The sequence below is a fragment of the Mesorhizobium sp. CO1-1-8 genome, assembly GCF_020164875.1.
GTDB lineage: Bacteria > Pseudomonadota > Alphaproteobacteria > Rhizobiales > Rhizobiaceae > Mesorhizobium.
In genome coordinates, this window is the sequence record NZ_JAIUGZ010000027.1 from 1 (window position 1) to 54,954 (window position 54,954).

A 54,954-nucleotide genomic window follows, 5' to 3' on the forward strand; every position below is an offset into this window, starting at 1 on the left:
ATCCCAGCGTCAGCCCGTTGATAAGCTGCTGGACAAAGTACTGCATGTGTACATGGCTCCCCTGGAATGTCGCCCATCCAGACGCATTCCTTTCTTCTTGTTGTCCTTCGGGCCTACTGGACCAGATGGTTCGTCTTGTTCCTTATCAGCCGCACCAGGCTGAGCGCCACCATCTCGGACGACTTCGTATTGTCGTCGAGCGGTTCGTTGTCGATCCGCAGCTCGAGCCGGCCGAAGGCCCCGGTGGCGACAACATGGTGACAGTTGCGACAGACTTGCGGATCGGCAACCAGCGTCATTCGGGTCCGGTCCAGGCCCAGGCCGGCGAGTGCGGAAATAACCGCGACATTGGCATTCTGCGGGAAGCGCGCAGCTGCCTCCCGCGCCGATCCGGTGAAGAAAGCCACCGCACTCTCGATCGCCGCGAGATCGACAAGTTGCTCAGCCGGACTGCCTCGCCAGGCCTGCGGTGATTTGATGATGGCATGTGTAACCTCGTCCAGTGGCAGCGCCGAAGCAGCGACGAGCGCCCCGATATCGCCGAGGGCGCCGGAGGGTACGACGAGCTGCCCGTCGGTTTCCCGGGCCACATGCAGCAGCCGGGACAACAAGGCATCGTCACAGAGCGCGCTGGTAGAGGAGATCGCCACGGATCGGCAATGCCGCAACCCGGCTTCGGCCCAGACCGGCACAGCCGCCCTGCCGGCCGCCTCTACCAATAAACCGATATCCAACCCGGCGAGGTCGTCGGGACCGGACAGCGCGCGGCATCCGGCCGGCAGGCCGTGGCGAGGCCTTGCGCCATCGCGCACAGCGACCGCGACGATCTCGATGTCGTCACTGTCGCGCAAGAGTTCAACCGTTCGCCGCGCTATGGCGCCCCAGCCTATCAGGCCTATCCGCAACCGTCCCTGACGCATGACATCCACTTCACGATGCTTGGGCTATCCCGGCGGGAGCTCCGCCGGGACGGTCAGCCCGCCGAGTCACAGCCGCACCCAACCCTCGGGCGGCACCTTGCCCGGGTGCAATGCCTTGCAATGCGGACATGTCCGCGCGGCCTCGTCGGCATAGAAGGCCTTGTAGATGGGCGGCAGATCCTCGACGATGCTTTCGAGGTCGACCTCGGCACGGTGCACGAGAGACGTGCATTCGAAGCAGTACCATTCGACCGCGTCCAGCAGCCCTTCGGCGCGCTTCGGCTCGATGACCAAGCCGACCGAGCCTTCCTGCGGCCGCTGCGGCGAGTGACGGACATGCGGCGGCAACAGGAAGATCTCGCCTTCGCGGATCGGCACGTCATAGAACTTGCCGTCGTCGATGACCTTCAGGACCATGTCGCCCTTGAGCTGGTAAAAGAATTCCTCGACCGGATCGTCATGGTAGTCCGTGCGCTGGTTGGGGCCGCCGACGACGGTCACCATCAGGTCGGCATCCTTCCAGACCTGCTGATTGCCGACAGGCGGCTTCAGCAGATGCTTGTGCTCGTCAATCCATTTCATGAAGTTGAAGGCTCTCAGTTGTCCCTGCATCGCTCCGCTCCTTCCCAGGCGTTTCGGTTGCTAGTCCTATATCGAACGTCGAAGTCCGCTTTGTTCTAGCGCGGCCCTTGTCGCTGTCTGTTCCTCGCCGGTGAGTTCGAGCAAAGGAGACCGCACATGCCCGCCGACCTGGCCGAGCAAACCCTGCCAGAACTTCTGATGGGCGTGCGGCTTTTCCGGCGGTCGGGTCGATTTCAGCGCCGCGCGGACAGGCTCGAGGCTGTCGCGGACTGCGCGGGCGGCAGCGATGTCGCCGGCAAAGGCGAGGTCCGTATATTCACGCATCCTCAGATCATGGCCGGTCTGCAGCAGATAGGGCGGCGAAGAGCATAGATAGAGCCGCCATCCGAGCTCGACGATGTTGTCCAGCCACTCCTCCTCGGAAGCGGTGCTGACCAGGATGCGATCGCCGGCAAGCTCTTGCAACTGCACATACATCGGCCGCGGCACGCTGTACTTGATAGCGACCACATTGTCCAAATCGGCGAGCCGGTTGCATAGCTGCGGGCTCATCAGATAGCCGCTGTCGGGATGGCTCCAGAGCGCGATCCCGATATCGACCTTCTCCGAGATCGTGCGGTAGTAATTGAACAGCGTCTCGTCCTGTTTGTGCAGGAAATGCAGGACAGGCGCATGCACCACGATATAGTCCGCGCCAATTCGCTGTGCGTGCCTGGCAAGGTCGATGACCACGTCGAGGTTCTGGTCGGAGCACGACATGATGGTCTGGGCACGGCCGGCGCAGGCATCGACGGCAATCTCGAAGCAGCGTTTGCGCTCTTCGACGGACATCGAAAAGAATTCGCCCTGCTTTCCGGCAACGAAGAAGCCGTCGATGTTCAGGTCGCTGATCCAATGGTCATAGTTGCGACGCATGCCGCCTTCGTCGATCGTCAGATCCTGCGAGAACGGCGCCAGGGCGGCCGCCCAGATGCCGCGCATCGTTTCGCGTGAGTGGCTTTTTGCGTCCTTCCTGGAATAGTTCATACTGTCCTCTCGGTCCCGACGGGCGAACCGTCCAAATTTTCAAATCGGATCGTGGCATCCGTCTCGATCGGACGCCTCAAATCATCCGATGCGACACGTTCTTGACGATCGTATAATTCAGGATCCCTTCGGCACCGCCCTCCCGGCCGAGCCCGCTTTCCTTGACACCGCCAAAAGGCGTCTCGGCGACCGAGGCTTCGAGAGTGTTGATCGACAGATTGCCGGCCTCTACCCCCTCCACAAGCCTATCCGCATTGCGCGCCGAATGGGTGAAGGCATAGGCGGCCAAGCCATGCGGCAGCGCGTTTGCCTTCTCGATGGCGTCGTCGAGCGACGAGACGGGATTGATCAGCGCCAGCGGCCCGAAAGGCTCCTCGCGCATCACGCGGGCATCGTCCGGAAGCTCGGTCAGCACGGTCAGCGGGTAGAAATAGCCGCTCTTGCCGAGCCTTTCGCCACCGGCGCGGACATGAGCGCCCTTCGCCCTGGCGTCGGCGACCAGTGTTTCCATCGCCTCGATGCGTCGAGCGTTGGCCAGCGGCCCCATCTGCGTGGAGGGATCAAACCCGTTGCCCACCGTCACCGCGCGAGCCTTTTCGACGAATGCCGCCACGAAGGCATCGTAGAGCGTCTCATGGACGAAGAAGCGTGTCGGCGAAGTGCAGACCTGGCCGGCATTGCGCGCCTTGCGGGTGGCCGACATGGTGGCCGCGGCCACAGGATCGACATCGTCGCAGACGATGACCGGAGCATGACCGCCAAGCTCCATCAGCACGGGCTTCATATGGCACGCCGCCATCCCCGTCAGCAGCTTGCCCACCGCCGTGGAGCCGGTGAACGCGACCAGCCGGATCGGGTCCTGTGGGATCAGGTATTCCGAAACCTCGGAAGGGACGCCGAAGACAAGATTGAGCACACCGGGCGGAAGGCCCGCATCATGGAAAGCGCGAGCAATGTGAATAGCCCCCGCTGGCGTTTCCTCCGAGGCTTTAAGGATGATCGAACAGCCCGCGGCCAGCGCCCCGCCGATCTTGCGCGCCGGCTGGCTCATCGGGAAATTCCAGGGCGAGAACGCCGCGACAGCGCCGATCGGCCGATGGAGCACGACATACTTTATGCCGGGCTCGCTGGGGATCACCCGCCCGTAGGTGCGCTGACCTTCGGCGGCATCCCATTCGAAGAACTCGCAGCCTCGGATAACCTCCAGCCGCGCCTGTGCCATGGGTTTGCCGTGCTCAAGCGTGATCGCATGCGCGATGTCCTCGATCCGCTCGCGCATCAGCGCGGCTGCGTTGAGCATGATGGCGGCACGCTTTGCCGGTGAGGTCCGGCTCCAGATTCTGAAGCCTTCCGCCGCGGCGGCCAGTGCGTCGTCAAGGTCTGCTTTGGTCGCCAAGGGGACTGTCCCGATGACGCTCTCGTCGGCCGGGTTAAGTACCCGCCATCCGTCCGATCCGCGTGTCCAGCGGCCGCCGATATAGTGTTGAAGGTCGGGATAGGACGGCATGAAAACCTCGGCGGCGCAAAGGACACTTAGCAAGAACGAAATCGCCGGGAGCCGCCGAGGCGTTCCCGATGCCCGAGAAGACCACACCAATCATCTATATGACAATGAGGTTTTATCGTATTAATTTATCGCCACTATCGATATATAGAACACCATGAAGATCACCATCAAACAAATCCAAAGCTTTCTCGCGGTAGCCGAATTCGGAAACTTTTCGGCGGCTTCGAGCCGGATGGGCCTGGCCCAATCGGCGATTTCACAGGCCGTCAAAGACCTCGAGGACGAACTTGCGGTCAGATTGTTCGATCGCACGACGAGGCGGGTCGAATTGACCGATGCCGGCCGGGAGTTCCGTAACTCGGCCTCGAAGATCATGGAAGATTTGCAGCTTGCGGTCAGGAGCGTGCATGATCTGGCCGAGCGACGGCGTGGCAAGATACGGGTCGCGGCGCCCCCGCTGCTGGCGGCAGCGGTTCTTCCGCATGCGATTGCCGAATTCCAGAGCCGTTATCCCGGCATCACAGTCGAACTGGCCGATGTCGGCACCGAGATGATCGTCGAGAGCGTAAGATCGGGAAAGGCGGATTGCGGGCTCGGTACATTCCCGCCAGCGGAAGCCGGGATCGAACGGATCATACTGGTTCGCGACACATTGATGCTGTTCTGCAGCGGCAAGAGCACGCTTGCGAGCAACGAAACCACGTCCTGGACGGACCTCCAGCGCCATCCCATCATCACCTTGACGCGCGATAGCGGTATCCGCCTGCTGGTGGAGGTCGGGTTCGAGATGGCGCAACTCCCCTTGAAGCCGGCTTACGAAGTCTCACAGATCACAACCGCGATTGCCTTGGTTGAAGCCGGGCTGGGTGTCTCGGTGCTGCCGTCCTATGCCCTGACGGCCGTTGGAACCCGGGGCGGCGCGGTCGGAAAAACGCTCGTCGAGCCGAGCATTTCGCGCGACGTGGTCATGATCCACGCCACGGGCCGCTCCATCTCTCCGGCGACCTCGGCATTTGCGGCGGTAGTCAGGCGGTATGCACAGAAACTCAGCCCCGCAAAGCAGTAGTGCCTTGCCGATCGCAGTTTGCGTCGACGGCTCGGCCGAGGGGAAAGCGGGGCTGTCGCCCTGCGTCGTAGGGATCAGATTCCAATGATGGCGCGACCGCGCTATTGAGCGTGCAGGAGGATCGAGGGGGCGAGAGGCTAATGAGTTCGTCTGTCAGCGACAGAATGCTTTCGTTGCGGCCGGTGGCCAGCTGATCTCCACACGACCGAAGAGCATTGCCTTCACAGGATAGATACTGCGGGAATGCGACGGCCGGGGGATGAAACTCGGAATTCCTCTCAAACGCAAAAACCGCCCCGGTTAGACCGGGACGGTTATTGATTTATGATGAAATTGGTTGGGGTGACAGGATTTGAATCTGCTAACCTCGCTTGCGAAGTCTCTTCAACAGATGAACTCGTGGCAGCGCTGTATTGGCGGTAGCGCTCTAGTGATACGAACCCCTGAAATCTGCGACCAGGAAATTCTGCCCACCCATCGTCTGTCCGATTTGTACGCCGCCGCCTCCTTTTCAGCGAAGTAGCCAACAAGACGGCTGTTGCGCAGGGTTATAGTCGCTAGATGGACCGCACAAACTCACGTTCACTGGAGTATGCGGATTTTGTCAGGTCCACGGCTTACGGTTCCCAGATCGAGTGGCGTCAATGACGAATGACGCCATCTACTATCCGCCGCGAGGCCTTTCACGCGATGAAGCAGCACGTTACATCGGTGTCGGATCCACCCTCTTCGACGAAATGGTTGCCGACGGCCGCATGCCGAGCCCTAAGCAGGTCAACAGTCGCACGGTTTGGGATCGTGTGGCACTTGATATTGCCTTCACCTCACTACCGGACAAAAGCAACGATCTCCAAAAACTGTTGGAGGCCAGCAGATCGGAGGGGAGGAAAAGATGAAAAGTACGCACCTTGCGTATACGCGTGTAGCGTAGTAAAGTTCACAACTGTGCGAAAGGGCTGACGTGAGCGAGAATGAGGAGCTTGCCCAAGATGTGAAAGCCTGGCGAGCCAAGGAAGGATTCACTGCCGAAGCTGCGGCCAAGATGTTGGGAATCCCGAAACGCACCTATGAAGGTATCGAGCAAGGCCGAGGATTCCCCTACCCGCTGCTCTTGCGCGCTGCAATGAAAGCAATGCTCTCAAGGCAATACAGGAGAAACCTTCGCGTAAGGATTAGCCGCGGCGGAAGCGCTTGAGGAGAGATTAATTGGCAAGACCATTCAAGGATTCCCGCTATCCGGGCGTCTCCTCTCGCGTCAAAAACGGCAAACTACTTTATCGCTACCGAGCAAAAGGCCTCCCCGAGCTTCGACTTCCCGGCAGGCCCGGTGATCCGGAATTCGAAGCCGAGTATCAGAAGGCGACACAGGGCCTTGTCAAGAAGGCCGCGATCACTGATCTGCCTGGTCGGGCGCAACCGAGGACGTTCGGCCATGCGGCGCGCCGACTTGAGACCACGATGGAATGGTTGGATTTTGACGAAGCGACGCAGCAGAAGAACGCTCGGCTGATCGAACGCTTTCTCAACCTGAAGGTCGATCCGAAATACCCGCTTGCCTGGCGCGATACTCCTGTCGAACACCTCGACGCGGACCGGCTTCGCGCCATCATCGAAGGTATCTTTGCGACCAACCGCACGGTCGCCAAGCACATGCTGGTAGCCATCAAGAAACTGCTATGGGTCGCGAACGAGGTTGAGAAATGGATCAAACCTCAAGACGATCCGTCGTTATCCATCCGCGTGCGGGTGCCCAAATCGACAAGGAATCCCGCTTGGCCGATCGCGATCCGTGAGAAGTTCGAGGCACGGCATCCCGTTGGTACGCCGGCGCGCACTTGCTACGTGCTGGGCTTTTGGCTCGGAAATCGGCGCGGTGATATCGCCACCTTGGAGTGGGACGACCTCGTAACGGAGGAGATTGAGCTGTTCGACGGCTCGCTGGAGTTGATCGAAGCCTTTGATTTCCGCCAGAAGAAGAACCGCAACCGCCACGGCGGGAGGGAGATGTTCATTCCCGTCGTAGGCAAGCTGGCTTCGGCCTTGGAACCGCTGGACCGCTCGCAGGGCGGCACGGTCTTGAAGAGTGGCTACAAACGGGCGTTCTCCGAAAAGAGCCTGACCGGTATGATGCAGCACTGGAACCGCCAGGCAGAGATTCCCGACGGCTACACGCTTCACGGATTGCGTCGCACCTTTGGCACGTACCTTGCTGAATGCAACGTTCAGGCGCGCGCCATTATGGAGGCGATGGGCCACTCATCGATGACTGTGACGGACGACTATGTCCGTGAGGCAAACAAGAAGCGGATCGCGGTCGACATCGCTCGTGCCATCAACGAGCGTGAGGCCAAACGCGACGCCATGAAGCGACGCGCAGCCCTGCGAGTCGTCAGGTGATCAAATTGAGATGGAACAAAAGGTGGCCGACACAGCACTAGCGGGCCCACAACGGGCCCAAAACGTTTTGGGCCGAGGGCACTTTTACCAATGAAATCATAGCGTATGGTGGGCCCGGAGGGACTCGAACCCCCAACCAAGCGGTTATGAGCCGCCGGCTCTAACCATTGAGCTACAGGCCCCACGCGGGCTGGATTAATGTTTTTCGCTTCGCGGCACAAGGCTTTCCCGATGGGCTTCCCCAGATCGCCCAAATCAACCCATAATCGCGCTCTACGCGACGTCTGCGACTTGATCGCAGACCAAGGAGATTTTCATGACCAGACATCTTTTGCCTCTCGCGCTCGCCGCTGCAATCGCTTTTCCGGCGATGGCTGGAGCCACCGATCTGCCGACGCCGCCCCGCATCATCGTGTCGGGCGAAGGCGAAGCAACCGTAGCCCCCGATCTGGCGGTCCTGACGCTGAGCGTCATGCGCGAGGCCAAGACCGCGCGCGCCGCGCTCGACGCCAACAATGACGCCATGGCCGCCGTGATCGCGGCCATGAAGTCCGCCGGCATCAAGGACCGCGATCTGCAGACCGCCGGCATCCAGATCAACCCGCGCTACAACTACACCAACAAGCCGGACGGCAGCCAGGAAGCCGAACTCGTCGCCTATCAGGTGACCAACACGCTTTCGGTGCGGGTGCGCGATGTCGACAAGACCGGCGAGATCCTCGACAAGGCGGTGTCGCTCGGCGTGAACCAGGGCGGCGGCATCGCCTTCACCAATGACAACCCGGCAGCCACGGTCACCGAGGCGCGCAAGAAGGCGGTCGCCAACGCCATGGCCAAGGCCAAGACGCTGGCCGAGGCCGCAGGCGTCAGCCTCGGCCGGGTGCTCGAGATCACCGATCAGAACATTGCGCCGACGCCAATGCCGATCAACGCCAAGGCCTTCGACGCGGCCGGTGCGGCGGCTCCGGTGCAGGCTGGCGAGAATTCCTACAATGTGCAGGTCACCGTCACCTTCGAACTGAAGTAAGCGGCTCTGACGATGCGTTGCCGAGCCTGGCCACGGCAATCATCAGCCAATAGCGCGCATGAAAAACCCCGCGGGATTGCTCCCGCGGGGTTTTTCGAGCCACACCCTTCAAACGGAAAGGGGCTCCGCTAGTCCCAGCTGATCTTGCTAAAGATCATGCTGCCCAGCCGTGTCCGGGCTGATCCTCGCAGAGGATCAGCCCTCCAGGATCCGGCCAAACCCGAGCTTAGCGATAGATAACCGGGCAGCCGCGCTCATTGGCGAAAACGACGACGACGCGGTCGCCATCCTGGCGGCCCGCCACTTTCACCGTACGACGGCTGACGTCGACAATGCGGACACGGTGGAGGCCCATGCGTTCGGCCTTGTCGAGGGCGCGGTCCGGCGAGCAGCCACGGCGCCAGTCGCCACGGCGCTCGTCACGGCGATGGCGATAACCGTCGTCACCGGTATAGACGCCGAAACGCGGATCGTTGTTGTTGCCGAAGCCGAGATAGAGGCTGTCGGCGTGAGCGGGAACGGCCGCCAGCGTGCCGAGACCGACCAGGGCCGAAAGGGCTGCCGTCTTGATCGTGTTGAACATCGTCTTCTCTCCTTTTTGCGGGCCTTCGCCCGTCCTCGTGAACCGATGGGGGGAGAATGCGCTTGCCTGTCTGAACTCTTTACGAACCTGCCGTTCATCTCCGGTTCATATGGCGGGAAGAAGGAAAGTTCCGGCCATTCGCCATCGTCCCCAGCCCCTGGTGAAGCCCAGAACGCCTGACTCGGCGCCCGGTTCCGACCCCGCGGATTGGCCCAATGCCTTCGAACGCCGGGCTCTCGCTCACCGCCGCTGGCCCTACGGCTCCTCGTCCAGCACATAGTCAAAATAGTCTTCCGGCTCGGCAAGATCGGTTTCGCTCGCCTCGACCCGGCCGCGCATCGAGATGCCGGCTTCATGCACGGTCTCGGCGCTGCCAGACACCAGCCGGTGCCACCAGTAGAGGTCGCGGCCCTCGGCCACCAGCCGATAGGCACAGGTACTGGGCAGCCAGCTGATGGTGCGCACATTCTGCGGCGTCAGCCCGACGCAGTCGGGAACGCGCGCCAGCCGGTTGGCGTAGTCCGAACAGCGGCAGGTCTCGGCGTCGAACAGCCGGCAGCCGACGCTGGTCCAGTAGATCTCGCCGGTGTCCTCATCCTCGAGCTTCGACAGGCAGCATTTGCCGCAGCCGTCGCACAGCGATTCCCACTCGGCCGGGCTCATCGCCTCCAGCGCCTTGGTTTTCCAGAATGGCGTTTCCATCTCCGGGATGTGGCCCCGGCCGCGGGCAAGGTCAAGCGCGGCAATGGTCGCAATTGCGGTATCGCCAGGTGAATGACATGAAGTTGTCTTCAAAAGGTCGGTCAATCGCCCCGTACGGCCTCTATCCGTGCCAGACTGGAACCAATCGGCACAAGATCGGTTTCGGCAAGGATGGGACCCCACAAGGAGAATTTTCGATGAAACGCCAACCACGGATTCTGGCCGGCACCGCACTTGGCCTGCTCATGGCATCCGCGCCGTTGGGCGCGTTCCCGCTTCAGGGAGGTGCCGCATTCGGCCCCGCCCAGCGCACGTCCGCCCCATTCATTTTGACGCAAGCAGCGTGCGCCGAGGGCGAATCGGCCGAAGCCTGTGCGCAGAAGCAGCAGGCGGAACCCGAACAGAAGCGGGAGCGCAAGAAGGCGGAGCCTGAACAGCAGGCCGCGCCTGCCCAGAACGAGCAGCCCGCCGAGGAGCAGCAGCCACGCCGGAAGAAGCGCGACCAGCAGCAGCAGACCGAGCAGGCGCCGGCCGAACAGGCAGCACCCGCCGAGGAACAGCAGCCGCGCAGGAAGAAGCGTGATCAGCAGCAGCAGACCGAGCAGGCGCCGGCCGGCCAGGCGGAGCCGGCCAACGACAATCAGCCCACCGAGCAGGCCAAGCCACGCAAGAAGAACAAGCAGGATCAGCAGGCCCAACCTGAAGTCGCCCCGACACCGAAGGAAGCTCCCGCTGGAGCGGCGACGGCCCCTGCCGGCGAACAGCCCGCGGCCCAGGGCGAGCAGCCCCAGGACACGACGAAGAAGCGCGTCAGGAAACCTGTTGGCGAGCAGCCGGCGACAGCCGAACAACCTGCCACCGGCGAACAACCAGCCAATGGTCAGACGGCGGCACCTGCCCAAGGTGAAAACCCGGTGCGGGGCGAAGCACCTGCCGATCCCAACGCTGCCCCCATCCTGGACAGCCAGAAGGATGCCGAGCGCAAGGGCGGCGGCCGGAAACACGGCGACAAGAACACCCAGCAGAATGGCGAGCAACAGAATGGCGAGCAGAGCGGCGATCAGGGGCAAAAGCCGGTGGCCGCTCCCGTCGACCAAGGCCCGCCTCCGACCGACGACAGGGCTGCACAGCAGGAGATCAAGCCCGAGAAGATCGCTCCGGTGACGGAGGAAAAGGGTACGCGCGTAGAACGTGCACCCGATGAGAACGTCCGCGACCGCCGGCGTCCGAAAGGCGTCGACGTCGTCAGGGAACTCGGCGACCGCGTCATCCTGCAGTTCAACAATCAGACGTTCGTCGAGAGCAATGACGCCCCGCGCATGACCCGCGGTGCCAGGAACGTCTATTATGAGGACCTGTCGGGCGACCGCACCCGGGAAATCGTCGAGCGTGACAACGGTGTTCAGATCGTCACCATCCGCAATCGCTATGGCGACGTCATCCAGCGTTCGCGCATTGCGCCGGATGGACGCGAATATGTGCTGAGCTATGTCGACGAGCGGCATTATCAGGACGACAGCGACTGGCGTGATCCCGGCGATGACCTGCCGCCGATGCGGCTGACCATCCCGCGCGAGGAGTACATTCTGGACTCCGAGGATGTCCAGGATCCGGACGACTACTACACCTTCCTCGAACAGCCACCGGTGGAGAAGGTCCAGCGTCTCTACTCGATCGACGAGGTCAAACGTTCGGCCCGTGTGCGCGACATCGCACGTCGCGTCGACCTCGACACGCTCAACTTCGAATTCGGTTCGGCCTCGATCTCCGACACCGAGGTGCAGAAGCTCGAGGGCGTTGCGACGGCCATGGAGAAGCTGTTGAAGAAGAACCCGGCCGAGACCTTCCTGATCGAGGGTCACACCGACGCCGTCGGTTCGCCGGAAGCCAACCTCGCTCTGTCCGATCGCCGCGCGGAAGCGGTGGCGGAAGCGCTCACCAATGCGTTCGGCATCCCGCCGGAAAACCTGACGACGCAGGGCTATGGCGAGGAGTATCTGAAGGTCAACACGACGGCGCCGAACCGCGAGAACCGACGCGTCGGCATTCGTCGCATCACCTCGCTGGTGGCACCGGTCGCCAGCAACAATTAGGTCATGATTTCAAAACCATGACCTGGTTTGCGGAATCGGCACGAGAAGCATCCATCCCCGGCCCTGCCGGGGATGGATCGACATGCCGGGTTCAACAAGAATTGTACCGGTATGCAACCGGGCTCATTGAATAGAAGGCGCACCTACCCCAGATTCAGGGCTGGGCGTTCCCTGCCCCGTCCCGACTCCAGCGGGACGCATTGAGCCCCGCCGGACCCTCTCCGGCGGGGTTTTTTGCTTTGCGAACTTTGTCTTGCAAACCGGGGTGACCTAGCCGAAATACGGCTTGCTCCCCGTAGAGAACTGACCGGAACCACCTCATGAAGCGTCTCGAGCTCGCCATCGAATCGATCATTCTTGCCTCACGCTGGCTGCTGGTCGTCTTCTATCTCGGGCTGGGCGTGGCGTTGGCGATCTATGCGCTGTCCTTCGGCAAGAAGCTTTATGAATTCATCACCCTGGCGTTCACGCTCGGCGACACCGACACGATCCTGAAAATGCTCGGCCTGATCGATGCCGCACTGGTCGCCTCGCTGGTGGTGATGGTCATCATCTCGGGCTACGAGAATTTCGTTAGCCGCTTCGACGACCAGGACGGCGGCGTGCACTGGCTGGGCACGATCGATGTCGGCTCGCTGAAGGTCAAGGTCGCCTCGACCATCGTCGCCATCTCGTCCATCCACCTCTTGCAGGTGTTCTTGAACTCGTCGTCCTACACGACCGATCAACTGATGTGGCTGACCATCATCCACCTCGCCTTCGTCGTCTCGGCCCTCATGCTCGCCTATATCGACCGGCTGATGGGCCTGAGCAAAGGCAAGAAGGACGAGGAGGGCTGACGCCCGCCAGGCGTTGAATCATTCCGGCAGGATCGAAGCTCTATCGCCTTGCATGGGCAGGATTTCCCGGCGCTCGATGATTGCCGATTGGCTGCCTCGAGCCCCTAATAAATTCCCTTTATCTTCGTGTCCGTCCGCGCAAACACGTCGTCCGGCACGAAGAAATCGCCGGCCAGTGGCCCGGTCGCTCCCGGCGCGTAGACCGAAAAGTCGCTGACGCCCTCGGCGCGCAGCACCTCCTCGTCAATGTAGAAATTGCCTGATGTCTCGCGCGCCGGCCGCATGAAGATAGCATGCGCGGCATCGGCCATAATGTCGGGCCAACGGCTCATCGCCGCCACCGTCGCGCCGCCAAGCAGATTTCGCACTGCCGCCGTGTCGATGGTCGAGATCGGCCATAGCGAATTGACCGCGATGCCGTCCTTGGCGAATTCGGCGCTCATGCCAAGCGTGCACATCGACATGCCGAATTTGGCCATGGTGTAGGCGACATGGTTCTTGAACCATTTGGCCTTCATGTCGAGCGGCGGCGCCAGATTCAGGATGTGAGCATTTTGTGCCAACTTCAGGTGCGGAATACACATTTTGGACACCAGGAAGGTGCCGCGCGTGTTGATCTGATGCATCAGGTCGTAGCGCTTCATGTCGGTCTCCAGCGTTCCGGTGAGCTGGATGGCGCTGGCGTTGTTGACGCAGATGTCGATGCCGCCGAACCTTTCCACGGTCCTGGCGACCGCCTCGGCCACCTGTGCCTCCTCGCGGATGTCGCACAGTACCGGCAGCGCCTTGCCGCCGGCCTGCTCGATCTCTTCGGCAGCGCTATAGATTGTGCCCGGCAGCTTCGGATGCGGTTCGGCGGTCTTGGCGGCGATCGTCACATTGGCGCCGTCGCGTGCGGCGCGCAGCGCGATCGCCAGCCCGATGCCGCGCGACCCGCCGGAGATGAACAGCGTCTTTCCCTTGAGCGACATTTCCTTGCGCCTCCCTTGCTACACAATAGGCGCGAAGCTTTGCGCGGCGGGCGACCACAGCGCAAGACCCGACACGCTGGACAGCGAGTTACGCAGCGTAGGGTTTAAGACTAAACCAGCACCAACCCCTGCCGCATCGCAATGGCGATCGCATCGGTGCGGTTGGCCGCACCGAGCTTGATCAGGATTGCGGCGACGTGGAACTTCGCCGTGTGCACCGAAATATTGAGCCGGCGCGCGATCACCTTGTTGGGCGCACCCTCGGCCAGCAGCGCCAGCACTTCCCCCTCGCGCGGCGACAGCGAAGGCCGGACGACATGCTCGTCGGAGGCTTCATCCTCGAACGGCTCACCATCGCCGGTATTGAAATGCTCATGGCGCCCGCTTCTGCCATCGCCCGATACACGATAGCCGGCCGCGGCCAGCCGCGCCGCCGCAGCGATCAACAGATCGTCCGCGCCCGCGGGCAGGACGGCCAGCACCTCACTGGCGGGCCGCTCGACGTTGGCGCGTCCCGACAACAGCACCCGTGGAATGGAGGCCGGCACAGCATCACCGCTGCTGTCGTCAACGATGGCTACATCGGCTCTGCCGACCACGACCGGCAACAGATCATCGCTCGCCGCAAGCGAGGCCGCCAGGCGCTCGGCGCGCGATGCATCGCCAAGCGCAATCAGCACCACCAGCCGCCGCGAGACGGCACCGTCAGTCATGATCCGGTCGCTGGTGAGCGTGTCCATCACTCCTCTCAGGAAAGCGGCTTTTCGCCGATCGTCAGCGCGACATCGCGCTGTTCGCCGCCGCGCACCACGCCGAGCGTCACCGAAGCGCCGGCGCTGTCGGGCCCGAGTCTACGGATCAGGTCGCGCGGGCCATGCACGGCCTCGCCGTTCCACGCCACGATGATGTCGCCGAGCGAGAGACCGGCGGCCTTGGCAGGACCCTCGTCATCAAGGCTCATCACCATCGCGCCATGCGCGTCGCGGTCACGTACCGGATGCAGGCCGGCGCCGAGATAGCCGCGCGCGACATAACCTTTCTCACGCAGGGTCGCTACCGCCCGCTCGATCGTCTCGTAAGGCATCACCAGCGCCCTGTGGCGCGGTCCGAACAACAGCATGCCGATCAGCGCGCCCTTGGCGTCGAGCACCGGGCCGCCTTCGAAGCGGCCGCCGGCGCCGACGGCGAGATTGATGCGCCGGTCGATGGTGCCGCCGCGCAGCGAGCGCCAGGCCGGACCGACTTCGCCGACCGAACCCGACACGGCCAGAGCGGAGCCCTGGCTGTTGCCGATGGCAATGGCGAGATTGCCGGGCCGTACCGCATCGGCCTTAGCCAACGGCGCGGCGCTGACGGTCCCCGCCGGCTTCAGCAGGGCAACGCCGGTCGACGGATCGCGGCCGATCAGTTCGGCCTTCACCGTCTCGCCCGAGGCCAGCACCAGTTCGATCTCCTCGCCAGCCTCTGCAGCCTCCTCGGCGGTGACAAAATATCCGTCACGCCAGTGGAAGGCGCTTGCCGTGCGGTGATGATGCGTAGCGAAACTCGCCGTTGCCGGTGCCGCCTTGGCGGCGAGATCGGCGATGGCTTGCGAAAACGCACTCAGATTGAAATCGCTCATATTGGTCTCCTGGGTTCATCCATGCCCCAGATATCGCTCGACAGCGCGCTCGCAGATACTCGCCTGACGGCTAGTTGCTGGTTGACTGGCCATCTGGTCAGGTCGCGGCGGTTCCAGCCGCTCCGCACATATAGTCACGATCAAGCCTGAAAACACGGAGCCCTTCCATGGCCCTCGCCGCCGCCAAGTTCCAATCCGACGACTCATTGGCCGACGACTCATTGCTCGATGCCTATTCGACGACGGTCGCCGACGCCGTCGATCGTATCGGTCCGGCCGTCTGCCGCATCGAGCGCATTGGGGGGCAGGGCGGCCATGGCTCCGGCTTCGTCATCGCGCCGGACGGGCTGGTCGTCACCAATTTCCACGTCGTCGGCGACGCCAGGACAGTGCGCGTCTCGATGCCGGACGGCGCTTCCCGCGAAGGCCGCGTGCTGGGCCGCGATCCTGACACCGACATCGCACTGGTGCGCGCCGACGGAAGCTTTGCCGATATCGCGCCGCTAGGCGATTCCAAGCGGCTGCGGCGCGGCCAGATCGCCATTGCCATCGGCAATCCCCTGGGTTTTGAATGGACCGTCACCTCGGGCGTCGTCTCGGCGCTCGGCCGCTCCATGCGCGCCTCGACCGGCCGGCTGATCGACGACGTCATCCAGACCGACGCAGCGCTCAACCCCGGCAATTCCGGCGGGCCGCTGGTGTCGTCGGCCGGCGAGGTCATCGGCGTCAACACCGCCATGATCCATGGCGCGCAAGGCATCGCCTTCGCGGTCGCTTCCAACACCGCCAATTTCGTCATTTCGGAGATCATCCGCTTCGGCCGCGTGCGCCGCGCCTTCATCGGCGTTTCGGCCGACACGACGAACCTGCCGCGCCGCGCCGCCCTGTTGTCGCAAGTCTCGACCAGCACGGCGGTTCGCCTGCGCAGCGTCGAGAAGGACGGTCCGGCGGCCAAGGCCGGCCTAAAAGAAGGCGACATCATCGCCGCCATCGACGGCCGCCCGGTCACCGGCGTCGACGACCTCGTGCGCATGCTCGACGCCGAACGCATCGGCCGCGAGACGCTGTGCACTGTCGTGCGCCGCGCCGGCGTCAGCCAGGTGACGGTGACGCCGGTCGCAAGGGCAAGTTGAGGCCGTTCGTCTTCTCGTCTAGGCAGCGGCCCCTTCAACGAATTGAGCCTGAAACTCCGGGCTTAGCGGGATCGGCTTGATCACGTCGATCAGCACGCCATTGGGGTCCTTGGTGATGAAATGGCGCTGGCCGAAGGGTTCGTCGCGCAGAGAGCGCAGGATCGGCAGGCCGGCGGCGACGACCCGTTCATAGACAGCGTCCGGGTCTCGAACCTCGAAATTGATCAGCAGGCCCGAAGTGCGGCCCCGCCCCTCTTCCGGGATTGTCTCATGGTCGCCTTGGACGATGCCGAGATTGACTCTTCTGTCCTCCACCGATTGCAGATGCACGTACCAGTCGCTTTTGAACAGCGGCTGGAAGCGGAAATGCCTCACATAAAAAGCCGTCGTGCCGGCGACGTCGCCGGTCATCAGCACCGGGTAATAGCTCGTCGTCTTCATCTTTCCTTCTCCCGTCAACTAACATACAGTCTGCATGTAAATTGAATTAACATACAGGCTGCATGTATGCAACACGATTCCGCGCGCCGTTCCAACCGTGACCGCACCGAGGCGACGCGCGCCGACCTGATTGCCGCGGCGCGGAAGCTGTTCACCGAAAAATCCTATGCCGAGACCGGCACGCCGGAGATCGTTGCCGCCGCCGGCGTGACGCGCGGAGCGCTCTATCATCACTTCGCCGACAAGCAGGCGCTGTTTGCCGCCGTGGTCGAGCAGGAGGCGGCAGCGGTCGCCGAGGAGATCGAGCGCGCCTCGCCGCCATCGCTGTTTGCCCACGACGCGCTGATTGCCGGCTCCGACGCCTATCTCGCCGCCATGCGCGCACCCGGCCGCACGCGGCTGCTGCTGCTCGACGGCCCGGCCGTGCTTGGCCGCGCCGTCATGGACGCGATCGACAATCGCCACGGCAACCGCTCGCTGCGCGAAGGGCTGGTCGCGGCGATGCGGGCGCAAACGATGACGAGATTGCCGGCCGACGCGCTGACCGCACTGCTCGGCTCCGCCTTCGACCGCGCCGCTCTGGCCATCGAGGCCGGCGCGTCGGCCGAGGACTACCGCGCCGTGCTCATGGCACTGATCGATGGACTGTCTCGTGCTCCTCATCAGGCACCTCGCCCGGTTCGAACTCGTTGAAGCAACCGAGCTGGCGTTTGAACTGGTCGATCAGCCAGGCCGCCGCCGGCTTCGGGCTGCGATCGTTGCGGTGCATGGCAAACAGCGGCGAACTCACCTCCCTGAAGGATTCGAGGTCGATTTCGACCAGCCGGCCACTCGCCAGGTCGTCTGATATCAGCCAGCGCGGCAGCCCGCCCCAGCCCAACCCCTCACGCATCAGCATATGCTTGGTGCGCACATCCGTCAGCCGCCAGGTGCGGTAGGCGAAGACGCCGAAGTCGCGCCCCTTGGTGCGCTCCGACTGGTCGGTGACGACAAGCTGCGTGTGTTCGCGCGCATCCTCGATCGCCACCGGCTTCGGCAGCAGGGCCAGCGGGTGGCTGGGCGCGGCGGCCAGCACGATCGACATGAAGCCGATGCGCACAAGATGCACGTTGACCTCGCCCAGCAGGCCACCAATGCCAAGGTCGGCCTGGCCGCTGACGACATGGTCGGGGATCAGTCCAAGCGTGCCGATATGCAGCCGCAGCATCACGGTCGGAAACTGCGCCTCGAATGCCTTCAGCACCCGCACCAGCACCGGCGACGGCAACGCTGCGTCGACCGACAGCGCGACTTCAGCCTCGAGCCCTTGATGATGGCTGTCGACGCGCGAGCGGATTCGCTGCAGCACGCCGATCATGCGCCGCGCATCCTCCAGCATCGCCCGGCCGATCTCCGTCAATTGCGGCTCGCGCGTGCCGTCGCGCTCGAACAGTTTCAGGCCAAGCTGCGCCTCGAGATTGGCGATGCCGTAGCTGATCACGGACTGTGCCCTGTTGAGCTTGCGGCCGGCGGCCGAGAAGCTGCCGGCATCGGCGACTGTCACAAAGATCTGAAGTTGGTCGAGTGTCGGATTGGGTTGCATCACCATATCTATTTAATGGATGGATCGTACATAAAATATACCAGTTTATCGAATGGATCGATAGCCCCATATCTGGCGGGACAATCATTCAACCGCTGGAGAGCCCAAAATGTCCATTCTTCTTGTCACTTCGAGCCCGCGTGGCGCGGCCTCGCATTCGACCCGCATCGCTACCGAATTCGCTGAAAAGCTCGTCGCCGCCGATCCGTCGAACACGCTCGTCGTGCGCGACCTCGTCGCCAATCCGCTCCCCCATATCGACGCCGACTACGCCAGCGGCATCTACGTGCCGGCAGAAGCCCGCACTGCACGCCAGGCCGAAGTCGTCGGCGTCTCCGATGTGGTGCTCGACGAGCTGTTCGCTGCCGACACGGTGATCCTGGCCACAGGCTTCATCAACTTCAATATCTCCTCGACGCTGAAGTCCTGGGTCGACCACATCTCCCGTTCCGGCAAGAGCTTTGCCTATGGCGAGAACGGCCCCAAGGGTCTCGTCACCGGCAAGAAGGTCTATATCGTGCTGGCTTCGGGTGGCATCTATTCCGAAGGTGCGGCCGTGCAATTCGATCACGCCATTCCCTACCTGCGTGGCGTGCTCGGCTTCCTCGGCATGACCGATGTCGATGTCATCCGCATCGAAGGCGTCGGCATGGGTCCTGACGCGGTGACCGCAGCGCTCGCCAAGGCGACCGCCAAGGTCGATGCCGTGGTGGCCGCCAGCCAGGGTGTCGCGGCTGCCGCATAAAGAACCGAAATTTGTCGGCATCGAAAGGCAGGCGTGCGCGCCTGCCTTTTTCGTTCTAGCCGATGAGGTGCCTCAGCAGACCAGCGGCGCTGACTCCGATGAGCACAGTCGGCAGCATGGAAAGCCGCATGGCGGCTACCAGAGTGACAGCCAGCGCCAGAATATCCGCCGGGGACTTCGACACGAAGGCCGGCGCGATCACCGAGATCAGCACGCAACCAGGTGCCGCCTCCATCACCGCCGTGGCGCGGGCACCGAGCGTGCGGTTGCGCAGCACGACATAGCCGCCGATCCGGGTCAGGTAGGTAACGCAGGCCATCAGCACGATGGTAAGCAGGGTCGCCATGTCGATCATGCATCACCTGCCATCAGCCAGGCCGCGACCAGTCCCGATACCGCGCCGGCGGCGACATACCAGGCGCCGGGAACGAAGAGATAGACCAGTGCTGCAACGACGAGGCTGACCAGCCAGGGCCGCGCCGCCGCCATGCCCGTCCACATGCCGCGCATCAGCACCAGGAAGACGGCGGGGAACGCCATGTCGAAACCGTAGGTCTCGACATGGCCCAGCATCGGACCGAGCAAGGCACCCAGCGTGGTGAAGGCCACCCAGGTGAGATACATCGCCAGCGCCGCGCCCATATAGTAACGCGGGCTGAAGGCCGGCGTGATGCCCGCAACGGCACGCTGCCTGGCATCGGCAAGTCCAAGCGCCCAGCTTTCATCGCACATAAAAAACAGCGCCGGAAAGACCTTGCGCTTCGGCAGATCGCGCAGGAACGGCGCCAATGCAGCTCCCATCAACAGATGACGGCTGTTGACCAGGAAGGTGATGGCGACGATGAGCACGATGTGCGGCGGCGACGTCCACAATTGGATCGCGGCGAATTCCGAGCCGCCGGCGAAGTTCAGCCCTGTCATCATAGACAGTTCGACCGTACTCAGCCCTTTCTGCGTGGCCTGGGCGCCGAGCACCAGCGCGTAAGGGATGGTGCCGAAGAGCACCGGCGCGCAAGACGTCACGCCACGGCGGAACTCGGATCCCGAACCATCGCCCGCCGCCTCGACTGTCTGTGAAATGCCCATGGTTACTCCTCGGCTGGCCTGGCGGCCGCCGCTTTCTGCGTCTGAAATCAACTGATGTCGGCGGCAAACATACCGATATTTGCTCGCAATTTGGTTGCAAAGATTGTTGTGTTTTACCTAATCTTGGCATTCAATGTCACAAACCTCCCAATTGATGGAATCCAAAGCCATGAAACTTGATGAGATTGACAAACGGATCCTGCGGGCGCTGCAGCGCGACGGCCGCATGGCCAACAACGATCTGGCCAGTGAGGTCGGGCTGTCGCCATCGCCTTGCCTGCGTCGCGTGAAGCTGCTGGAGGAGGCCGGTGTCATCGACCGCTATGTCGCCGTGCTCAACCCGGCCAGCATCGGCAAGGGTCTGACCTTCTTCACCCGCATCTGGCTGAAGACGCAGGACGAGGACACGATCGAGCATTTCGCCACCGAAGTCGCCAAGCTGCCGCAGGTGATGGAGTGCTACCTGATGCTCGGCGATTGCGACGCCATGGTGCGCGTGGTGGCAGCCGGCATCGACGATTACCGCCGCTTCCAGTCGGAGCATTTGAGCCGCATCAAAGGCGTGCAGAACGTCAAGACCGACGTCCCCAGCCAGACGATCAAATACACGTCGGAATTGCCGATCTGAGCTGCTGAAAACGGCGCCGGGCCAGACTGGATAAAAAATGCAACCGGATTGTAGGATCGGCCTCGGTGCCAGCGTCCTTCGGAGGCAAGCAGCGCGCAGCGCTGTCCTCTGGCATGGGAGATTTGAATGAGCCTTTCCTATCGTTGGGTCATCGTCGCCGCTGGCGCGCTGATGTCCTGTGTCGCCATCGGGACGATGTTTTCGCTGGCGATCTTCCTCGAGCCGATGGCGATCGACACCAACTGGTCGCGTGCCGGCATTTCGAGTGCCATGACGCTCAATTTCCTGGTGATGGGCGTTGGCGGCTTCGCTTGGGGCGCCATTTCGGACCGTTTTGGCGCCCGCATCGTCGTCACGATCGGCGCGGTACTGCTCGGGCTGGCGCTGGTGCTGGCCAGCCGCGCCGGTTCGCTGCTGAGCTTCCAGATCACCTATGGCGTGCTGGTCGGCCTCGCCGCCAGCGCCTTCTTCGCGCCGATGATCGCGCTGACCACAGGCTGGTTCGACACCAACCGCAGCCTGGCCGTCTCGCTGGTCTCGGCCGGCATGGGCGTGGCGCCGATGACGATCTCGCCCTTCGCCCGCTGGCTGATCTCGGCCTATGACTGGCGCACCGCCATGTTCGACATCGGCATTACGGCCTGGATACTGCTGTTGCCGGCGGTTCTGCTGGTCCGCCAGCCGCCGAAGCCCATCGTGGCCGATACCGGCTCCGCGCCGGTTGCCGAAGGCGTCGGCCTGACAGTCGGCCAGGCGCTGCGCTCGCCGCAATTCATCGTGCTCGGGCTGACCTTCTTTGCCTGCTGCGCGGCGCATTCCGGGCCGATCTTCCACATGGTGAGCTATGCCATGCTGTGCGGCGTCGCCCCCATGGCGGCCGTCTCGATCTACAGCGTCGAGGGCTTGGCGGGCCTTGGCGGCCGGCTGCTCTACGGCGTGCTGGCCGACCGGCTGGGCGTCAAGCCGGTGCTGATCGCGGGCCTGGCGATCCAGGCGATCGTCATTGCCGCCTATCTCTCGATCAGCCAGCTCGGTCAGTTCTACATGCTGGCCGTCATCTTCGGCGCCACCTATGGCGGCGTCATGCCGCTCTATGCGGTGCTGGCGCGCGAATATTTCGGCCAGCGCATCCTCGGCACCGTATTCGGCGCCGCCACCATGTTGTCCAGCCTCGGCATGGCGCTGGGACCGCTGGCCGGCGGCATGGTGTTCGATGCCTACGCCAACTACCACTGGCTGTTCATCGGCTCGGCCATCATCGGGCTCGGCGCGGTCGGCATCGCGATCGCCTTCCCGCCACTGCCGCGCAAAGAGTTGCAGGTGGCTTAGTCCGGGTCAATTTCCCAAACCTTGCTGGCCAGGCACGCAATCAGCCTGGCCCGCTCGTTCGCTGCGGATCCTGTCCCCTGTTTCATCCGTTCCCCTTGTGCGAGTACGGAAGTCCACGGCCAACGTTTGCAGCAAGCGACGACCGACCTCGCGCACCCTGTCCACACCACTGAGGGCACCCTTATGGCCGAACATCCGAGTGGAAGTGAAAGCAACAGAATTGCCGCAAGCGCTGTTGCCGACGACGATCCGCGTCTTGCCTTCATTTATCAGGAAGCGGTGAGAGGTCTCACGCAACAACAGACCCTTGTGGAGAACATGAGCACCCGCGCCGGCAGCCTTGTCTTTGCCACCGCATTCGCAAACTCGTTGCTCGGCGGTGCGGCCCTTTCCAACGGGCTTGGGCTCTGGGACTGGACAGCGGTGGCCCTGCTGTTCAGCATCGGCGGGTTGATCGTCTTCATGCTTTGGCCCTACCACCAATATACATTCCGCTTCGATCCGGAAGAGCTGCTTGATCAATATGTCGACGGCGACAGGCCGACGACAATGTCGGCCATGCGCCGCGCGCTTGCCCTCCGCATCAAGGCGGACATGGCCGGCAACTGGCGAATTATCCAGCGGCTGCGGACGGCGCTGCAGATTGCGCTGCTGTTTCTGTTGCTCGATATCCTGGCCTGGCTTTTGGCGATTGCGGACGTTTGAGCCGGAGGGCACGCGGCTCCGCCGGTCTGGCCCTTGAATGACAGGCAACGGGCGATGGATCGAAAAGCTCTCTTGAGCATTTAAGCCTTGGCTAATAGTGGCCCAGGAGAGAACCAATGAAAAAGACGCTGCTCATTTTGAGCTTGCTCATTCCGCTCTCGGCGTGCTCCCGTACCGAACAAGGTGCCGCCGTCGGCGGCTTGGGTGGCGCGGCCGTAGGCGCCGCGGTGGCCGGAGACCCTGTGGAAGGGGCGGTTGTTGGCGGTGCGGTTGGAGCGATAGCCGGGGCCGTCATCGGCCACGCCAGCGAAGCCGGCCAGTGCAGATATCGCGATCGGTACGGCCGGGTTTACGTCGCGCGGTGCCCGAACGGCTACTGATCTCAAGACGCGTGATCTCCTTCGATCACGCGTCTGCTGGGGGTTAATCGAATGGCCTATCGGATCAAAAAGCTGCTGGGTTTCTTGTTTGCCGCTGTCGGCGCTGCCGCGGTGAATGCCGGGTCCACGATTGCGATTTCGGCCGCGCCGGTTGAAGCAAAGACGATTGCCGATCACTTCTCATCGGTGAAATCCATGTCAGGGGATTTCGTGCAATCAGGCCCGAAAGCGGAAAGAAAATACGGCAGGTTTTTTCTCCAACGCCCGGGCAAGATCCGGTTCAACTATGCAGGTCAATCTGGGGTCAGCGTGATCGCGGATGGCAAATCCCTGGTGGTTTATAACAGGAGACTGAAGACATCGCGGCTTTATGCCCTCTCGAAGACGCCGCTTAAGCTGCTGCTCGACAACAAGGTCGACTTCTCCGGCAGTCGCCTCAAAAGCATCAGAGACGATGGCGCCCAAGTTACCGTCAAGCTGGCCGACAGATCGGCTTTCGGCAATTCGAATATCTCCATGGTGTTCGACAGAAAATCGCTCGATCTGCGCAGATGGAGCCTCACCGACGAGAAGGGACTTACCACGACGGTGACCATCTCAAATGTGAGGCAGGGCGTTCGCGCTCCCGAGGGCACCTTCGTTATCGATTATGCGGCAAACCGTGAATTCAACACCACAACGAAATAGCCGAAACCGAAGCCATAGTCACAGCGCCGGAACCAATAGGATCACCGGCGGTTTAGTCCATGAAGGGACCGGAACCGCAAAGGACGCGGCACAATGATTGAAATTCACAGCATCGAAGCGGCCAACGCCAGACTGCGCATAAGGAGAGCAGAGAACTCTTTGAAGCGCGCGAATGACTTGCTGGACGAGGAAGGCGGCGTCGCCCTTAACTTGGCATTGTGCGGCCGGATAAGAGCCGCGCAAAGGCGCCTGATCGAGGCTAGGGCACGTCTGATGACGATCGATCCCGCCGGAACGAATTGACCGGCTGGCGCTCGCACGTCAACCCCTGAACGATAGGTCTATCGTGGCGCAACGCCTGCGTCATTACGCGGTGCTCCGGCGGCGATGATCCGCGCGCTGGCCCTACCCGAATATCCGCTCGCCCTGCTCGTCGACCAATTGAATGCCCTTCTTGATCGAGATGTCGACGGCGTCGTCGAGCCCGGCGAAGCGGTCGGCGCGGATGAATTTGTGTTCCTTCACCACGCCGTCGATCTCCTTGGAGACGACGCCGCACGTCTGGTACTGGCCATCCGCCTTGTAGGGCGTGGCGCTGACCAGGAAGCCCTTGTGCTCGACCTGCTTGGCTGGCGCTGCACTCGTCGGCTCGGCTGTCTGGGCTCCGCTGCCGCCACCGCCGAAAAGACGCTTCAGAAAAGACATCGGACTTCCTCCAACAGCATTCATCCCGCACCATGTAGAGTGACGCGGGATGAATTTCACTACCGGTCCTTGGCCCAGCCGGCAAGGGCGGCGTCCCATCGGCCGGACGAGCTTACTTGTGCGACAGCGCTTCCAGCGCCTCGGCGGCGGCTTCGAGGATGGCGATCGCCTCGGCCTGCTTGTCGGCCGGGGCATCGACGAAGTCGCCCAGAGCCGCGCGCAGCCGGTGGCGGACTGCGCGGAATTCGTCGCGTGCTTCCGAACGATCCCCGCGGCCTCGGCCGCCACGACGCCCGCCCTCTTCGCTCTCATCGTTCCAGCCGAACCAGTCGCGCGCCTTGGCCATTTTGCGGCCGAAGCGCTCGAGATGGTCGAGCACGCCGTCGATCATCTCGCGGTTGTCGGCGAGATGCGCCTGGCCCGCTTCGGTGATCGAAAACACCTTCTTGTTGCCGTCGGCGGCGGAGGCGGCATAGCCGGCCTCTTCCAGGAAGGTCAGCGTCGGGTAGACCACGCCCGGGCTCGGGCTGTAAATGCCGCTGGTGCGCTCTTCCAGGGCCTTGATGATGTCGTAGCCGTGGCGCGGCGCCTCGGCCAGCAGCGACAGCGTGATCAGCTTGAGGTCGCCGTCGGCCAGCATGCGCCCGGCGCGGAACATGTCGCCCGGGCCGCCGCGCCCGCCACCGCGACCGCCATGCCCGAACGGGCCAAAGCCGCCGCCCCCTCTGCCACCAAATTTGCCGGCCATGTGCATGAACATGCGCTCGCCGAAATGGTTGTTCCCAAAATGTTTGTGCATTGATTGCTCCTTGAGTTGTATCTTACGATATATCTTAATTAGGCGGGTCAATCGACGGAGTCAAGATATATCTTACGATGATCTGAATGCGGCGCCAGAGGCTTGCTTTCACCGGAACGTGCCGCTAGAAGACCCGCGAGCGCCTCGGCTGCTCCGTAAGCGTCTGACGTCAAGCAACGCATCCAACCCGGTCTTTCCGGGCAATTCAGCCGGTCACCGGCGGATGGATGCCAATGCGACGGACCGGACACTTCAGGGAAACTCTCAAAATGACTGCAAGACATCAGCGCAGGAAGCTGCCTGCGCGCTATGCCGCTGTTCTTGGCCCGCTGGTACTATCGCTGTTGATGACCTTCATCGTCTCGTTCATCTCGACGTTGAAAAGCCTTGGCTTCCACCCCGGGCTGCCGTCCATCTGGCTGACCGCCTGGGGCCTGTCCTGGCTGGTGGCGTTTCCGACGCTGCTGCTGGTTCTGCCGGTGGTACGCCGCATCGTCGGCGCGCTGTGCGAGCCGGCCAGCCGATAGCTCGCACGAAAAAGGTCCGGAGATGTCCTCCGGACCTTTGCGCTTCTGGTCATCAATCACGAAGCGCTACCAGCGACCCTTGCGCCGGTTCCAGGCATAGAGAAGGTCGGCGAAACGATCATAGGCAAAGCGTGTCAGCGGCAGGGCGAACCGATTGCCGAACAAGCTCGCCAGCCAGCCTTCGCCCGGCGTGACCCTCCACATAGCGATGGCAACGTCGGCGCCGGCCAGCAACCTGCCCGCCGCATCGGTGGCGTGCAGCCGGCGGCGGATATCCTCAAGCGACGCGCCATGTCCGGCAAGCGCTGCCGGTTCAAAATTGATGTCTCGGAACTCGATCCGCCCGGCCTTGACCGCTTCGATCAACCGCCGCTTCTGCCTGACAATGCCGGCATCGCAGACCGGGCAGCGCGTGTTGTACCAGACAGTCAGCATGGTCCCGGCATTGGGTTGAGAGCGCAACCTGAAGGACCACGAACGATCAGGCGCCGTCAAGACGTCGCTCAAGCGGCTGCGCACGAACGAGGCTGTCTGGTCCGGCCCTTTCACTGCAGTGCCTATCCGAGCGAGGTGACGATCTCGCGGTAGGCTAATTCGGGAAAGGCCTTCAGCGTCCGCGTCCTGACATTGCCGGCCGCTGCCAGCATCAGCGAGAAGCGCGCCAGCACCGCATCGTCGGGCGCTTCGACCACCGCCACCATATCGTATTCGCCCATGGTCAGGTAAAATGCCTTGAACGATCCGCCCATGTCACCCAGTTGCTTCCTGGCGGCATCGAGCCGCTTCGGTGACTCGCGCACGTTTCTGGCACCCTGCTCCGTCCAGTTCATCAGCACGATGTAGCTTGTCATGGCACACCTCCCTCCGGGGCCACGGAGCACGGCGGCTTCGCCGGGGCGGGCATCCGGGTTGTCGCCCAGAAAATGCATCCGACACGGAAATTATCCTCCCGAAGGACCTGCGCCGCAAGAGTGCGTCCCACAACAAAAAAGGGCGCCACCGGCGCCCTTGAACTCTTTGCATCGGTAAGTCTCAGCTATCCAGGAAGCTGCGCAGCTTGCGCGACCTGCTCGGGTGCTTGAGCTTGCGCAGCGCCTTGGCTTCGATCTGGCGGATACGTTCGCGGGTGACCGAGAACTGCTGACCGACTTCTTCCAGCGTATGGTCGGTGTTCATGCCGATACCGAAGCGCATTCTGAGCACGCGCTCCTCGCGCGGCGTCAGCGACGCCAGCACGCGCGTGGTGGTCTCGCGCAGATTGGCCTGGATCGCCGCGTCGATCGGCAGGATCGCCATCTTGTCCTCGATGAAATCGCCCAGATGCGAATCCTCCTCGTCGCCGACCGGCGTTTCGAGCGAGATCGGCTCCTTGGCGATCTTCAAGACCTTGCGCACCTTTTCGAGCGGCATGGCGAGCTTTTCGGCCAGTTCTTCCGGCGTCGGCTCGCGGCCGATCTCGTGCAGCATCTGGCGCGAGGTGCGCACGATCTTGTTGATCGTCTCGATCATGTGCACCGGAATACGGATGGTGCGCGCCTGATCGGCGATCGAACGCGTGATCGCCTGCCGGATCCACCACGTCGCGTAGGTCGAGAACTTGTAACCACGGCGGTATTCGAATTTGTCGACCGCCTTCATCAGGCCGATATTGCCTTCCTGGATCAGGTCGAGGAACTGCAGGCCGCGATTGGTGTATTTCTTGGCGATGGAGATGACGAGGCGCAGATTGGCTTCGACCATTTCCTTCTTGGCGATTGCCGCTTCGCGCTCGCCCTTCTGCACCTGGTTGACGATCTTGCGGAATTCCAGGATCGAGATCGCCGTTTCGGTGGCGAGGTTCTGGATCTCGGCGCGCAGGTCCTTGATCGCATCCTTCTCGTTCTTGGTGAATTCCTTCCAGCCGCGCGATGTCAGATTACCGATCGAGCGCGTCCAGTTCGGGTCGAGTTCGGAACCCTGATATTCCTTCAGGAACTCTTCGCGGCGCACGCCGTAGCTTTCGGCCAACCTGAGCAGCTTGCCTTCGTTCTGCACCAGGCGCTTGTTGATGTCGTAGAGCTGCTCGACCAGCGCCTCGATGCGCGCCGTGTTGAGCGACAGCGACTTCACCGCCTTGATCAGTTGGTCCTTCAGCTCCTTCAGCCGGCGGTCCTGGCTGGGCGACAGCGTGCCCGCGGCCGCGAGCCTGTTCTCGACCTGCTGGTCCTGCAGCTTGCGCAGCTTTTTGTAGGTGTCGGCGATGACGTCGAGCGTCTCCATCACCTGCGGGCGGAGTTCCGCTTCCATCGCGGCCAGCGACAGGCTCGCTTCGTCCTCGTCTTCGTCGTCGTCATCCGTCAGCCCACGCGTATCGGCGCCGACATTGGTGATGTCGTCTTCGTCCTCGCGCGAACGGCGCGGCTTGTCCTCGACCTTGGCTTCCTCGACGCGCTCGACCACCGGCGCCTGCTTGGCCTCGGGGCCGGCATAGGTCGCTTCGAGATCGATGATCTCGCGCAGCAGGATCTTGGATTCGTTGAGTTCGTCGCGCCAGATGATGATGGCCTGGAAGGTCAGCGGGCTTTCGCACAGACCGGCGATCATCGTCTCGCGGCCGGCCTCGATGCGCTTGGCGATGGCGATTTCGCCCTCGCGCGACAAAAGCTCCACCGAGCCCATCTCGCGCAGATACATCCTCACCGGATCGTCGGTGCGATCGGTCGGTTCTTTCTTGGTGGTGGTGGCGGCGACCGCGGTGCCGGTCTGCTCAGCCAACTCGTTGGCGTCTTCCTCGGCATCGGCCGCGGTGTCGGTGGCCTCGGGCTCCTCGCCCTGCTCGTCATCCTCGACCACGTTGATGCCCATGTCGGACAGCATCGCCATCGTGTCCTCGATCTGCTCGGAGGTCACTTCCTCGGAGGGCAGCACCGAATTCAGCTCGTCCATGGTGACATAGCCACGCTTCTTGGCGGCCTTGATCATCTTCTTGACAGCATCATCGGAAAGGTCGAGCAGAGGGCCATCGGTGGCGCCTTCGCGTTCGGTTTCGACCTCTTCCTTTTCCTTTGTCGCCATAGTCTTTATCTTCTCCTAGCGGCCGAACTTCAAAGCCGCGTAAGCTGTCGGACCAGTCAAATCGGATGCGCTCGCTTATGAAACGCGCTTCACCGGGCCAGTAACTGCATCAACTCGTTTCGTTTGGTGTATGTCGTTGCCCCAAAACCGGGGCTTCCCCTTTTTGGGCGACATGCATTAAGTCCAGATTAACCCTGATATCTGTGGCAGGCGGGCTGCCTGTCCAGTGACCAGTACCTCACATCGCTTTTTTCCCGTGACGCGGGTTCGGGTTAACGTTTCGAATCGTCCTGATTCCGCCAATCTGCCAGAAGGTCAAGCGCCTCTCGCATGATTCGCATGAAAAAAGCGAATCAATTACCCGACTTAGCCCGTTACGCGCCATTTGGACGCGCAACGACGCTTCTCAATTTACTCGCTTCCAACTAAGCTCGCCCTGCCCTGCCCGAGGAGACGCCAAACCCTTCGATCAGCGCTTCCGTGGCCTGCACATCCTGGAATTGCGCCTGAATTTCGATCAGGTGCCGGTAGTTTTCGTCTGTGGGATCGGTGGCGAGCGCCGCTTCCGCCTGTTTCAGTTCCTTATGTAAGGTGCGCGCGCTGCGCTGCAAGTGCAGCGCCTGGCTGAAAGCATCGCGGGCATCTTCAAGCGCAGCGGTCTCCAGCGCCGGCCATTGCCGCATTCGCCGGATCAGCCCGACGGCCCGCTCCCAGATCTCGGCGCAGCCGGCGCGTTCGATCGTCGCAATCACCGCCTGCCGGTCATTGGCCATGTCATGCGCCATTGCATCGAGGATTGCCGCATGCAGCCGCTTCAGATCGGAGTTGGCGAGATCGAGGAACTCGATATGGGCGAAATTCTCGTCGATCAGCGCCGGATGGTTGATCAGTGCGACGATGATCGTCGCCTCGCGCACCGACATCCCCTCGCTGCCGCGTTTGACCAAAGCGGACTGGCCGAGGCTTTCGGTGATCGCCATGCGGCCGCTGCCGGCCTTGGCGAACTGCCCGCCGGGCGCGGCCGTCTTGCCCTGGCCCTGTTTCCAGTCCTGCCGAGGTTGCCGGGCACTGCGCTGCGAGCCGAAGAAGCTCAGCACACGCTCCCGCATCTCCTGCTGGTAATGGTACCGCAGGCTTTCGTCGCGGATGCGGCTGGTCAGTTCGCGCAGCGTCTTCTCGAGTTCTGCCCGCCGCTCCGGCGTATCGAAGACGCCGCCCGCCGTCTCACGCATCCATAAAAGGTCGACCAGCGGCCGCGCCTCGGCCACAACGCGGTGAAATGCATCCGGTCCTTCGGCCTTGACCAGATCATCGGGATCCTTGCCTTCCGGCAGCAGCGCGAAACGCGCCGAGCGGCCAGCCTGCACAGATGGCAGCGCCATGTCGGCGGCCCGCCACGCCGCCTTCAGCCCGGCCTTGTCGCCGTCGAAGCACAGCATCGGCTCCGGCGCCATGCGCCAGAGCAGTTCGAGCTGGTTCTCGGTAAGCGCGGTGCCGAGCGGCGCCACGACATTCTCGAAGCCGGCCTGTGCCAGCGCGATGACGTCCATATAGCCTTCGACGGCAATGACGGTGCCGCCCTTGGCCAAGGCCTTGCGGGCGCGGGCGAAATTATAGAGCACATTGCCCTTGTGGAAGAGCTCGGTGTCAGGCGAATTCATGTATTTGGCCAGCGCATCGGGCTGCAGCGCGCGGCCGCCAAAGGCGATGATCTTGCCTCTGGAATCCGGGATCGGGAACATGATGCGGTCACGGAACCAGTCATAGGAAACCGGAATGTCGTCGCCGTGGCGCACCAGTCCGCAGGCCTCGATATCGGCTTTCGGCACGCCCTTGGCGGCGAGATGCTCCTTCAGCGCATTGCGGCTGTCGGGCGCAAAACCGAGCCGGAACGATTGCTGCGTCGCGGGCGTCAGTCCGCGGTCGCGCAGATAGGCCCGCGCCTTGGCGCCTTCCGGCCCTTGCAGCCGTTCCTGGAAGAAGGCGGTCGCCATCTCCATGACGTCGGTCAGGCTGGCGCGTTCCTTTTCGCGCCGCTCCTCCTGCGCATCGCGAACCGGCATCGGCACGCCGGCCATGTCGGCGATCTTTTCGACCGCTTCGGGAAAGCTCATCCCGTCCAGTTCGGTGAGGAACTTGAAATGATCGCCAGAAACCGAACAGCCGAAACAGTGGTAGCGGCCCTTCTTGTCCTCGCAGTGGAAGGATGGGCTCTTCTCGCCATGGAACGGGCAGCACGCCCAATAGTCGCCGCGCGGCGCGTTGGTCTTCTTGCGATCCCACGCGACGCGCTGGCCGATCACCGATGAAATCGGCACGCGGTCGCGTATTTCGTCGAGGAAAGCGGGTGGGAAGCGCATCGGGGAACTCGTTTCCCGATTATATAATCATGCCCGCCAAATCCGACGACCCCTAATACGAGCCATACCCGGTTTCCACAGGCAAAAGAGGCGACCGTTGCCGGCCGCCTCTTTTCCAATATCCGCCTGGGAACCGATTAATGCGCGGCAAGCGCGCCGAAGATGACGCCGGAGAGCACACCGACCAGCACATAGTCGTTGCCGACGCGGATCCATTCCTGGCCGCGGCCGGGACGATGCAGGCCGTAGCGGCCATAATCGCGGATCGGCTGGTGGCGCTTCCAGCTGGAATATTTCTGGCCCTTGCGCCAGTTGTTGCGCTTCACGACGACGACCTTTTTCTTGAAGACGCGCTTCTTCACATCCCGGTGCTGGCCAGGCTTCTGCCAGTCGACCTTGGTGTAATTCGACTGCGGCGCGTTCGGCGCATTCAGCGGTGCTGCCTGGCCGGTGAGCGACGTGGCGGCCAGCATCGAGAAAGCGAGTGCGGAAAGGATAATGCGTTTCATGAGAAGTCTCCTTGGTTGTCGATATCAAAGCAGTAGCTGCCCATCGATGAACCGAAACTGAACGCACGCATTACAATTGCGTAATGAATTCCTTGATTTACCCAAGAAAGCTGAACATGCCTGCAAAGGCAGGAACCAGTCGCATCGCAAACTCGGCCCATCCGCCGCTTCGCGCCCGCCCCGCAATGCAACCATTTGCGCGTCCGTCCATTTTCCGACACCGCCCGTCGCGCTGCAACGGCCCTTGAAATCGACAAGATTTTATTATCCGGCTAAAATATTCGAGTTATTATAAGTCACCGCCATGAACATGATTCGGACCCTCGTTTCCCCTTCTGATCGCCATACGAAACAGGGCGCGCATCCTGTTTGCACGCGGGGGACGAAATGAGCGGGTCCGTCGTCCTTCTGCATCTGGCCGGCGCCGTGGCGCTGATGCTGTTTGCCACCCGCATGGTGAAGACCGGCGTTGAACGCGCCTATGGCGACGTGCTGCGCCATCGCCTGCGCGCCACCATGCGCAATCCGATCATGGCGGTGCTGGCCGGCACCGGTCTTGCCATCGCCCTGCAGAGCTCCACCGCCGTCACGCTGCTGGTCGGCTCCTTCGCCGGCTCTGGCATCGTCTCTGGCGCCGCGGGTCAATTGGCAGTGCGCGGAGCCGAGATCGGCTCGGCGCTTGTGGTCAAGCTGCTGACCTTCGATCTCACCTTGCTGGTGCCGCTGTGCCTGATTACCGGCACAGTGATGTTCATGGCCACCGAGCGGCGCGACTGGCGCCAGTCCGGCCGCATCCTCGTCGGCATCGGCCTCCTTATCCTGTCGCTGGAGATGATCGGCCAGGCGTCCGAGCCGCTGCGCAACAGCCAGCTCATGCCGGTCATCATCAACTACTTCTCGACCGATTCCATCACCGCCTATCTGCTGGCGGCACTGATCACCTGGCTGTTCCAGTCGAGCATCGCGGCGGTGCTGTTGATGGCGACGCTGGCAGGCCGTGGCCTGATCACGCCCGAACTCGGCGTCGTTCTCATCCTCGGCGTCAATCTCGGCTCCTCGATCATCGCGCCGATGCTGACCCGCTCGTCGAGCCCCGAAGTGCGCGTCGTGCCGATCGGCAATCTCCTGATGCGCGGGCTTGGCTCGCTGGTCATGCTGATCCTGGTCATGATCTTCAGGCCGCACTTCGCCTTTCTCGGTTCGACGGCGGCGGACCAGATCGTCAATGCCCACATCCTGTTCAATGTGCTGATCCTGCTCGCCGGCCTGCCGCTGGCAGGGTTCGTCTACCGCGCTTCGGAGAAGATCGTCGCACTTGGCACCAAGCCCGTGCCGGCCGCCTCGCTTGACGTCGTCGAGCTGTCCGCGCTCAACGAAAGCGCGCTCGACGTGCCGAGCCAGGCGCTGGCCAATGCCACCCGCGAGGTGGTGCGGGTCTGCGAGACGATAGAGATCATGCTCAAGCGCATCATCGAACTCTATGAAAGTGCCGATGCCGACAAGATCAAAGCGCTGGCCGCACTCGACGACCGCGTCGACCGCAAGCACGCCGCGATCAAGCTCTACCTCGCCAAGTTGACCAGGAACCCCCTGACCGAGGGCGAGGCGCTGCGCTGCCAGGAACTGATCGGCGCCTGCGTCAAGCTCGAGCAGGTCGGCGACATCATCGTGCGCAACATGCTGGTGCATGTGAAGAAGAAATTCGAGCGCGGGCTGGAATTCACCGACGAGGGCTGGGCCGAGCTGTGCGCCTTCCATGGCTCGGTGCTGGCCAATGCGCGGCTTGCCTTCAACGTTCTGGTGTCGCGCGATCCCGAGACCGCCCGCCAGTTGGTGCTGGAAAAAGACCGGCTTCGCGATCGCGAAAAGGAAACCAGCGCCAGCCATTTTGTTCGCCTGCGCGACGGCACCGCCAAGAGCGTCGAGACCAGTTCGATCCATCTCGACACCATCCGCGACCTGAAGCAGATCAATTCGCTGCTGGCCTCGATGGCATATCCGGTGCTTGAAGAGCGCGGCCTGCTCACTGGGTCACGGCTCAAGGCGAGCTGATTCACGGACACCATCAAGCACCGTCTTCGTTTCGGCGGCAAAATATCTTTGCTCTGGTTCCTCCAGTCGGGATAAAGGTCCATTGGCCCAGCCTTTCGGAGGAAATCGATGGACACCCATTCGCGCAGTTTCGCCAAGGCGCTCTCCTGGCGGGTGACCGGCACCATCGACACGATCATCATTTCACTCGTCGTGACAGGAAGCATCAAGCTCGCCGCGACCATCGGCCTGACCGAGGTCGTCACCAAATCGCTGCTCTATTATTTCCACGAACGGGCATGGCTGAGGATTCCCTACGGGCGCAAGACCGCGGCATAGCGACCTCGGCGCACGACCGAGCCCGGTGAGCCCTCGCCCGGCCGTCGCGCACGCAGGTGACGCACGAGAACTCGATCAAGAAAACCTAAACCGGCGCCAACAATTTCTGGATTGCCTGCTACGCCCATCCGTGGTTTGAGGCGCTTTGCTCAGGATCCCTTTCCCGCTATGTCGCTTCCGCTCATCGCCCTGTTCATTGCCGCCTTTGCCTTCGGCACCACCGAATTCGTCATCGCGGGCGTGCTGCCGCAGGTGGCGCAAGGGCTTGGCGTCTCAGTTCCCTCCGCCGGCTATCTCGTCTCCGGCTATGCCGGCGGCATCGCCATTGGCGGCCCGCTGCTGGCGCTCGCCACCAAGTCGCTGTCGCGCAAGAGCTTGCTGCTCGGCCTCGCCATCGCCTTCACCATCGGCCAGGCGGCTTGTGCGCTGGCGCCCGACTTCACCTCGATGCTTCTGTTGCGCATTGCCGTGGCGGTCGCGCATGGCGCCTATTTCGGCGTCGCCATGGTTGTCGCCGTCGGTCTTGTGCGCGAGGACCAGCGCGGCATGGCGGTTGCCGTCATCCTGTCCGGCCTCACCGTCTCCAACGTCATCGGCGTGCCCGCCGGCACCGCGATCGGGAACATCTGGGGCTGGCGCGCGACCTTCTGGGTGATGTGCGCGCTGGGCGTGGCGGCAACGCTTGCGATGGCGGCATTGTTGCCGCGCACCACCGGCTCATCGGCCAAGCCCGCGGGTCTGGCCCGCGAGGTCCGTGTGCTGGCCCGCCAGCAGGTCTGGACCTCGCTGATCCTGATGCTGATGCTGATGATCGGCCAGTTCGGCCTGTTCACCTACATTACCCCGACACTGCTGGAGGTCACCGGGCTCGACGAGAACCTGGTGCCGTGGGTGCTGCTTCTCAATGGCGTCGGTGCGACGCTCGGAGTCTTCCTTGGCGGCAAGCTCTCCGACTGGAAGCTGATGCCGTCATTGATCACCATGCTGGCCCTGCAGGCGGCGACGCTGGCCGTCATCTATGCCGTCAGCCCCTATCCCCTGCCGATGGTTGTCGCGATCGTCATCTGGGGTGGTCTCAACTTCGCCATCGGCACACCGATCCAGACCCGCATCCTAGCCTGGACGGCCGACGCCTCGAACCTCGCTTCCTCGCTCATTCCATCCGGCTTCAATGTCGGCATCGCGCTTGCCGCCTCGCTGGGCGCCGCCATGCTGAACAGCGGCTATGGCTATCGCAGCCTGCCATTGCTCGGCGTCATCGCCATGCTGGTCGCCGTCGCGGTGGCGCTCGCCTCTTATGTCTGGGAAGGGCGCAGCAACGCCACGCCGCCGCTGACGGCCCCGGCCGAATAGACCACGAAACAAAACCTTCACCCGCGCCAGCGCAGCAGGCGCATGGCGTTGGCAGTGACCAGCACGGTGGCGCCGGTATCGGCCAGGATCGCCGGCCACAGGCCGGTGATGCCTAAAATGGTGGTGACCAGGAACACTACCTTCAGCCCGAGCGCCACGCTGATGTTCTGGCCGATATTGGCCATCACCGCCCGCGACAGCTTCACCATGCGCACGACGTCCATGACGCGGCCGTGCAGGATCGCCGCGTCGGCCGTCTCCAGCGCCACATCGGTGCCGCCACCCATGGCGATGCCGATATCGGCGGCGGCGAGCGCCGGCGCGTCGTTGATGCCGTCGCCGACCTTGACCACCTTGAACCCCTCGCGCTGCAATTCGCCGACCATGCGCTGCTTGTCCTGCGGCAACAACTCCGCCCGCGCCTCGATGCCGAGCGAAGCGGCGATGGCTTGCGCCGTGCGGCGGTTGTCGCCGGTCAGCATCACCGCCCGGATGCCCTCAGCTTTCAGCGCCGCGATCCCGGCCGCTGCATCCGGCCGCGGCTCGTCGCGCATGGCGATCAGCCCGGCCACCACGCCATCGGCCACCAGCACCGACACGGTCTTGCCCTGGCCATTAAGGCTGTCGACGGCAAGGCGCTGCGCCTCGGTCATGTCGGCGCGTTCGCCCGCCGTCTGGCCGGAGCCGAGGAAGACGGCCACGCCGCCAACACTGCCCTCGACACCCTTGCCCGAGATCGCCTTGGCCGCCAGGGCCGGCGGCACCGGCGCCTTGTAGGTCTTGGCCCTGTCGAGGATCGCCATGGCCAGTGGATGGCTGGAGCCCTGCTCCAGCGCCGCCGCCAGCGACAGCACGGTGCGTTCTTCGCGGCCATAGCCCACGATGTCGGTGACCACGGACTTGCCCGCCGTCAGCGTGCCGGTCTTGTCGAAGGCCACAGCCGTGATCCGGCGAAAGCCTTCCAGCACGGCACCACCCTTCATCAACAGGCCGCGCCGCGCGCCGGTCGCAAGGCCAGCGGCGATTGCTGCCGGCGTCGAGATGACCAGCGCGCAGGGGCAACCGATCAGCAGGATCGCCAGGCCCTTGTAGATCCATTCATTCCAGTCGCCCCCGGCAAGCAGCGGCGGCAGCAGCGCCACCAGCGCGCCGACCGCCAGCACAGCCGGCGTATAGTATCGCGAAAAACGGTCGATGAAACGCTCGGTCGGCGCCTTGGCCTCCTGTGCCTCCTCCACCAGCCGCACAATTCGGGCGATGGTGTTGTCGGAAGCGGCAGCCGTCACCCGCACCTTGAGCACGCCGTCGGTGCTGATCGTGCCGGCGAAGACGGCGTCCGCAACGCCCTTGCGCTTCGGCGTGCTCTCGCCGGTCACCGGCGCCTCGTCGATATCACCAGCCCCCTCGACAATCTCGCCATCGGCCGGAATGCGGTCGCCCGGCCGCACCACGATGACATCGCCGACCGCAAGGTCTTCGGCGGGGACCTCTGATGTGCCGCCCGCCCGCTCGACCAGCGCTGTCTTCGGCACCAGATCGGCAAGTCCCTGGATGCTCGCCCGCGCCCGGCCGGCGGCGACACCTTCCAGAAGCTCGCCGATCAGGAACAGCACCACAACGGCGGCTGCCTCTTCCGTGGCGCCGATCATCACAGCGCCTATCGCCGCGATGGTCATCAGCATCTCGATCGAAAACGGCGTGCCGGCCAATGGCGCCATCAGCGCACGCCGCGCGATCGGCACCAGGCCGACCAGCAAAGCGGCCAGGAACACCCAGCGCTGGGCCACTGGGAACAGATGGCCGATGCCGTAGGCGGCAACAAGCGCCGCCGCGCAAGCCAGCGTCAGCACTGCCCGGCGGGAGCGCCACCACGCCTGCCCCGGCTCGGCATGGCTATGGAGATGAGATAACCCGGCAGCCTCGTTGGCGACCTTTTCGCCGCCATGCTCATGATCGTCGCCGGCATGATCGTGACCCTCGTGGCCATGGTCAGCATGTTCATGCACAGAGGCTGCCGGTGATGCGCGCCCGTCGGTCCTGGCTTCCGCTCTGACGATGCCGTAGCCAAGCCGTGCCACCTGTTGCAGCACTTTGTCCTCCGGCAGTGCGCCGCCGTGGCTGACCCTCATGCTGGCGCCGGTCACCGAAACCGAGACATCGGCGACGCCCTCGATGCGGCGCACCGCCGTATCGATCTTGGCCGCGCAGGAGGCGCAGTCCATGCCGCCGATCTTGAACCGTGTCTGCCTGAGGGGAGCCGTCATCACATCACCTGTCTGTCTTGCCCGCGCGGCGTCGCCGCATGGGTCTTGAATGCTGATGTCAGGCACTGTAATTGCTCTAGTCACTAGAGCTTCAAGAGGCAAAATTCATGTTTTCGATCGGTGATCTCTCACGCCGCACCGGGGTCAAGGTGCCGACCATCCGCTACTACGAGCAGATGGGCCTTGTTGCCGCACCCGAGCGCTCGGAAGGCAACCAGCGCCGCTATTCCAGGCAGGAGCTGGAGCGGCTGGCCTTCATCCGCCACGCCCGCGACCTCGGCTTCGCCGTTGAGGACATCCGCTCGCTGATCGAACTGAGCGGTCATCCCGAGCAGCCCTGCGGCCACGCCGACAAGATCGCCGAGGAGCAACTGATCTCGGTGCGGGAAAAGATCGCCCAGTTGAAGCGGCTGGAGGCCGAACTCGAACGCATCGCCACCTGCTGCAATGGCAAGACGGTCGGCGACTGCTACGTCATCCGCGCTCTGTCCGACCACGCGCTGTGCGCTGACGAGCATGGCTGACACTCCAATAGGGTCTCCGCGCGGACCGTGAGCCAGGAGCAGGAATGACCATGACTGTGAGCGATTTCGGCTTGACCTGCGGCATCCTGCCGAAGGGCGCCAGCAATGCGATCACCGACGTGCCTGGCGTCCGTGTCGGTCACTGCACGCTGCGCAACGGCGACATCAACACTGGCGTGACCGCGATCCTGCCACATGGCGGCAACATGTTTCGCAACAAGGTGACCGCAGCCAGCCATGTCATCAACGGCTTCGGCAAGACGGTCGGCCTGACGCAGGTTCAGGAACTCGGCACCATCGAAACGCCGATCCTCCTGACCAACACGCTCTCGGTCGGCACCTGCGCAACGGCGCTGATACGGGACGCCATCCGCCTGAACCCGGACATCGGTCGCTCGACCGGCACCGTCAACCCAGTGGTCGGCGAGTGCAATGACGGGCCGCTGAACGACATCCAGGCACTGGCGATATCAGAGGAACACGCGCTTGCGGCGCTGGCGGATGCGCATCAAGGCGCGGTCGAACAGGGCAATGTCGGTGCCGGAACGGGAATGAGCTGCTTCGGCTTCAAGGGCGGCATTGGTTCGGCGTCGAGAAAGATCGCCCTCGGCGGCGAACACCACCTTGGCGTTCTCGTTCTGTCGAATTTCGGCAAGCCCGGAGACCTCGTGCTGCCCGATGGGCGCAGGCCCGATCCCGGGCAACCGGATCAGGCCGAACGCGGCTCGATCATGATCGTGCTGGCAACCGATGTGCCTCTCGAACACCGCCAGCTCGAGCGCGTGGCGCGCCGCGCCGGAGCAGGCATAGCAAGGCTCGGTTCCTTCTGGGGCCATGGCAGCGGCGACATAGCCATCGCCTTCAACACCGGCAACATGGTCGATCACGACGAAGCCCGCGATCTGGTGCCGCTCCTCACCCTCAACGAAGCGCGCATCGATATCCTTTTCCGGGCAGCGGTGGAGGCCACGCAGGAAGCCGTGCTGAACTCCATGCTGTCCGCCCAGGCCTTCATGGGCAGGGCTGGCACGCGTCGCACGTCGCTCGCCGACTGGCTGCGCGATCAGGCCGAAAAGCGATAGGCGGCCTACAGCGCTATCCGGAACCGCAAACTCTCCACCCCGCCGTAGGCGGCATCCTCGAAGAAGCGTTCGACGAGCTTGCCGCCATTGGCCAGGATCACCCTGTGTGATGCCGGATTGCCCGGCTTGGCGGTGATCTCGACATAGGGCAGGCCGACGGCCCTCGCCTCGTCCAGCATCAGCCGCAGCGCCTCGGTGGCGTAGCCGCGCCGCCGCTTCCACGGCACCACCGCATAGCCGATATGGCCAAGCACATGCGGCGGCAGCTCAGCCGTGCCCTTCTGCCAGCGAAAGCCGATCGAGCCCGACGCCTCGCCGTCCCAGATCCAGCGGCGGAAGCCCGGCAGGCGCGGCACCTCCCGGCCGTCGGACAAGCTGATCGGAGCGCCTTTGGCCTGGGGATCATCGAGGTCGGCGAGAAAGGCCACGGGATCCCTTTCGATGGCCGCGAGTTGCTCGCGCGTCGCCTCCATCAGCCGCACATTGTCCGGCAACCAGCCGCGTTCGAGCGCCGCTTTGTAGGACGGCAGATGTTCGAGCGCGGGTTTGACGATTTCGATCATGGTGCACCGGCGGAGACGCGACACCGGCAAGTTAGCATCCCTGCCTGGGAAGGCACGGTCCACCAAAGCGCAGTCTCTTACGACAAGGGCCGCGCTCCCATCACTGGAAACACGGCCCTGGCGTTGGGTCCTTGGGAGAGGACCGGCGATCCGGCGCGGCCGCGCCGGAGCACCTTTAGCGATCTCAGGCGATGTCGAAGCGGTCGGCGTTCATCACCTTGGTCCATGCCGCGACGAAATCCCTGGTGAATTTCGCCTGGGCGTCCGCCGACCCGTAGACCTCGGTAAGTGCGCGCAATTGGGCGTGCGAGCCGAAGATCAGGTCGGCACGAGTGCCGGTCCACTTGACCGTCTGGGTCTTGCGGTCACGCGCCTCGTACACCTCTTCCGAACCTGGAACAGAGCCGGGGGCAGGATCCCAGACCGTATTCATGCTGAGCAGGTTGACGAAGAAGTCGTTGGTCAACGTCCCCGGCCGGTCGGTGAACACGCCGTGCTTTGACTTGGCCGTGTTGGCGCCGAGCACGCGCAGACCGCCGACCAGCACCGTCATCTCCGGCGCCGTCAGCGACAGCAATTGCGCCCGGTCAACCAGCATGGCCTCGACCGGCATCGGCTGCTTGCCCCTGACATAGTTGCGGAAACCATCGACTTTCGGCTCGAGCGCCGCAAAGGAATGGACATCCGTCTGTTCCTGTGAAGCATCCATGCGGCCCGGCGTGAACGGCACCTTGGCCTCGTGGCCGCCGTCCTTCGCCGCCTTCTCGACCGCGGCGACACCGCCGAGAACGATGAGATCGGCCAGCGAGATCTTTTTCCCGCCAGTCTGTGCCGCGTTGAACTCCTCCTGGATGGCCTCCAGCTTCGCCAGCACCTTCGACAGTTCCGCCGGCTGGTTGACCTCCCAATCCTTCTGCGGTGCCAGTCGGATACGTGCACCGTTGGCACCACCGCGCTTGTCGGAATTGCGGAACGTCGAGGCCGAGGCCCACGCCGTCGAGACCAGTTCCGAGACCGACAGGCCCGATGCCAGGATCTTCGCCTTCAGCGACGCAATGTCCTGCTCTCCGACCAGTTCGTGGTCGACCGCCGGGATCGGGTCCTGCCAGATCAGCTCTTCCTTCGGCACGAGCGGGCCGAGATAGCGAACGACCGGACCCATGTCGCGATGGGTCAGCTTGTACCAGGCGCGGGCAAACGCGTCGGCGAACTGGTCCGGATGCTCATGGAAGCGCCGCGAAATCTTTTCATAGGCCGGATCGACCCGCAGTGCGAGATCGGTGGTCAGCATGGCAGGTGCGCGGCGCTTGGACGGATCGTGGGCATCCGGCACGGTCCCGGCGCCGGCGCCGCCCTTCGGCGTCCACTGATGCGCGCCCGCCGGGCTCGTGGTCAGTTCCCATTCGAAGTTGAACAGATTGTCGAAGAAGTTGTTGCTCCACTTGGTCGGCGTCGTGGTCCAGGTCACCTCGAGGCCCGAGGTGATGGCATCGCCTGCGATGCCCGTGGCATGCTTGCTCGACCAGCCGAGGCCCTGCGCTTCGATGCCGGCGCCTTCCGGCTCCGCACCCACCAGCGAGGCATCGCCGGCGCCGTGGGTTTTGCCGAAGGTGTGGCCGCCGGCGATCAGCGCCACGGTCTCCTCATCGTTCATGGCCATGCGACCGAACGTCTCGCGAATGTCGCGTGCCGAGGCCAGCGGATCCGGCTTGCCGTTCGGCCCTTCCGGATTGACATAGATCAGCCCCATCTGGACGGCGCCGAGATGGCCTTGGAGTTCGCGGTCGCCGGAGTAGCGCTTGTCGTCGAGCCACTTGGTTTCCGAACCCCAATCGACGTCCTGTTCGGGTTCCCAGACGTCGGCGCGGCCGCCAGCGAAACCGAAGGTCTTGAAGCCCATCGATTCCAGCGCGACGTTGCCGGTGAGAATCAGCAGGTCGGCCCAGGAGATCTTGCGGCCATATTTCTGCTTGACCGGCCACAGCAGCCGGCGCGCCTTGTCGAGATTGGCATTGTCCGGCCAGCTGTTGAGCGGAGCAAAACGCTGCTGGCCTGCCCCGGCGCCGCCACGGCCATCGCCGATGCGGTAAGTGCCGGCACTGTGCCAGGCCATGCGGATGAACAGCGGCCCGTAATGGCCGAAATCGGCCGGCCACCAATCCTGCGAATCCGTCATCACGTGGTGCAGGTCCTTGATCACCGCAGCGAGATCGAGCGACTTGAATTCCTCGGCATAGTCGAACTCTTCCCCCATCGGATCCGAAAGGTTCGATTGCTGATGGAGAACGCCAAGATCGAGTTGATTGGGCCACCAGTCACGGTTGCTCCTGCTGGAGGATCCGTGTGCAACGGGGCATTTGCCGGCGCTGGGATCATCGGTCTGTGCGTCCATGTTCTTCTCCGATCGTGGCTGTGTTGAGCTGTTCAACTGCTGCGTGAACAGGGACACAAAAATGTCCCTGCAGGCGGTCCGTTTCATGGCTGGCGCGATGACCATATGCCCGATACGCGACCGAATATGTTGGATGTCCTGTTGCTGCGGGCATGCGCCTCACCAGGCGGTCCCGGCTGCTCCTCATCTTCGTTGCGACTCCTATAGCAAAGCCGCTTGATTAATTTAAGTTGGATTTCCTGATTACAGCGATAAGATGACATTATGACAAACCTGACGCTGAAGCAGTTGCGTTATTTCGAGGCGCTGGCCCGACACAATCATTTCGGCCGCGCCGCCGATGCCTGCGCGATCTCGCAGCCCGCCATCTCGGTGCAGATCCGGGAGTTGGAGGAAACGCTAGGCACGGAGCTTTTCCAAAGAGGCCCACGCCAGGTCCGGCTGACCAATTTCGGCGAGGAATTCGCCTTGCGCGTTCGCGACATCCTGCGCTCGGTGGATGAGCTGACGGATCTGGCCCGCGCCTCGCGCGACCGGCTGGTGGGACGGTTGCGCATCGGCGTGATCCCGACGATCGCACCCTACCTTCTGCCTGCCATCATCGGCAACCTCGCCCGCATGCATGACGGGCTCGATATCCACGTGCGCGAAACGCAGACGCAGAAGCTGATCCAGGAACTGGCCGACGGGCGGCTCGACGCGGCCATCGTTGCCTTGCCGGTGTCGGAACCCTCGCTGACGGAAATCGTGCTGTTTGCCGAGAACTTCGTGCTGGTCCGGCCCGGCGAGGATGAGGGAAAGCCGGTGCCCAACCGCGAAATGCTGCGCGAGATGCGGCTGCTCCTGCTTGAGGAGGGCCATTGTTTTCGCGATCAGGCGCTGTCGTTCTGCAATATGCATTCGGCGCGCCCAAGGGAGTTGCTTGACGGCAGCTCGCTGTCGACCCTGGTGCAGATGGTCGGCGCCGGCGTCGGCGTCACCTTGATCCCCGAAATGGCCGTGCCGGTGGAGACGCGCTCGGCGTCGGTCTCTATCGCCCACTTCGCCAACCCCCAACCTTCGCGGACCATCGGCATGATCTGGCGCAAGACAAGCCCGATCGCCAAACAGCTGCTGCTTATATCCGAAGTGGTTCGCCAAGCGGCCGAAGCATTGCGCGCGCAGCACAGTTCGGCATTGCTTGCGCAGCCTCTGAATCTACCGGCAGCGGCCCAATGAAGGCTGGCTGACCGGATCGTCAGCCTGCCGCGTGGAACCGGATTTCGCCCTTGTTCAGGAAGCAGGTCTTGTTGAACAGCGACAGGTCCAGAGGGTTCGGTAACCGCACATCGCTGATATCGGGACATGGCTTCTTCACCGGATCGTATGACCGATCAATCTGCGAGATAAAGATGAGGATCAATCCCTTGTCGCGGGCAAAGGCCTTCAGCGTGCGGACTTGCGCCATCAGATCCGGGTTTTCCCGCTTCTGATCGAGCAGTTGCAGATAGTCTATGACCACCAGCGTACCGCGCGCCGCCGCCGCCAGCATACCGACGATATAATCGGCGCTGATGGCGTCGGAATTGTCGAACACGAACCGGTCGTTGAACTGCACCGGGTCCGCCCGATGGCGCGAAACCGGTCGAGCACATCCCGCTGCGTATACTCCAGCGTGAAGAACACACCGCGATGGCCTGATTTCATGGCTTCGACCGCGAGTTCGAGGCTCATCAGCGTCTTGCCGTGGCCAGGCCGGGCGCCGACCAGGACCAGGTCGCCAGGCGCCAGTTGCGCAAACAATCTGCCGGCAGGCGCCGCCTCGGCTGCCTTGGCTGCAAACAGGCTCCAGCTGCTGAAACCTTCCTCTGCTGCAACACGATCAAGCGCTTCGTGGAGCGGAATTTTGGCCTTGCGGGACAAAAGCCTGGCTTGACGCTTCAGATGGTAGGCAGGCGCGGACAACTTCATCGCAAAACCTCCTGGTGCGAGCCGTCTTCGCAATCCCTCCTTATGCCATGCCAAACCGCATGCGGTTTGGCAGCGATGCTCGAACAGTCGGTTTGGTGATCGGAGTGCCCGGCATGAACGATGCTTTCCCGGCGGAGGGAGGAGGCGTGGGCGCGCCAGAATTAAATGATAGCTCAATCCGCAGGGAACGAAAATCGCGAATATTCAAAGATGCCGGGAAGCCCGCTGCAAGCCTGGAGCCAGCATCCCGGCGTAGGAGCGTTTGCGCGTCGACCTCCCGCGTGGCCCTTCGTGCGGGCTTGCGGAGGGCGCGCTAAACAAAGGGTGCGCTAAACAAGATGTGTTTCGCCTGATAATGCGAGACCCTTTATGATCGATTCTCGGCGGCAACACCGCAAGGAAGCGGCTTTGGCAGGAGTTGATCCAGTGCGGTTGAGATTCGTCCCTCTGGGTATCGTCCCGATCCTCAGCCTCCTCGTCGCCGTTATTGCCCTGACGGTGTCGGCTCGATCCTTTGCCGCACCTTCCGATGTTCCCGCCTGGCTGCAGGCCCATGTCGGCGACAGCGACGGTCAGATCTCACGAGTGGTGCTGGAGCGAGCCCGCGCGCTTTACCGGAAGAAGGTCGCGCAAGGTGCCATCAAGAATCCCTGTTACTTCGCTATGGATGCCACACGCCCCAGCGATCTGGGCAATGGCGTGCTTGGCCGTCGCTACTACGTCATCTGTGAAGCCAGCCAGTCGTTTCGCGCGATCTCGTCGGGCCATGGCAGCGGCCGGAATTTAAAAGGCGTCGTCGATTTTTCAAATGGCAGGCGGTGCGCGAAGAACTTCGGCAATGCGATGGATTCATCGTTGACTGCCGGCGGCGCCTATATGACCAGCGAGGCGAAAACCTCGTTCAAGGGCTATTACCGCACCGGTGCGAAACAGGACGCGGCTTTCCAGCGCACCTTCATTCAGTTCGACGGCGAAGGAGAAGCCGCCAACGCCAGGCAGCGGGTGATCGGCGGTCACGCTGCCCAGGTGCTGCACGGAATGTGCCTGCGCAAAAGCCCGAACAGCTCGCATGCCGACCATGACGGCTTCGTGCCGTTCGGCAAGCTGGTGGACTATGCCGGCGGTCGCAGCAATGGCTGCACCAGTTGGTCGCCGGCGGATGCCCAGCAGATCATCCCGATGGTCAAGGACAATCCGACAACGCTCTACATCTATCCGGAATCGCGCGACATCGCCGCGGTTGCAGCCAACCATTCACAGCCGGGCGCCTACTGGAACGCGTCCTGCCTGAAGGAAATCGGGACACCGAAATTCTGGCCGCGAAAGACCCTCGAGCCGATCATCGCCCAATACCGGAAGGATCATCCGGCACCGCCGCCACAGCCACTGCCGATCTGCGAAGCGTCTTGAAGTCCGCCCCCTGGCAGGCCGCGAACTTCAATCACCGTCGGTTTGCGCTCCCGCTCAGCGCAGAAAATCGACCACTTCCTGGATGAACTCTGCCGGATACTCGATGTTCGACAGATGGACCGCGGGCAGCACCACCAGCTTCGCGCGCCGGGCACCGCCGCGGCAATCATCTCACTGTGGCTGGCTGCTGTCACCGTGTCGTGCTGACCGGCGATCACCAGCGTCGGCCGGTGTATCAGTGCTACGGTGCGGCGAAGATCCGCGTCGCGAACCGCCGCGAACAGACCCGCCAGGCCCTGCCGGTCGATAGCCAGCAGCATGGTGCGAAAGTCTTCGACCACGGGCTCGCTGGCGGCAACCATCGATGCGGGGAACCAGTTGCTGCAGCGTGGTGCCGATGGAATTCGACAGCACCAGCACCGGCTTGCTTGCCTCCCCGTCGAGGTGGAAATCGGTCGTTAATGACCGGCCGAGCAATGCCAGGACCTCTCGGGTCCCGTCCAGCGATCACTTCTTGACATACGCTCCGGGCTGGCGGCCGCTCTTCGGAGCCTTGGCGTCCTTTGAACGCTCCGCGATAGCGGGGCCGGCCCCGGACGTCTTTTCGGGTGCGGCGCTCGGCGTGCCTTGCCTTGGCGGGTTTTGTCCGTCCGACTGGTGGGTTCGGCCTTCTACCTCATCCTTCCTGCGGGTGAGCCCCATTCCGCCGGCGGGCTTCTTGTTGGCGGCCGCATCCTGGGAAAATTCATCGGAAACGTCGGCATCGGTCTTTGCCGGATATTTCGTCGCACCGGTTTCATAGCGGGTTTCGTTCTCAGTCATGACATCTCTCCAGTTGCATGACGGATAAACATCTCGGCGGTATCCGAGTTCCAATTCCTGCACTGGATTCCGACGGACCTGGACTAGGGGAGCGCCCGGTGGGTCGTCCAAGCGACGAGATGAGAGCACCCTACTGCAGCAGCCCCTTGACGATGCCGCTCGCCTTGCCGAAATCCATCTGGCCGGCATATTTCTGTTTCAGCGCGGCGATCACCTTGCCCATGTCCTTCTGGCTGGCCGCACCCGTCGCCGCTATCGCCTCACGCGCCGCCACTGTTATCGCCGCATCGTCCAATTGGGTCGGCAGGAAGGTGCGGATGATCTCCATCTCGCCGCGCTCCTGCGCGGCCAGTTCCGGCCGTTTGCCGTCGTCGAAGGCTTTGGCGGATTCGTCGCGCTGCTTCACCATCTTGGCCAGGATCTGCAGGATCTCCTCGTCGCTGGCTGGCTCCTTGCCCGAACCGCGATTGGCGATGTCGCGGTCGTGAATGGCGGCCTGGATCAGCCGCAATGTCGGCAGCCGGTGCTTGTCCTGCGCCTTCATCGCGCTCTTCAGGGATTCGGCGATTTTGCCGCGCATGGTGCATTCTCCTTCGATCGGCGCGGACAATAGCGCCGGGGGCGAGCCAAGGCAAACCCTGATATACCGCGGCAAGCCACTGAATTTGCTAGGCGAAATAAAACATGGCGGCATATCGCATGATCATTGACCGCCCTGCCCCCTTCCCCTATGTACTGGGCCTTGCATGAACGGAAATTTGACTGCGTGGAGGCTGCGAAATCGCCGCTTCGCGCCGTTTGCCGCGCAGATGGCCCGCCGGGCCGGTTGCAGCGCGCGGCCTGATAGGAGTGCCGCATGGCCGAGATGACGCCCGCCTTGACCCCCGCATGGGCCACTGAAAAGCCAACCGCCCTTCTGGTGCTGGCCGACGGCACCGTCATCGAAGGTCGCGGCCTCGGCGCCACCGGCTCCGCTGTCGCCGAAGTCTGCTTCAACACGGCGCTGACCGGCTACCAGGAAATCCTCACTGACCCCTCCTATGCCGGCCAGATCGTCACCTTCACCTTCCCGCATATCGGAAACATCGGCACCAATGACGAGGACATCGAGGACCTCAATCCGGCCGCCCGCGCCGGCGCCGTCGGCGCCGTGTTCAAGGCCGATGTCACCAACCCGTCCAACTACCGCGCCGGCACTAGTCTCGACCAGTGGCTGAAGAAGCGCGGCGTCGTCGCCCTGTCGGGCATCGACACCCGCGCGCTCACCGCACTGATCCGTGAAAAGGGCATGCCCAACGCCGTCATCGCGCATGCGCCCGACGGCGTCTTCGACCTCGACGATCTGAAGCGCCGCGCCGCCGCATGGTCGGGACTGATCGGGCTTGACCTCGCCAAGGAGGTCACGTCGGGCCAGTCCTCCGTCTGGCGCGAGACGCCCTGGGTGTGGAACGAAGGCTTTGGCGAGCAGACCGAGCCCTCCATGCATGTCGTCGCCATCGACTATGGCGTCAAGCGCAACATATTGCGCCTGCTCGCCGGCCTCGGCGCCAAGGTCACCGTGGTGCCGGCCAAGACCGGCGCTGAAGAAATCCTCGCCATGCGGCCGGACGGCATTTTTCTCTCCAACGGTCCCGGCGACCCGGAAGCCACCGGTGACTATGCCGTACCGGTCATCCGGGATCTGTTGAAGACGGACATCCCGGTGTTCGGCATCTGCCTCGGCCACCAGATGCTGGCGCTGGCGCTCGGCGGCAAGACCGCCAAGATGCATCAGGGCCATCACGGCGCCAACCATCCGGTCAAGGACCACACCACCGGCAAGGTCGAGATCGTCTCGATGAACCACGGCTTTGCCGTCGATGCCGACTCGCTGCCATCAGGCGTCGAGGAAACCCACGTCTCGCTGTTCGACGGTTCGAACTGCGGCATCACGCTGACCGGCCGGCCGGTGTTCTCGGTCCAGCATCACCCCGAGGCTTCACCCGGCCCGCAGGATTCGCACTATCTGTTCCGCCGCTTCGTCAATTTGATCCGCGAAAATCGCGGCGAGGAATTGCTGGCTGAACGGGCTTAGTGGATCGCGCGCAAAAGCGCTGCTCAGTTCTTGGGACACGGACATGTGTAAAGACATAGACCTGCATGCCGTCGAAGACGCCGCGGATGTGGCGATCTACGAACGGAAGGCTGAGCTTAAAACCGAAACGGCCCTGCCCGCTGGGATCTTTTGCGGGGCCGGCTCACGCACGCCGAATTGGCGCAGATCAATATTCGGCATTCCAAATGAATGAATTGAGGACTGAGTCCTCGACGAGGAAGCTTTGACCCTAAGAAGGCAAATCGCGTGACTTCGACATTTGGCTGAGACCTGCCTCCGGTCGAGGGCTTCGGCCAATATCCATGGAATAACAGTCCGCTTCAGCGAATGATGGATAGTGCCACCGGCAGACCTCCAAGCAGCACGAACGCCACCCCTATGCCACCGGCCGGCCTTCGCTGGCCTCCAGGATGGCGAACCATTGCTGGCGGTCAAGGCTGATCTCCAACGCCTTGACCATAGCGGCCAGCCGTTCCGGCTTCATCGAACCCAGCACCGGCACCAATCGGGCCGGATGGCGCAGTAGCCAGGCGATCGCGACGGCAGCCAGATCGCCGACGCCGATCTCGGCGGCCACCGCAGCAAGCGCTGCCCGCACCCGCGCCTCGCGCCCCTCCTTGCCGGTGAACAGCGAGCCGCCCCCGAGCGGCGACCAGATCATCGGCGCATAGGCAAGGCGCTGCGCGTGGTCGAGGCTGCCGTCGGTCAATGCGGCCGTTTTCAGCACCGACATCTCGATCTGGTTGGTGGCGAGCGCGAACGGCAAGCGTGAGGCCAGCAGATCGAACTGCGACGGCGTGAAGTTGGAGACGCCGACCGCCCTCGCCTTGCCAGATGTGATCAGCCCGGCAAGAGTTGCCGCCGTCTCGTCGGCATCCATCAGCGGGTCGGGCCGGTGCAGCAGCAACAGGTCGATATAGTCGGTGCCGAGATTGGCGAGCGAACGCTCCACCGACGCAACAATATGGCCGGCACTGGTATCGTAGTGCTTCAGCCGGTTGTCCGGCCGGTTTGGTGACTTCAGCATGATATCGCATTTCGAGATCAGCTCGATGCTGTCGCGCTTGCCTTCCCAGCGCGCCAATCCCGCACCGAAGGCCGCTTCCACCTCGTAGTTCCCATAGATGTCGGCATGATCGAAGCTGGTCAGGCCGAGATCGACGGCGGTGCCGATCAGCCGTGCGACCTGATCGGCATCCGGGCGGGCGGCGCTGTCGAGCAGACGCGAGGCGCCGAAGACCAACCGCGACAGCGACAGTCCGTCCCGAGTCAGCGCAATGCGACTGTGACTCACACCTGTGCCCCATCTTCGGCGATGCCGCCGGCGACGTTTGTGCGCGCCGCGGGCCGCGCAACTTTCGTCACAAAGACGATGACCGCCAGCGTCAGGAAACACGCGCCGACCAAATAGGGCGCACCGCCGAAGGTCACCGGCGCGCTTGGCCCTGTGAACCATGAAAAGATCGCCGTATAGAGCAGCGGCGTGATGATCGAGGTGATCGAGAAGATCGAGGTCATCGCGCCCTGCAATTCACCCTGCGCCGAAGGCGGCACCTTGGCGGCGGCGAGGCTCCTCAGCGGCGGATCGGCCAGCGCTTCCAGACAGCCGACGACAATCACCGCATAGATCATCCACCCTTGCGACGCGAAGGCGTAGCCGAAGGCACTGGCAGCCGTGAATGTCAGGCCGATAACCGCCGTCTTCCACTCGCCAAGCCTCGGGATCACGCGCGGCAGCACCGTCGCCATGACGATCGCGCCGCACAGGCCGAAGGCGCCGAGCGAGAAGCCAATCTGCTGCTCGCTCCAGCCATAGCGGTAGTTGGAGACGAACGACCAGACCGCCGGATACATCATGTGCCCGAGCGTCATCAGGAAGAAGGTGAGCCCGATCCAGCCGATGCCATGGTATTGGCGCATCTGCAGGAGCGTGCCGACAGGGTTGGCGCGTTTCCACTCGAAGCGGCGGCGGTGCTTGTCATCGAGCGTTTCCGGTAGGAAAAACGACGCGATGAGGAAATTCACGAAGGCGAGTCCTGCGGCGAAATAGAACGGCACGCGCGGCCCGAATGTGCCGAGCAGCCCGCCCAGAACCGGCCCGATGACGAAGCCGACCCCAAATGCGATGCCGAGCAGGCCAAAATTCTTTGCCCGGTTCTCATCGTTCGAGATATCCGCGATGAAGGCTGACGTCGTCGAATAGCTGGCGCCCGAAATGCCGGCCAGCACACGCCCGATGAACAGCATCGGATAGGACCAGGCGACGGCGCAGATCAGATTGTCGACGGAGAAGGTCAGCACCGAGGCGAGCAGAATCGGCCGCCGTCCGAACCGGTCGCTCAAGCCGCCCATGATCGGTGCGAAGACGAACTGCATCGCCGCGTAGACGAAGAACAGCCAGCCGCCTTCGATCGCCGCGCCGCTGATGCTGACCCCGGTCAGTTCCCGGAGATAGGCCGGCAGCACCGGCATGATCATGCCGAAGCCGATGATGTCGAGCAGGAGCGTGGTGAAGACGAGCGCAAGGCCCCGTCTGGCGGTTTTGGGGTCGATCATGCAGGATCAAGCTCCTCTGCTCGCCCTGGGCGCAAGCGGACGCACCTTATAGGCGAGCTCGCGGCGAGGAACAATGCGGGAACAGGCCGAATCTATTTATCCTGACATCCCCTGACGGCAGCATCGCCGGCAGGTGAAGCTCGAAAACGTCTGGTCAGATCGGCCCACTCAGCGTGTTGCACTCCGACAGCTTGCCGCTCTTGTAACCACGCGCCAGCCAGGTCTGCCGCTGCTGCGAGGTGCCGTGGTTGAAGCTTTCCGGCACGACATAGCCCTGCGTCTTCTTCTGCAGCGTGTCGTCGCCGATCTGCTTGGCGGCATTCAGTGCGCTCTCGATGTCGCCCTGCTCCAATATGCCCTTCTGCGCGGTGTAGTGGGCCCACACACCGGCGAAGCAGTCGGCCTGAAGCTCGATGCGCACCGACATCTGGTTGGCCTCGACCTCACCCATGCTTTGCCGCATCTGGTTGAACTTGGACATGATACCGGTCAGGTTCTGCACATGGTGGCCGATCTCATGCGCGATCACATAGGCGCGGGCGAATTCACCCGAGGCGCCGAACTGCTGATCGAGCTGCTGGAAGAAGGTCATGTCGAGATAGACCTTGTGGTCGCCGGGACAATAGAACGGTCCGGCCGCCGCGGAGGCGAAGCCGCAGGCCGAGCGGACCTGGCCGGAAAACAGCACCAGCTTGGGATCCTCATAGGTCAACCCTTGCGACTTGAAGATGCCGGTCCAAGTGTCCTCGGTCTCGGCCAGTACGGTCGCGACGAACTGCTTCATCTCGTCATTGGCCGGTGTGCCACCGTTGTCCTGGCCGCTGTTGTCGGTGATCTGGCCGCCGCCGCCCGGCAGCAGACCGCCGTCGCCGCCACCAAGGATCGTGGAAGGATCGAAGCCGAAATACCATCCGGCCAGCACCACCAGGATGACGAGGAAGATGCTGCCGCCACCACCGGTGCGGCCGCCGATCGGAATGCGGAACTGGCCACCGCCGCCGCCGAGTCCGCCACCGCCGCTGTCGCTGCGGTCGTCCTCGATATTGTCACTCTGACGACGGCCCTTCCAGAGCATGGCAACTCCTCGTGCTGCGAACTACCCCATTGTTGCGGGGCTCAACCCAACAAACAAGTATCCCAATGGTTGCGCCAAGTCACAGCATTTTTGGGTGGCCGCAAGGCCATGAAAGCCGGTCAGCGGCTACGACGGCAAATCCTGAGGCGCACTCCATTGGCCGATTTTCTCAGGTTCGTCGCGTCGCGTGGCCGAGCGTGCAATTGTCCCCATGGCCGAGACCTTGGAAGACCGCTAGGGTCTCGTCCACGGGGGAAGCGAGGGGCGCTTGCGCCGCCACGCTCGATTCCAGCATTGCCGTCACCGACCCCGCCACTTTGCAGACACTGGAGTGCGGCGGACTGTCGATCAGCCATGCCCCGGCAGACGGCTTTCGGACCAGAACCGCTGACATCAGCCTGAGAGGCGTCTAATCTTTCTGCTTGGCGCCGGCGCTCTTGCCGTCGGAACTCTTCGAACGCTCCTCGAAACGCGCCGCACCCTTTTTCAGGGGATGGCCGGTTTCGGCCTCGGTCTTGCGCTCATCCCTCGCCGCCGCCTGTTTCAATCCCTTGGCCGCCTGCTTGCCCTTTGCGGTCGGTGCCTGTTCCACGCCCATCGCTTCCTCCCTTGCCGCGCGACTTGCGCGGGTGTCAGAAGCAACGTGCTTAGCGTGCGAGGGTTCCGGGAGGCCTGGGGAAATCCGGTGGCGGTTCGGTTCAGCGCGCCGTCATCGCCTTGCGGAAGGCTTCCAGCGTCTCGGCGCTGACATGGTGCTCGATGCCCTCGGCGTCGATGCGGGCCGTTTCGGCACTGACACCGAGCGAGCGCAAGAAAGCTTCCACCGTCTGGTGGCGGATGCGGCTTTCCTCCGCGACCTTGCGGCCGGCATCGGTCAGGAACACGCCGCGATAGGGTTTTCGCGACACCAAACCGTCGGCACACAGCCTGGTCAGCATCTTGGCCACCGTCGGTTGGGCGACCCCAAGCCGTGCGGCGATGTCGACCTGGCGCGCCTCGTTGCCGTCTTCGATCAGGTCGGCGATCAGCTCGACATAATCCTCGACCAACGCACTGCGGCGCGCTTCACGCTGCTGCCGGAAGCCCTCCGAATGAATTTCGGCGTCGAGCAGCGGCTCGCGCGGAACTGGTCTGTTCTTCAGCACCAATACGCGCTCCTCCCAGGACTATTTGCCATCCATGCTTTCATAGCACGGGCTCTGATTCTTCGGGCCGTTTATTTGCATTCCGCAACAGGTGCAACCCGGGCTTCCGATTGCGGGTTTCGCCCGATAACCGCTGGCAGAACAAAAAGCACTGACAATGAAATATAGCATATTGCATAATGTTGAGCCATGGCATAGCTTAAGGCAACGTTGTCCAGTCTCGCGGAAAGCCCTCCTTGATGTCTGAAGCCGAAGCCAAAGCCTCCCGTTCCTCATGGCGGTTCGCCAGGCCCGACGAGGACGAGCAGCCCAGCCTGCGCGAAGTCAATTCCTCCATCGCCGTGCCGAATTCGGGCGTCTGGTTCCGTCGCCTGTTCGCCTTCATGGGTCCCGGTTACATGGTCTCGGTCGGCTATATGGACCCAGGCAACTGGGCGACGGACCTCGCCGGCGGCGCGCAGTTCGGCTACACGCTGCTGTTCATCATCATGCTGTCCAACCTGATGGCAATCCTTTTGCAGGCGCTGGCGGCACGGCTCGGCATCGCCACCGGCCGCGACCTCGCCCAGGCCTGCCGCGCCTACTACCCCCGGCCGGTCAATTTCGTGCTGTGGATCGCCTGCGAACTGGCCATCATCGCCTGCGATCTGGCCGAAGTCATCGGCACCGCGATCGCGCTGCAACTTCTGTTCGGCATTCCGCTGATCGGCGGCGCCATGCTGACGGCGCTCGATGCCTTCCTCGTGCTGCTGCTGATGAACAAGGGTTTTCGCTATCTCGAAGCCTTCGTCATCGCGCTGCTGATCATCATCTTCAGCTGCTTTGCCATCCAGATCTTCGTCGCCGCCCCGCCGGCCGGCTCGATCCTGCATGCCATGTTCGTGCCGTCGTCGGAAATCGTCACCAATCCGGCGATGCTCTACATCGCCATCGGCATCATCGGCGCCACCGTCATGCCGCATAATCTCTATCTGCATTCTTCGATCGTGCAGACCCGCGCCTATGAACGTACCGACAAGGGCAAGCGCGATGCCATCAAATGGGCAACGACGGACTCGACCATCGCCCTGATGCTGGCGCTGTTCGTCAACGCCTCGATCCTGATCGTGTCTGCGGTCGCCTTCCATAACACCGGCCATCAGGATGTCGCAGAGATCGGCCAGGCCTTCGAGCTATTGTCGCCGCTTCTGGGCCTCAGCATCGCCTCGATCCTGTTCGCGGTGGCGCTGCTGGCTTCCGGCCTGAACTCGACGGTGACCGCGACGCTTGCCGGCCAGATTGTGATGGAGGGCTTCCTGCGCCTGCGCATTCCCAACTGGGCGCGCCGGCTCTTGACACGCGGCCTGGCC

At 63.0% G+C, this 54,954-nt stretch carries 56 protein-coding genes, 1 tRNA gene and 2 pseudogenes (1 of these 59 only partly in view); 26 read left to right on the forward strand and 33 right to left on the reverse strand.

Annotation, left to right across the window (positions count from 1 at the left end):
* Window positions 1–113: 113 nt before the first annotated feature.
* The 4 genes from LB558_RS31370 to LB558_RS31385 form a co-directional block, all read right to left on the reverse strand.
* Window positions 114–920, reverse strand: coding sequence for an aspartate dehydrogenase (locus LB558_RS31370; RefSeq protein ID WP_224701071.1), 807 nt, complete (start codon window positions 918–920; stop codon window positions 114–116).
* A 66-nt stretch (window positions 921–986) separates the two neighbouring features.
* Entirely contained in the window at window positions 987–1,532 is a 546-nt protein-coding gene (locus LB558_RS31375; RefSeq protein ID WP_224701073.1) for a 3-hydroxyanthranilate 3,4-dioxygenase, read from the reverse strand.
* A 36-nt stretch (window positions 1,533–1,568) separates the two neighbouring features.
* Entirely contained in the window at window positions 1,569–2,528 is a 960-nt protein-coding gene (locus LB558_RS31380; RefSeq protein ID WP_224701075.1) for a dihydrodipicolinate synthase family protein, read from the reverse strand.
* A gap of 76 nt (window positions 2,529–2,604) precedes the next feature.
* On the reverse strand, window positions 2,605–4,035 hold the full coding sequence (locus LB558_RS31385; RefSeq protein ID WP_224701077.1) for an NAD-dependent succinate-semialdehyde dehydrogenase: 1,431 nt from the start codon (window positions 4,033–4,035) through the stop codon (window positions 2,605–2,607).
* 154 nt (window positions 4,036–4,189) lie between these two features.
* Between LB558_RS31385 and LB558_RS31390 the strand changes: the two genes are divergently transcribed.
* The 4 genes from LB558_RS31390 (at window position 4,190) to xerC (ending at window position 7,498) form a co-directional block, all read left to right on the forward strand.
* Window positions 4,190–5,101 carry a LysR family transcriptional regulator gene (locus tag LB558_RS31390; RefSeq protein WP_224701080.1) on the forward strand — a complete coding sequence of 304 codons (912 nt, stop codon included), beginning with the start codon at window positions 4,190–4,192 and terminating at the stop codon, window positions 5,099–5,101.
* 644 nt (window positions 5,102–5,745) lie between these two features.
* Window positions 5,746–5,997, forward strand: a complete 252-nt coding sequence (locus LB558_RS31395) for a helix-turn-helix transcriptional regulator (protein ID WP_224701082.1) — start codon at window positions 5,746–5,748, stop codon at window positions 5,995–5,997.
* A gap of 65 nt (window positions 5,998–6,062) precedes the next feature.
* The gene (locus tag LB558_RS31400; RefSeq protein WP_224701083.1) at window positions 6,063–6,296 is read left to right on the forward strand and encodes a helix-turn-helix domain-containing protein; all 234 of its coding nucleotides are present in this window, start codon (window positions 6,063–6,065) and stop codon (window positions 6,294–6,296) included.
* An 11-nt stretch (window positions 6,297–6,307) separates the two neighbouring features.
* Entirely contained in the window at window positions 6,308–7,498 is a 1,191-nt protein-coding gene (xerC, locus tag LB558_RS31405; protein WP_224701085.1) for a tyrosine recombinase XerC, read from the forward strand.
* 106 nt (window positions 7,499–7,604) lie between these two features.
* On the opposite strand, the gene LB558_RS31410 is transcribed toward xerC, so the two are convergent.
* Window positions 7,605–7,680: transfer RNA gene (locus tag LB558_RS31410), tRNA-Ile, on the reverse strand.
* A gap of 134 nt (window positions 7,681–7,814) precedes the next feature.
* On the opposite strand from LB558_RS31410, the gene LB558_RS31415 reads away from it, so the two are divergent.
* Window positions 7,815–8,525 (forward strand): SIMPL domain-containing protein, encoded by a 711-nt coding sequence (locus LB558_RS31415; protein WP_224701087.1) that lies wholly within the window; start codon window positions 7,815–7,817, stop codon window positions 8,523–8,525.
* A gap of 226 nt (window positions 8,526–8,751) precedes the next feature.
* On the opposite strand, the gene LB558_RS31420 is transcribed toward LB558_RS31415, so the two are convergent.
* Both LB558_RS31420 and LB558_RS31425 read right to left on the reverse strand, forming a co-directional pair.
* Window positions 8,752–9,108: a hypothetical protein gene (locus LB558_RS31420; RefSeq protein ID WP_127256117.1), complete on the reverse strand. Its 357-nt coding sequence runs from the start codon at window positions 9,106–9,108 to the stop codon at window positions 8,752–8,754.
* A 255-nt stretch (window positions 9,109–9,363) separates the two neighbouring features.
* A complete protein-coding gene (locus tag LB558_RS31425) occupies window positions 9,364–9,810 on the reverse strand; it encodes a YcgN family cysteine cluster protein (RefSeq protein WP_224701088.1) in 447 nt (148 codons plus the stop codon).
* Between the two features lie 197 nt (window positions 9,811–10,007).
* Here LB558_RS31425 and LB558_RS31430 point away from each other — a divergent pair, with 197 nt between their 5' ends.
* Together LB558_RS31430 and LB558_RS31435 are read left to right on the forward strand one after the other, a co-directional pair.
* Window positions 10,008–11,903 carry an OmpA family protein gene (locus LB558_RS31430; protein ID WP_224701090.1) on the forward strand — a complete coding sequence of 632 codons (1,896 nt, stop codon included), beginning with the start codon at window positions 10,008–10,010 and terminating at the stop codon, window positions 11,901–11,903.
* A gap of 320 nt (window positions 11,904–12,223) precedes the next feature.
* Window positions 12,224–12,742 (forward strand): TIGR00645 family protein, encoded by a 519-nt coding sequence (locus tag LB558_RS31435; protein WP_127256123.1) that lies wholly within the window; start codon window positions 12,224–12,226, stop codon window positions 12,740–12,742.
* 104 nt (window positions 12,743–12,846) lie between these two features.
* Here LB558_RS31435 and LB558_RS31440 read toward each other — a convergent pair whose 3' ends face one another.
* From LB558_RS31440 to LB558_RS31450, 3 genes are all read right to left on the reverse strand, one after another.
* Window positions 12,847–13,713: an SDR family oxidoreductase gene (locus LB558_RS31440; RefSeq protein WP_224701092.1), complete on the reverse strand. Its 867-nt coding sequence runs from the start codon at window positions 13,711–13,713 to the stop codon at window positions 12,847–12,849.
* Window positions 13,714–13,823: 110 nt separating this feature from the next.
* On the reverse strand, window positions 13,824–14,453 hold the full coding sequence (locus LB558_RS31445; RefSeq protein WP_224701093.1) for a helix-turn-helix transcriptional regulator: 630 nt from the start codon (window positions 14,451–14,453) through the stop codon (window positions 13,824–13,826).
* An 8-nt stretch (window positions 14,454–14,461) separates the two neighbouring features.
* Window positions 14,462–15,334 (reverse strand): S1C family serine protease, encoded by an 873-nt coding sequence (locus LB558_RS31450; RefSeq protein ID WP_224701095.1) that lies wholly within the window; start codon window positions 15,332–15,334, stop codon window positions 14,462–14,464.
* 167 nt (window positions 15,335–15,501) lie between these two features.
* Between LB558_RS31450 and LB558_RS31455 the strand changes: the two genes are divergently transcribed.
* On the forward strand, window positions 15,502–16,467 hold the full coding sequence (locus tag LB558_RS31455; RefSeq protein ID WP_224701097.1) for a S1C family serine protease: 966 nt from the start codon (window positions 15,502–15,504) through the stop codon (window positions 16,465–16,467).
* An 18-nt stretch (window positions 16,468–16,485) separates the two neighbouring features.
* Here LB558_RS31455 and LB558_RS31460 read toward each other — a convergent pair whose 3' ends face one another.
* The gene (locus LB558_RS31460) at window positions 16,486–16,908 is read right to left on the reverse strand and encodes a VOC family protein (RefSeq protein WP_224701099.1); all 423 of its coding nucleotides are present in this window, start codon (window positions 16,906–16,908) and stop codon (window positions 16,486–16,488) included.
* Window positions 16,909–16,974: 66 nt separating this feature from the next.
* Here LB558_RS31460 and LB558_RS31465 point away from each other — a divergent pair, with 66 nt between their 5' ends.
* Complete coding sequence (locus LB558_RS31465; protein WP_224701101.1) at window positions 16,975–17,601, forward strand: TetR/AcrR family transcriptional regulator; 627 nt, start codon at window positions 16,975–16,977, stop codon at window positions 17,599–17,601.
* Here LB558_RS31465 and LB558_RS31470 read toward each other — a convergent pair.
* Window positions 17,534–18,490: a LysR family transcriptional regulator gene (locus LB558_RS31470; RefSeq protein ID WP_224701103.1), complete on the reverse strand. Its 957-nt coding sequence runs from the start codon at window positions 18,488–18,490 to the stop codon at window positions 17,534–17,536. The genes LB558_RS31465 and LB558_RS31470 overlap by 68 nt on opposite strands.
* Before the next feature lie 109 nt (window positions 18,491–18,599).
* Here LB558_RS31470 and LB558_RS31475 point away from each other — a divergent pair, with 109 nt between their 5' ends.
* Window positions 18,600–19,235 (forward strand): FMN-dependent NADH-azoreductase, encoded by a 636-nt coding sequence (locus tag LB558_RS31475; RefSeq protein ID WP_023809654.1) that lies wholly within the window; start codon window positions 18,600–18,602, stop codon window positions 19,233–19,235.
* A gap of 55 nt (window positions 19,236–19,290) precedes the next feature.
* Here LB558_RS31475 and LB558_RS31480 read toward each other — a convergent pair whose 3' ends face one another.
* Both LB558_RS31480 and LB558_RS31485 read right to left on the reverse strand, forming a co-directional pair.
* Complete coding sequence (locus LB558_RS31480; protein ID WP_224701105.1) at window positions 19,291–19,590, reverse strand: AzlD family protein; 300 nt, start codon at window positions 19,588–19,590, stop codon at window positions 19,291–19,293.
* Complete coding sequence (locus tag LB558_RS31485; RefSeq protein ID WP_224701107.1) at window positions 19,587–20,321, reverse strand: AzlC family ABC transporter permease; 735 nt, start codon at window positions 20,319–20,321, stop codon at window positions 19,587–19,589. The genes LB558_RS31480 and LB558_RS31485 overlap by 4 nt, the downstream gene beginning before the upstream one ends.
* Window positions 20,322–20,490: 169 nt before the next feature.
* Between LB558_RS31485 and LB558_RS31490 the strand changes: the two genes are divergently transcribed.
* The 6 genes from LB558_RS31490 (at window position 20,491) to LB558_RS31515 (ending at window position 24,353) form a co-directional block, all read left to right on the forward strand.
* On the forward strand, window positions 20,491–20,949 hold the full coding sequence (locus LB558_RS31490; RefSeq protein WP_127265010.1) for an Lrp/AsnC family transcriptional regulator: 459 nt from the start codon (window positions 20,491–20,493) through the stop codon (window positions 20,947–20,949).
* A 126-nt stretch (window positions 20,950–21,075) separates the two neighbouring features.
* The gene (locus LB558_RS31495; RefSeq protein WP_224701109.1) at window positions 21,076–22,278 is read left to right on the forward strand and encodes an MFS transporter; all 1,203 of its coding nucleotides are present in this window, start codon (window positions 21,076–21,078) and stop codon (window positions 22,276–22,278) included.
* 21 nt (window positions 22,279–22,299) lie between these two features.
* A complete protein-coding gene (locus LB558_RS31500) occupies window positions 22,300–22,983 on the forward strand; it encodes a hypothetical protein (protein ID WP_224701111.1) in 684 nt (227 codons plus the stop codon).
* A 116-nt stretch (window positions 22,984–23,099) separates the two neighbouring features.
* The gene (locus LB558_RS31505; RefSeq protein WP_127297410.1) at window positions 23,100–23,363 is read left to right on the forward strand and encodes a YMGG-like glycine zipper-containing protein; all 264 of its coding nucleotides are present in this window, start codon (window positions 23,100–23,102) and stop codon (window positions 23,361–23,363) included.
* A 51-nt stretch (window positions 23,364–23,414) separates the two neighbouring features.
* A complete protein-coding gene (locus LB558_RS31510) occupies window positions 23,415–24,050 on the forward strand; it encodes an outer-membrane lipoprotein carrier protein LolA (RefSeq protein WP_224701113.1) in 636 nt (211 codons plus the stop codon).
* 93 nt (window positions 24,051–24,143) lie between these two features.
* Window positions 24,144–24,353 carry a hypothetical protein gene (locus LB558_RS31515; RefSeq protein WP_224701115.1) on the forward strand — a complete coding sequence of 70 codons (210 nt, stop codon included), beginning with the start codon at window positions 24,144–24,146 and terminating at the stop codon, window positions 24,351–24,353.
* A 102-nt stretch (window positions 24,354–24,455) separates the two neighbouring features.
* Here LB558_RS31515 and LB558_RS31520 read toward each other — a convergent pair whose 3' ends face one another.
* Window positions 24,456–24,755: an HlyU family transcriptional regulator gene (locus LB558_RS31520; RefSeq protein ID WP_224701117.1), complete on the reverse strand. Its 300-nt coding sequence runs from the start codon at window positions 24,753–24,755 to the stop codon at window positions 24,456–24,458.
* Window positions 24,756–24,867: 112 nt separating this feature from the next.
* The gene (locus tag LB558_RS31525) at window positions 24,868–25,554 is read right to left on the reverse strand and encodes a PadR family transcriptional regulator (RefSeq protein WP_224701119.1); all 687 of its coding nucleotides are present in this window, start codon (window positions 25,552–25,554) and stop codon (window positions 24,868–24,870) included.
* Between the two features lie 269 nt (window positions 25,555–25,823).
* Here LB558_RS31525 and LB558_RS31530 point away from each other — a divergent pair, with 269 nt between their 5' ends.
* Complete coding sequence (locus tag LB558_RS31530) at window positions 25,824–26,081, forward strand: DUF2798 domain-containing protein (protein ID WP_224701121.1); 258 nt, start codon at window positions 25,824–25,826, stop codon at window positions 26,079–26,081.
* 66 nt (window positions 26,082–26,147) lie between these two features.
* Here the strand turns inward: LB558_RS31530 and LB558_RS31535 are convergent, their stop codons facing one another.
* The 5 genes from LB558_RS31535 to LB558_RS31555 all read right to left on the reverse strand — a co-directional run bounded on the left by LB558_RS31535 (window position 26,148) and on the right by LB558_RS31555 (window position 32,004).
* Window positions 26,148–26,516 carry a thiol-disulfide oxidoreductase DCC family protein gene (locus LB558_RS31535; protein WP_224701123.1) on the reverse strand — a complete coding sequence of 123 codons (369 nt, stop codon included), beginning with the start codon at window positions 26,514–26,516 and terminating at the stop codon, window positions 26,148–26,150.
* Window positions 26,517–26,638: 122 nt separating this feature from the next.
* Window positions 26,639–26,932, reverse strand: a complete 294-nt coding sequence (locus LB558_RS31540) for a GYD domain-containing protein (protein WP_013530150.1) — start codon at window positions 26,930–26,932, stop codon at window positions 26,639–26,641.
* A gap of 181 nt (window positions 26,933–27,113) precedes the next feature.
* The gene (gene rpoD, locus LB558_RS31545; protein WP_224701125.1) at window positions 27,114–29,135 is read right to left on the reverse strand and encodes an RNA polymerase sigma factor RpoD; all 2,022 of its coding nucleotides are present in this window, start codon (window positions 29,133–29,135) and stop codon (window positions 27,114–27,116) included.
* A 425-nt stretch (window positions 29,136–29,560) separates the two neighbouring features.
* A complete protein-coding gene (dnaG, locus tag LB558_RS31550; protein WP_224701127.1) occupies window positions 29,561–31,495 on the reverse strand; it encodes a DNA primase in 1,935 nt (644 codons plus the stop codon).
* 137 nt (window positions 31,496–31,632) lie between these two features.
* A complete protein-coding gene (locus LB558_RS31555; protein ID WP_224701129.1) occupies window positions 31,633–32,004 on the reverse strand; it encodes an RcnB family protein in 372 nt (123 codons plus the stop codon).
* A gap of 387 nt (window positions 32,005–32,391) precedes the next feature.
* On the opposite strand from LB558_RS31555, the gene LB558_RS31560 reads away from it, so the two are divergent.
* From LB558_RS31560 to LB558_RS31570, 3 genes are all read left to right on the forward strand, one after another.
* The gene (locus tag LB558_RS31560) at window positions 32,392–34,056 is read left to right on the forward strand and encodes a Na/Pi cotransporter family protein (protein WP_224701131.1); all 1,665 of its coding nucleotides are present in this window, start codon (window positions 32,392–32,394) and stop codon (window positions 34,054–34,056) included.
* 108 nt (window positions 34,057–34,164) lie between these two features.
* On the forward strand, window positions 34,165–34,374 hold the full coding sequence (locus LB558_RS31565) for a DUF2061 domain-containing protein (RefSeq protein ID WP_224701133.1): 210 nt from the start codon (window positions 34,165–34,167) through the stop codon (window positions 34,372–34,374).
* 168 nt (window positions 34,375–34,542) lie between these two features.
* A complete protein-coding gene (locus tag LB558_RS31570; RefSeq protein ID WP_224701134.1) occupies window positions 34,543–35,727 on the forward strand; it encodes an MFS transporter in 1,185 nt (394 codons plus the stop codon).
* 17 nt (window positions 35,728–35,744) lie between these two features.
* On the opposite strand, the gene LB558_RS31575 is transcribed toward LB558_RS31570, so the two are convergent.
* Window positions 35,745–37,991 carry a heavy metal translocating P-type ATPase gene (locus tag LB558_RS31575; protein WP_224701136.1) on the reverse strand — a complete coding sequence of 749 codons (2,247 nt, stop codon included), beginning with the start codon at window positions 37,989–37,991 and terminating at the stop codon, window positions 35,745–35,747.
* 107 nt (window positions 37,992–38,098) lie between these two features.
* Here LB558_RS31575 and LB558_RS31580 point away from each other — a divergent pair, with 107 nt between their 5' ends.
* Together LB558_RS31580 and LB558_RS31585 are read left to right on the forward strand one after the other, a co-directional pair.
* Entirely contained in the window at window positions 38,099–38,515 is a 417-nt protein-coding gene (locus LB558_RS31580) for a MerR family transcriptional regulator (protein ID WP_224701138.1), read from the forward strand.
* Between the two features lie 44 nt (window positions 38,516–38,559).
* Complete coding sequence (locus LB558_RS31585) at window positions 38,560–39,597, forward strand: P1 family peptidase (RefSeq protein ID WP_224701139.1); 1,038 nt, start codon at window positions 38,560–38,562, stop codon at window positions 39,595–39,597.
* Window positions 39,598–39,602: 5 nt separating this feature from the next.
* On the opposite strand, the gene LB558_RS31590 is transcribed toward LB558_RS31585, so the two are convergent.
* Window positions 39,603–40,160, reverse strand: a complete 558-nt coding sequence (locus LB558_RS31590) for a GNAT family N-acetyltransferase (RefSeq protein ID WP_224701141.1) — start codon at window positions 40,158–40,160, stop codon at window positions 39,603–39,605.
* A 184-nt stretch (window positions 40,161–40,344) separates the two neighbouring features.
* Entirely contained in the window at window positions 40,345–42,552 is a 2,208-nt protein-coding gene (gene katG, locus LB558_RS31595; protein ID WP_224701142.1) for a catalase/peroxidase HPI, read from the reverse strand.
* A 264-nt stretch (window positions 42,553–42,816) separates the two neighbouring features.
* Between katG and LB558_RS31600 the strand changes: the two genes are divergently transcribed.
* Entirely contained in the window at window positions 42,817–43,770 is a 954-nt protein-coding gene (locus LB558_RS31600) for a hydrogen peroxide-inducible genes activator (protein WP_224701144.1), read from the forward strand.
* Between the two features lie 19 nt (window positions 43,771–43,789).
* Here LB558_RS31600 and LB558_RS31605 read toward each other — a convergent pair.
* A pseudogene (locus LB558_RS31605) lies at window positions 43,790–44,502 on the reverse strand (DNA helicase).
* A gap of 426 nt (window positions 44,503–44,928) precedes the next feature.
* Between LB558_RS31605 and LB558_RS31610 the strand changes: the two are divergent.
* The gene (locus LB558_RS31610) at window positions 44,929–45,912 is read left to right on the forward strand and encodes a murein L,D-transpeptidase catalytic domain family protein (protein ID WP_224701146.1); all 984 of its coding nucleotides are present in this window, start codon (window positions 44,929–44,931) and stop codon (window positions 45,910–45,912) included.
* 54 nt (window positions 45,913–45,966) lie between these two features.
* On the opposite strand, the pseudogene LB558_RS31615 reads toward LB558_RS31610, so the two are convergent.
* The 3 genes and pseudogenes from LB558_RS31615 to LB558_RS31625 form a co-directional block, all read right to left on the reverse strand.
* Window positions 45,967–46,295, reverse strand: a pseudogene (locus LB558_RS31615) (3-oxoadipate enol-lactonase); the annotation flags it as partial.
* Window positions 46,296–46,419: 124 nt separating this feature from the next.
* Complete coding sequence (locus LB558_RS31620) at window positions 46,420–46,734, reverse strand: hypothetical protein (protein ID WP_224701148.1); 315 nt, start codon at window positions 46,732–46,734, stop codon at window positions 46,420–46,422.
* 130 nt (window positions 46,735–46,864) lie between these two features.
* Window positions 46,865–47,314, reverse strand: a complete 450-nt coding sequence (locus tag LB558_RS31625; RefSeq protein ID WP_224701150.1) for a GatB/YqeY domain-containing protein — start codon at window positions 47,312–47,314, stop codon at window positions 46,865–46,867.
* Between the two features lie 276 nt (window positions 47,315–47,590).
* Here LB558_RS31625 and carA point away from each other — a divergent pair, with 276 nt between their 5' ends.
* Entirely contained in the window at window positions 47,591–48,808 is a 1,218-nt protein-coding gene (gene carA / locus LB558_RS31630; RefSeq protein WP_224701152.1) for a glutamine-hydrolyzing carbamoyl-phosphate synthase small subunit, read from the forward strand.
* A 397-nt stretch (window positions 48,809–49,205) separates the two neighbouring features.
* On the opposite strand, the gene LB558_RS31635 is transcribed toward carA, so the two are convergent.
* The 5 genes from LB558_RS31635 to mntR all read right to left on the reverse strand — a co-directional run bounded on the left by LB558_RS31635 (window position 49,206) and on the right by mntR (window position 53,608).
* A complete protein-coding gene (locus LB558_RS31635; RefSeq protein WP_224701155.1) occupies window positions 49,206–50,123 on the reverse strand; it encodes an aldo/keto reductase in 918 nt (305 codons plus the stop codon).
* Window positions 50,120–51,385, reverse strand: a complete 1,266-nt coding sequence (locus LB558_RS31640; RefSeq protein ID WP_224701156.1) for a TCR/Tet family MFS transporter — start codon at window positions 51,383–51,385, stop codon at window positions 50,120–50,122. The genes LB558_RS31635 and LB558_RS31640 overlap by 4 nt, the downstream gene beginning before the upstream one ends.
* Window positions 51,386–51,539: 154 nt before the next feature.
* Window positions 51,540–52,460, reverse strand: coding sequence for a neutral zinc metallopeptidase (locus tag LB558_RS31645; protein ID WP_224701158.1), 921 nt, complete (start codon window positions 52,458–52,460; stop codon window positions 51,540–51,542).
* 409 nt (window positions 52,461–52,869) lie between these two features.
* Entirely contained in the window at window positions 52,870–53,058 is a 189-nt protein-coding gene (locus tag LB558_RS31650; RefSeq protein WP_056595353.1) for a hypothetical protein, read from the reverse strand.
* A 100-nt stretch (window positions 53,059–53,158) separates the two neighbouring features.
* Window positions 53,159–53,608, reverse strand: coding sequence for a manganese-binding transcriptional regulator MntR (mntR, locus tag LB558_RS31655; RefSeq protein WP_224701160.1), 450 nt, complete (start codon window positions 53,606–53,608; stop codon window positions 53,159–53,161).
* A 236-nt stretch (window positions 53,609–53,844) separates the two neighbouring features.
* On the opposite strand from mntR, the gene LB558_RS31660 reads away from it, so the two are divergent.
* Window positions 53,845–54,954 carry the 5' portion of an Nramp family divalent metal transporter gene (locus tag LB558_RS31660; RefSeq protein ID WP_224701162.1) on the forward strand. The gene runs 255 nt beyond the window's last position, so 1,110 of the gene's 1,365 nt are visible here — the first part of the coding sequence; its start codon is at window positions 53,845–53,847; its stop codon lies beyond the right edge, outside the window.

Bases quoted from the DNA above. Each gene is read 5' to 3' on its own strand.
- LB558_RS31370 (WP_224701071.1), bottom strand. From the start codon at position 920: ATGCGTCAGGGACGGTTGCGGATAGGCCTGATAGGCTGGGGCGCCATA.
- LB558_RS31375 (WP_224701073.1), bottom strand. From the start codon at position 1,532: ATGCAGGGACAACTGAGAGCCTTCAACTTCATGAAATGGATTGACGAG.
- LB558_RS31380 (WP_224701075.1), bottom strand. From the start codon at position 2,528: ATGAACTATTCCAGGAAGGACGCAAAAAGCCACTCACGCGAAACGATG.
- LB558_RS31385 (WP_224701077.1), bottom strand. From the start codon at position 4,035: ATGCCGTCCTATCCCGACCTTCAACACTATATCGGCGGCCGCTGGACA.
- LB558_RS31390 (WP_224701080.1), top strand. From the start codon at position 4,190: ATGAAGATCACCATCAAACAAATCCAAAGCTTTCTCGCGGTAGCCGAA.
- LB558_RS31395 (WP_224701082.1), top strand. From the start codon at position 5,746: ATGACGAATGACGCCATCTACTATCCGCCGCGAGGCCTTTCACGCGAT.
- LB558_RS31415 (WP_224701087.1), top strand. From the start codon at position 7,815: ATGACCAGACATCTTTTGCCTCTCGCGCTCGCCGCTGCAATCGCTTTT.
- LB558_RS31420 (WP_127256117.1), bottom strand. From the start codon at position 9,108: ATGTTCAACACGATCAAGACGGCAGCCCTTTCGGCCCTGGTCGGTCTC.
- LB558_RS31425 (WP_224701088.1), bottom strand. From the start codon at position 9,810: ATGGAAACGCCATTCTGGAAAACCAAGGCGCTGGAGGCGATGAGCCCG.
- LB558_RS31430 (WP_224701090.1), top strand. From the start codon at position 10,008: ATGAAACGCCAACCACGGATTCTGGCCGGCACCGCACTTGGCCTGCTC.
- LB558_RS31435 (WP_127256123.1), top strand. From the start codon at position 12,224: ATGAAGCGTCTCGAGCTCGCCATCGAATCGATCATTCTTGCCTCACGC.
- LB558_RS31440 (WP_224701092.1), bottom strand. From the start codon at position 13,713: ATGTCGCTCAAGGGAAAGACGCTGTTCATCTCCGGCGGGTCGCGCGGC.
- LB558_RS31445 (WP_224701093.1), bottom strand. From the start codon at position 14,453: ATGGACACGCTCACCAGCGACCGGATCATGACTGACGGTGCCGTCTCG.
- LB558_RS31450 (WP_224701095.1), bottom strand. From the start codon at position 15,334: ATGAGCGATTTCAATCTGAGTGCGTTTTCGCAAGCCATCGCCGATCTC.
- LB558_RS31455 (WP_224701097.1), top strand. From the start codon at position 15,502: ATGGCCCTCGCCGCCGCCAAGTTCCAATCCGACGACTCATTGGCCGAC.
- LB558_RS31460 (WP_224701099.1), bottom strand. From the start codon at position 16,908: ATGAAGACGACGAGCTATTACCCGGTGCTGATGACCGGCGACGTCGCC.
- LB558_RS31465 (WP_224701101.1), top strand. From the start codon at position 16,975: ATGCAACACGATTCCGCGCGCCGTTCCAACCGTGACCGCACCGAGGCG.
- LB558_RS31470 (WP_224701103.1), bottom strand. From the start codon at position 18,490: ATGCAACCCAATCCGACACTCGACCAACTTCAGATCTTTGTGACAGTC.
- LB558_RS31475 (WP_023809654.1), top strand. From the start codon at position 18,600: ATGTCCATTCTTCTTGTCACTTCGAGCCCGCGTGGCGCGGCCTCGCAT.
- LB558_RS31480 (WP_224701105.1), bottom strand. From the start codon at position 19,590: ATGATCGACATGGCGACCCTGCTTACCATCGTGCTGATGGCCTGCGTT.
- LB558_RS31485 (WP_224701107.1), bottom strand. From the start codon at position 20,321: ATGGGCATTTCACAGACAGTCGAGGCGGCGGGCGATGGTTCGGGATCC.
- LB558_RS31490 (WP_127265010.1), top strand. From the start codon at position 20,491: ATGAAACTTGATGAGATTGACAAACGGATCCTGCGGGCGCTGCAGCGC.
- LB558_RS31495 (WP_224701109.1), top strand. From the start codon at position 21,076: ATGAGCCTTTCCTATCGTTGGGTCATCGTCGCCGCTGGCGCGCTGATG.
- LB558_RS31505 (WP_127297410.1), top strand. From the start codon at position 23,100: ATGAAAAAGACGCTGCTCATTTTGAGCTTGCTCATTCCGCTCTCGGCG.
- LB558_RS31510 (WP_224701113.1), top strand. From the start codon at position 23,415: ATGGCCTATCGGATCAAAAAGCTGCTGGGTTTCTTGTTTGCCGCTGTC.
- LB558_RS31515 (WP_224701115.1), top strand. From the start codon at position 24,144: ATGATTGAAATTCACAGCATCGAAGCGGCCAACGCCAGACTGCGCATA.
- LB558_RS31520 (WP_224701117.1), bottom strand. From the start codon at position 24,755: ATGTCTTTTCTGAAGCGTCTTTTCGGCGGTGGCGGCAGCGGAGCCCAG.
- LB558_RS31525 (WP_224701119.1), bottom strand. From the start codon at position 25,554: ATGCACAAACATTTTGGGAACAACCATTTCGGCGAGCGCATGTTCATG.
- LB558_RS31530 (WP_224701121.1), top strand. From the start codon at position 25,824: ATGACTGCAAGACATCAGCGCAGGAAGCTGCCTGCGCGCTATGCCGCT.
- LB558_RS31535 (WP_224701123.1), bottom strand. From the start codon at position 26,516: ATGCTGACTGTCTGGTACAACACGCGCTGCCCGGTCTGCGATGCCGGC.
- LB558_RS31540 (WP_013530150.1), bottom strand. From the start codon at position 26,932: ATGACAAGCTACATCGTGCTGATGAACTGGACGGAGCAGGGTGCCAGA.
- rpoD (WP_224701125.1), bottom strand. From the start codon at position 29,135: ATGGCGACAAAGGAAAAGGAAGAGGTCGAAACCGAACGCGAAGGCGCC.
- dnaG (WP_224701127.1), bottom strand. From the start codon at position 31,495: ATGCGCTTCCCACCCGCTTTCCTCGACGAAATACGCGACCGCGTGCCG.
- LB558_RS31555 (WP_224701129.1), bottom strand. From the start codon at position 32,004: ATGAAACGCATTATCCTTTCCGCACTCGCTTTCTCGATGCTGGCCGCC.
- LB558_RS31560 (WP_224701131.1), top strand. From the start codon at position 32,392: ATGAGCGGGTCCGTCGTCCTTCTGCATCTGGCCGGCGCCGTGGCGCTG.
- LB558_RS31565 (WP_224701133.1), top strand. From the start codon at position 34,165: ATGGACACCCATTCGCGCAGTTTCGCCAAGGCGCTCTCCTGGCGGGTG.
- LB558_RS31570 (WP_224701134.1), top strand. From the start codon at position 34,543: ATGTCGCTTCCGCTCATCGCCCTGTTCATTGCCGCCTTTGCCTTCGGC.
- LB558_RS31575 (WP_224701136.1), bottom strand. From the start codon at position 37,991: ATGACGGCTCCCCTCAGGCAGACACGGTTCAAGATCGGCGGCATGGAC.
- LB558_RS31580 (WP_224701138.1), top strand. From the start codon at position 38,099: ATGTTTTCGATCGGTGATCTCTCACGCCGCACCGGGGTCAAGGTGCCG.
- LB558_RS31585 (WP_224701139.1), top strand. From the start codon at position 38,560: ATGACCATGACTGTGAGCGATTTCGGCTTGACCTGCGGCATCCTGCCG.
- LB558_RS31590 (WP_224701141.1), bottom strand. From the start codon at position 40,160: ATGATCGAAATCGTCAAACCCGCGCTCGAACATCTGCCGTCCTACAAA.
- katG (WP_224701142.1), bottom strand. From the start codon at position 42,552: ATGGACGCACAGACCGATGATCCCAGCGCCGGCAAATGCCCCGTTGCA.
- LB558_RS31600 (WP_224701144.1), top strand. From the start codon at position 42,817: ATGACAAACCTGACGCTGAAGCAGTTGCGTTATTTCGAGGCGCTGGCC.
- LB558_RS31620 (WP_224701148.1), bottom strand. From the start codon at position 46,734: ATGACTGAGAACGAAACCCGCTATGAAACCGGTGCGACGAAATATCCG.
- LB558_RS31625 (WP_224701150.1), bottom strand. From the start codon at position 47,314: ATGCGCGGCAAAATCGCCGAATCCCTGAAGAGCGCGATGAAGGCGCAG.
- carA (WP_224701152.1), top strand. From the start codon at position 47,591: ATGGCCGAGATGACGCCCGCCTTGACCCCCGCATGGGCCACTGAAAAG.
- LB558_RS31640 (WP_224701156.1), bottom strand. From the start codon at position 51,385: ATGATCGACCCCAAAACCGCCAGACGGGGCCTTGCGCTCGTCTTCACC.
- LB558_RS31645 (WP_224701158.1), bottom strand. From the start codon at position 52,460: ATGCTCTGGAAGGGCCGTCGTCAGAGTGACAATATCGAGGACGACCGC.
- LB558_RS31650 (WP_056595353.1), bottom strand. From the start codon at position 53,058: ATGGGCGTGGAACAGGCACCGACCGCAAAGGGCAAGCAGGCGGCCAAG.